Annotated in this window: 46 protein-coding genes, 1 tRNA gene and 1 pseudogene; 26 read left to right on the top strand and 22 right to left on the bottom strand. The window is 69.8% G+C overall.

Features of this window, described 5'->3' with window-relative positions; genetic code table 11:
• Nucleotides 1-1,570 (bottom strand): hypothetical protein (locus ACZ6TI_RS37360; RefSeq protein WP_465349965.1); only part of this gene is annotated, 1,570 nt, incomplete at its 3' end.
• Nucleotides 1,571-1,906: 336 nt separating this feature from the next.
• Here ACZ6TI_RS37360 and ACZ6TI_RS37365 point away from each other — a divergent pair.
• Nucleotides 1,907-4,852 carry an ATP-binding protein gene (locus ACZ6TI_RS37365; RefSeq protein ID WP_465349966.1) on the top strand — a complete coding sequence of 982 codons (2,946 nt, stop codon included), beginning with the start codon at nucleotides 1,907-1,909 and terminating at the stop codon, nucleotides 4,850-4,852.
• Between the two features lie 377 nt (nucleotides 4,853-5,229).
• Nucleotides 5,230-5,835 (top strand): hypothetical protein, encoded by a 606-nt coding sequence (locus ACZ6TI_RS37370; protein WP_465349967.1) that lies wholly within the window; start codon nucleotides 5,230-5,232, stop codon nucleotides 5,833-5,835.
• A 108-nt stretch (nucleotides 5,836-5,943) separates the two neighbouring features.
• Here ACZ6TI_RS37370 and ACZ6TI_RS37375 read toward each other — a convergent pair whose 3' ends face one another.
• Nucleotides 5,944-8,310, bottom strand: a complete 2,367-nt coding sequence (locus ACZ6TI_RS37375; RefSeq protein ID WP_465349968.1) for an MBL fold metallo-hydrolase — start codon at nucleotides 8,308-8,310, stop codon at nucleotides 5,944-5,946.
• Here ACZ6TI_RS37375 and ACZ6TI_RS37380 point away from each other — a divergent pair.
• The 4 genes and pseudogenes from ACZ6TI_RS37380 (at nucleotide 8,303) to ACZ6TI_RS37395 (ending at nucleotide 12,279) form a co-directional block, all read left to right on the top strand.
• Nucleotides 8,303-9,184 carry a LysR family transcriptional regulator gene (locus tag ACZ6TI_RS37380; protein WP_465349969.1) on the top strand — a complete coding sequence of 294 codons (882 nt, stop codon included), beginning with the start codon at nucleotides 8,303-8,305 and terminating at the stop codon, nucleotides 9,182-9,184. The two genes, ACZ6TI_RS37375 and ACZ6TI_RS37380, sit on opposite strands and share 8 nt — an antisense overlap.
• Nucleotides 9,185-9,415: 231 nt before the next feature.
• A pseudogene (locus ACZ6TI_RS37385) lies at nucleotides 9,416-9,496 on the top strand (twin-arginine translocation signal domain-containing protein); the annotation flags it as partial.
• A 132-nt stretch (nucleotides 9,497-9,628) separates the two neighbouring features.
• Complete coding sequence (locus ACZ6TI_RS37390; RefSeq protein WP_465350099.1) at nucleotides 9,629-10,570, top strand: mannonate dehydratase; 942 nt, start codon at nucleotides 9,629-9,631, stop codon at nucleotides 10,568-10,570.
• A complete protein-coding gene (locus tag ACZ6TI_RS37395) occupies nucleotides 10,567-12,279 on the top strand; it encodes a CE1 family esterase (protein WP_465349970.1) in 1,713 nt (570 codons plus the stop codon). Before ACZ6TI_RS37390 ends, ACZ6TI_RS37395 begins: the two co-directional genes overlap by 4 nt.
• A gap of 59 nt (nucleotides 12,280-12,338) precedes the next feature.
• Here the strand turns inward: ACZ6TI_RS37395 and ACZ6TI_RS37400 are convergent, their stop codons facing one another.
• From ACZ6TI_RS37400 to ACZ6TI_RS37435, 8 genes are read right to left on the bottom strand one after another with little or no spacing between them, the layout of a single operon-like run.
• A complete protein-coding gene (locus tag ACZ6TI_RS37400; RefSeq protein WP_465349971.1) occupies nucleotides 12,339-14,576 on the bottom strand; it encodes a DUF6351 family protein in 2,238 nt (745 codons plus the stop codon).
• Nucleotides 14,577-14,626: 50 nt separating this feature from the next.
• On the bottom strand, nucleotides 14,627-15,817 hold the full coding sequence (locus ACZ6TI_RS37405; protein ID WP_465349972.1) for a phenylacetate--CoA ligase family protein: 1,191 nt from the start codon (nucleotides 15,815-15,817) through the stop codon (nucleotides 14,627-14,629).
• Nucleotides 15,818-15,827: 10 nt separating this feature from the next.
• Nucleotides 15,828-16,673: an ABC transporter ATP-binding protein gene (locus tag ACZ6TI_RS37410; protein WP_465349973.1), complete on the bottom strand. Its 846-nt coding sequence runs from the start codon at nucleotides 16,671-16,673 to the stop codon at nucleotides 15,828-15,830.
• Nucleotides 16,674-16,679: 6 nt separating this feature from the next.
• Entirely contained in the window at nucleotides 16,680-17,861 is a 1,182-nt protein-coding gene (locus ACZ6TI_RS37415; RefSeq protein ID WP_465349974.1) for an ABC transporter substrate-binding protein, read from the bottom strand.
• A 52-nt stretch (nucleotides 17,862-17,913) separates the two neighbouring features.
• Nucleotides 17,914-18,975, bottom strand: coding sequence for a branched-chain amino acid ABC transporter permease (locus ACZ6TI_RS37420; RefSeq protein WP_465349975.1), 1,062 nt, complete (start codon nucleotides 18,973-18,975; stop codon nucleotides 17,914-17,916).
• 1 nt (nucleotide 18,976) lies between these two features.
• On the bottom strand, nucleotides 18,977-19,846 hold the full coding sequence (locus ACZ6TI_RS37425) for a branched-chain amino acid ABC transporter permease (protein ID WP_465349976.1): 870 nt from the start codon (nucleotides 19,844-19,846) through the stop codon (nucleotides 18,977-18,979).
• Entirely contained in the window at nucleotides 19,843-21,783 is a 1,941-nt protein-coding gene (locus ACZ6TI_RS37430; RefSeq protein WP_465349977.1) for an AMP-binding protein, read from the bottom strand. The genes ACZ6TI_RS37425 and ACZ6TI_RS37430 overlap by 4 nt, the downstream gene beginning before the upstream one ends.
• A complete protein-coding gene (locus tag ACZ6TI_RS37435) occupies nucleotides 21,780-22,622 on the bottom strand; it encodes an ABC transporter ATP-binding protein (RefSeq protein ID WP_465349978.1) in 843 nt (280 codons plus the stop codon). The genes ACZ6TI_RS37430 and ACZ6TI_RS37435 overlap by 4 nt, the downstream gene beginning before the upstream one ends.
• 99 nt (nucleotides 22,623-22,721) lie before the next feature.
• Here ACZ6TI_RS37435 and ACZ6TI_RS37440 point away from each other — a divergent pair, with 99 nt between their 5' ends.
• Both ACZ6TI_RS37440 and ACZ6TI_RS37445 read left to right on the top strand, forming a co-directional pair.
• Nucleotides 22,722-23,474 carry a helix-turn-helix domain-containing protein gene (locus tag ACZ6TI_RS37440; RefSeq protein ID WP_465349979.1) on the top strand — a complete coding sequence of 251 codons (753 nt, stop codon included), beginning with the start codon at nucleotides 22,722-22,724 and terminating at the stop codon, nucleotides 23,472-23,474.
• A complete protein-coding gene (locus ACZ6TI_RS37445; RefSeq protein ID WP_465349980.1) occupies nucleotides 23,467-25,275 on the top strand; it encodes an AMP-binding protein in 1,809 nt (602 codons plus the stop codon). The genes ACZ6TI_RS37440 and ACZ6TI_RS37445 overlap by 8 nt, the downstream gene beginning before the upstream one ends.
• A gap of 37 nt (nucleotides 25,276-25,312) precedes the next feature.
• Here the strand turns inward: ACZ6TI_RS37445 and ACZ6TI_RS37450 are convergent, their stop codons facing one another.
• The 6 genes from ACZ6TI_RS37450 to ACZ6TI_RS37475 form a co-directional block, all read right to left on the bottom strand.
• Complete coding sequence (locus tag ACZ6TI_RS37450) at nucleotides 25,313-26,290, bottom strand: PDR/VanB family oxidoreductase (RefSeq protein WP_465349981.1); 978 nt, start codon at nucleotides 26,288-26,290, stop codon at nucleotides 25,313-25,315.
• On the bottom strand, nucleotides 26,287-26,454 hold the full coding sequence (locus tag ACZ6TI_RS37455; RefSeq protein WP_465349982.1) for a hypothetical protein: 168 nt from the start codon (nucleotides 26,452-26,454) through the stop codon (nucleotides 26,287-26,289). Before ACZ6TI_RS37455 ends, ACZ6TI_RS37450 begins: the two co-directional genes overlap by 4 nt.
• Nucleotides 26,455-26,505: 51 nt before the next feature.
• A complete protein-coding gene (locus ACZ6TI_RS37460; protein WP_465349983.1) occupies nucleotides 26,506-27,609 on the bottom strand; it encodes a Rieske 2Fe-2S domain-containing protein in 1,104 nt (367 codons plus the stop codon).
• 63 nt (nucleotides 27,610-27,672) lie between these two features.
• The gene (locus ACZ6TI_RS37465) at nucleotides 27,673-28,437 is read right to left on the bottom strand and encodes an IclR family transcriptional regulator (protein ID WP_465349984.1); all 765 of its coding nucleotides are present in this window, start codon (nucleotides 28,435-28,437) and stop codon (nucleotides 27,673-27,675) included.
• 4 nt (nucleotides 28,438-28,441) lie between these two features.
• A complete protein-coding gene (locus ACZ6TI_RS37470) occupies nucleotides 28,442-29,230 on the bottom strand; it encodes an alpha/beta fold hydrolase (RefSeq protein WP_465349985.1) in 789 nt (262 codons plus the stop codon).
• Nucleotides 29,231-29,260: 30 nt separating this feature from the next.
• A complete protein-coding gene (locus tag ACZ6TI_RS37475; RefSeq protein WP_465349986.1) occupies nucleotides 29,261-29,704 on the bottom strand; it encodes a MarR family winged helix-turn-helix transcriptional regulator in 444 nt (147 codons plus the stop codon).
• A 146-nt stretch (nucleotides 29,705-29,850) separates the two neighbouring features.
• Here ACZ6TI_RS37475 and ACZ6TI_RS37480 point away from each other — a divergent pair, with 146 nt between their 5' ends.
• The 7 genes from ACZ6TI_RS37480 (at nucleotide 29,851) to ACZ6TI_RS37510 (ending at nucleotide 37,334) form a co-directional block, all read left to right on the top strand.
• Nucleotides 29,851-30,960, top strand: coding sequence for an NAD(P)-dependent alcohol dehydrogenase (locus tag ACZ6TI_RS37480; RefSeq protein WP_465349987.1), 1,110 nt, complete (start codon nucleotides 29,851-29,853; stop codon nucleotides 30,958-30,960).
• Nucleotides 30,961-30,987: 27 nt separating this feature from the next.
• On the top strand, nucleotides 30,988-32,460 hold the full coding sequence (locus ACZ6TI_RS37485) for an aldehyde dehydrogenase family protein (protein WP_465349988.1): 1,473 nt from the start codon (nucleotides 30,988-30,990) through the stop codon (nucleotides 32,458-32,460).
• Nucleotides 32,461-32,507: 47 nt separating this feature from the next.
• Nucleotides 32,508-33,401, top strand: coding sequence for an SDR family NAD(P)-dependent oxidoreductase (locus tag ACZ6TI_RS37490; protein ID WP_465349989.1), 894 nt, complete (start codon nucleotides 32,508-32,510; stop codon nucleotides 33,399-33,401).
• Nucleotides 33,398-34,270 carry an amidohydrolase family protein gene (locus ACZ6TI_RS37495; protein WP_465349990.1) on the top strand — a complete coding sequence of 291 codons (873 nt, stop codon included), beginning with the start codon at nucleotides 33,398-33,400 and terminating at the stop codon, nucleotides 34,268-34,270. The genes ACZ6TI_RS37490 and ACZ6TI_RS37495 overlap by 4 nt, the downstream gene beginning before the upstream one ends.
• A gap of 19 nt (nucleotides 34,271-34,289) precedes the next feature.
• The gene (locus ACZ6TI_RS37500; RefSeq protein WP_465349991.1) at nucleotides 34,290-35,816 is read left to right on the top strand and encodes an acyl-CoA synthetase; all 1,527 of its coding nucleotides are present in this window, start codon (nucleotides 34,290-34,292) and stop codon (nucleotides 35,814-35,816) included.
• Entirely contained in the window at nucleotides 35,813-36,292 is a 480-nt protein-coding gene (locus ACZ6TI_RS37505) for a MaoC family dehydratase (RefSeq protein WP_465349992.1), read from the top strand. Before ACZ6TI_RS37500 ends, ACZ6TI_RS37505 begins: the two co-directional genes overlap by 4 nt.
• A 121-nt stretch (nucleotides 36,293-36,413) precedes the next feature.
• Entirely contained in the window at nucleotides 36,414-37,334 is a 921-nt protein-coding gene (locus ACZ6TI_RS37510) for an extracellular catalytic domain type 1 short-chain-length polyhydroxyalkanoate depolymerase (protein WP_465349993.1), read from the top strand.
• Between the two features lie 231 nt (nucleotides 37,335-37,565).
• Here ACZ6TI_RS37510 and ACZ6TI_RS37515 read toward each other — a convergent pair whose 3' ends face one another.
• Nucleotides 37,566-38,606 (bottom strand): DUF8189 domain-containing protein, encoded by a 1,041-nt coding sequence (locus ACZ6TI_RS37515; RefSeq protein WP_465349994.1) that lies wholly within the window; start codon nucleotides 38,604-38,606, stop codon nucleotides 37,566-37,568.
• Nucleotides 38,607-38,862: 256 nt separating this feature from the next.
• Nucleotides 38,863-39,891, bottom strand: coding sequence for a TolB family protein (locus ACZ6TI_RS37520; RefSeq protein WP_465349995.1), 1,029 nt, complete (start codon nucleotides 39,889-39,891; stop codon nucleotides 38,863-38,865).
• A 203-nt stretch (nucleotides 39,892-40,094) separates the two neighbouring features.
• Here ACZ6TI_RS37520 and ACZ6TI_RS37525 point away from each other — a divergent pair, with 203 nt between their 5' ends.
• From ACZ6TI_RS37525 to ACZ6TI_RS37550, 6 genes are all read left to right on the top strand, one after another.
• Nucleotides 40,095-40,448: a response regulator gene (locus ACZ6TI_RS37525; protein ID WP_465349996.1), complete on the top strand. Its 354-nt coding sequence runs from the start codon at nucleotides 40,095-40,097 to the stop codon at nucleotides 40,446-40,448.
• 9 nt (nucleotides 40,449-40,457) lie between these two features.
• A complete protein-coding gene (locus tag ACZ6TI_RS37530; protein ID WP_465349997.1) occupies nucleotides 40,458-41,768 on the top strand; it encodes a sensor histidine kinase in 1,311 nt (436 codons plus the stop codon).
• Nucleotides 41,765-43,492: a sensor histidine kinase gene (locus tag ACZ6TI_RS37535; RefSeq protein WP_465349998.1), complete on the top strand. Its 1,728-nt coding sequence runs from the start codon at nucleotides 41,765-41,767 to the stop codon at nucleotides 43,490-43,492. The genes ACZ6TI_RS37530 and ACZ6TI_RS37535 overlap by 4 nt, the downstream gene beginning before the upstream one ends.
• Nucleotides 43,480-44,127, top strand: a complete 648-nt coding sequence (locus ACZ6TI_RS37540; protein WP_465349999.1) for a response regulator — start codon at nucleotides 43,480-43,482, stop codon at nucleotides 44,125-44,127. Before ACZ6TI_RS37535 ends, ACZ6TI_RS37540 begins: the two co-directional genes overlap by 13 nt.
• Before the next feature lie 88 nt (nucleotides 44,128-44,215).
• Nucleotides 44,216-45,718: a TRAP transporter substrate-binding protein gene (locus ACZ6TI_RS37545; protein WP_465350000.1), complete on the top strand. Its 1,503-nt coding sequence runs from the start codon at nucleotides 44,216-44,218 to the stop codon at nucleotides 45,716-45,718.
• 334 nt (nucleotides 45,719-46,052) lie between these two features.
• On the top strand, nucleotides 46,053-46,328 hold the full coding sequence (locus ACZ6TI_RS37550) for a hypothetical protein (protein ID WP_465350001.1): 276 nt from the start codon (nucleotides 46,053-46,055) through the stop codon (nucleotides 46,326-46,328).
• 270 nt (nucleotides 46,329-46,598) lie between these two features.
• Here the strand turns inward: ACZ6TI_RS37550 and ACZ6TI_RS37555 are convergent, their stop codons facing one another.
• The 3 genes from ACZ6TI_RS37555 to ACZ6TI_RS37565 form a co-directional block, all read right to left on the bottom strand.
• Nucleotides 46,599-47,294, bottom strand: coding sequence for a hypothetical protein (locus tag ACZ6TI_RS37555; RefSeq protein ID WP_465350002.1), 696 nt, complete (start codon nucleotides 47,292-47,294; stop codon nucleotides 46,599-46,601).
• 755 nt (nucleotides 47,295-48,049) lie between these two features.
• Nucleotides 48,050-48,121: transfer RNA gene (locus ACZ6TI_RS37560), tRNA-Val, on the bottom strand.
• A 75-nt stretch (nucleotides 48,122-48,196) separates the two neighbouring features.
• Nucleotides 48,197-48,523 carry a TIGR02611 family protein gene (locus ACZ6TI_RS37565; RefSeq protein WP_465350003.1) on the bottom strand — a complete coding sequence of 109 codons (327 nt, stop codon included), beginning with the start codon at nucleotides 48,521-48,523 and terminating at the stop codon, nucleotides 48,197-48,199.
• A 359-nt stretch (nucleotides 48,524-48,882) separates the two neighbouring features.
• Here ACZ6TI_RS37565 and ACZ6TI_RS37570 point away from each other — a divergent pair, with 359 nt between their 5' ends.
• The 4 genes from ACZ6TI_RS37570 (at nucleotide 48,883) to ACZ6TI_RS37585 (ending at nucleotide 51,223) form a co-directional block, all read left to right on the top strand.
• Complete coding sequence (locus tag ACZ6TI_RS37570; protein ID WP_014446635.1) at nucleotides 48,883-49,314, top strand: SsgA family sporulation/cell division regulator; 432 nt, start codon at nucleotides 48,883-48,885, stop codon at nucleotides 49,312-49,314.
• Nucleotides 49,315-49,537: 223 nt separating this feature from the next.
• The gene (locus ACZ6TI_RS37575; RefSeq protein ID WP_465350004.1) at nucleotides 49,538-50,443 is read left to right on the top strand and encodes a helix-turn-helix domain-containing protein; all 906 of its coding nucleotides are present in this window, start codon (nucleotides 49,538-49,540) and stop codon (nucleotides 50,441-50,443) included.
• Between the two features lie 80 nt (nucleotides 50,444-50,523).
• Nucleotides 50,524-50,979, top strand: a complete 456-nt coding sequence (locus tag ACZ6TI_RS37580; RefSeq protein ID WP_465350005.1) for an RrF2 family transcriptional regulator — start codon at nucleotides 50,524-50,526, stop codon at nucleotides 50,977-50,979.
• Between the two features lie 64 nt (nucleotides 50,980-51,043).
• Nucleotides 51,044-51,223, top strand: a complete 180-nt coding sequence (locus ACZ6TI_RS37585) for a DUF4236 domain-containing protein (protein ID WP_465350006.1) — start codon at nucleotides 51,044-51,046, stop codon at nucleotides 51,221-51,223.
• On the opposite strand, the gene ACZ6TI_RS37590 is transcribed toward ACZ6TI_RS37585, so the two are convergent.
• Nucleotides 51,212-52,114: a hypothetical protein gene (locus ACZ6TI_RS37590; RefSeq protein WP_465350007.1), complete on the bottom strand. Its 903-nt coding sequence runs from the start codon at nucleotides 52,112-52,114 to the stop codon at nucleotides 51,212-51,214. The genes ACZ6TI_RS37585 and ACZ6TI_RS37590 overlap by 12 nt on opposite strands.
• Nucleotides 52,115-52,191: 77 nt before the next feature.
• Here ACZ6TI_RS37590 and ACZ6TI_RS37595 point away from each other — a divergent pair, with 77 nt between their 5' ends.
• A complete protein-coding gene (locus ACZ6TI_RS37595) occupies nucleotides 52,192-53,766 on the top strand; it encodes a fibronectin type III domain-containing protein (RefSeq protein ID WP_465350008.1) in 1,575 nt (524 codons plus the stop codon).
• Nucleotides 53,767-53,893: the final 127 nt, after the last annotated feature.

Consider the following 53,893-nt stretch of genomic DNA (forward strand, 5'->3'; position numbering starts at 1 on the left):
CCGTGCTTTTGTTGAGGACCAAAACCGGCGACTCCCCCCGCAAAACCGGGGGGGGGGGGGGGGGGTTGCTGTGGGGGCCGGCGAACAAGACTGTTCCGCCCCCCCCCCCCCCCCCCGGGATCGCATCGATGCGCTGCGGGGTGAAGTCCTGGCCGGTCGAGATCAGGACCGTTCCGTGCTGGTACGGGCCGCAGGAACTCACCAGGTCGTCCCGGCCGTCGCCGTTGTAGTCGAGGACCGTGTCCTGCGAGACGCACCAGTACGGTTCGCCCAGGAAGTTCTGGGACCCAAGGTCAAGGTCGATGACGCTGTACGGGTCCGACCGGTTGCCGGTGGCCACCGCGAGGCGGTACTCCCACGCCCCCGTACATTCGGTGAACGCCGGCGAGCAGGTGTAGTGCGCCTTGGGCGCCGGAAAGACGAGGTCGTCGAGGCCGTCGCCGTTGGCGTCGAGCACGATCGTGCGGCCGACGGCGCCGCTGCCCGTTCCGTTGCCGAAGATGAACGGGACGTCCGGTCCGGTGGTCGAGAGCGGGAATCCGGCGCTGTTGTCGTACCCGAAGGTGGTCGGCGGCTTGCAGACCTCGGTCCCCGCGTCGTCGCCGCACTCGCGCAGTGCGGTGACCCGGCTGACGTCCCGCCGCGGGTCGTACTCCACCCGGTAGCGCCGGACCACTGCGCCGGCGACCACCGTCTCGATCCGGGACAGCCGGCGCCACTCCAGGTCGCGCAGGCCACGGGAGAACGCCGACCAGCCGTCCGGCCTGTTCTCGTAGACGAACCGGACCGCCCGGTCGTGGGCCCGCACCACCTCGCCGGTGGCCGACCGGTGGCCGCCGTAGCGCACCTCGCCGGGCGCGTACCGGGTGCACTCGCTGATCGGGTTCGGCGCCGTGCAGGTGCGGGCGTAGACCACCTCGAGGTAGTTTCCGCTGCGGTCGGCCTGCTCCTTGAGCGCCCACCGGCGGCGTACGCCGTCCAGCGCGCCTACGGCGTCGGCGGCGAAGCCGTACCGCAGGATCCGGCCGTCCTTCGTGTGGACCTCGAAGCCCTCCGGCCCGCCGGCCGCACCGCCCGGCCGCCTCGCCACCACCCGGGAGAACGTGTCCACCTCGGTGCGGTACTCGGAGCCGTCCGCGCCGTACCCGCCCTCGACGACGACGAGCAGTTGCCCGTCGAGGCAGAAGGAGTCCGGCCGGCCGGCCGGATCCTCGATGGGCCGGGCGTATCCGCCGGCCTGGGCGTTGCTCACCGGGCACCGCTCGATCGCCGAGAATCCGGTGATCTCCCAGCCCTCGCCGACCAGCCCGTCGGCGCCACCGGAGATCGCCCCCAGTGCGATGTCCGGCGATAGGCCGGCGATGCCCGGTGGCGCCTCGATGTCAACCGTGTAGCTGGCCTGGCCGCCGTTGGTGACAGCGTAGGAGCCGCCGAGCGTGCCGACCGGCGCGGTCGCCTCCCTCGGCAGCGGGTCGACCGCGCCGGCGGCGACCGTCGCCGCCGCCGCCGCCGGCGCCGGACCGGCCGTCAGGATCGACACCGCGAGGATGGCGACGAGCCCGGGCACCATCGCGCGACGGAGAGTGCGGCCCGCCCGACCGCCGGTCCACTTTGACCTCATGCCATCGGCCCCCTGCGATACGGCCGCGTGCGACACCGACGGCAAGCGGACCGGAAGGCGAGCGTAGGAAGTCACCCCGCCCGTCCACATGCGGGCGCGGCCCCCAAATTCCGTCGACTGGGCGGCAAAGGTTGCGATACATCACATTGACCGTGGTGCCACTCTGACCTCTCGGCCGGCTCGCCCGTTCGTCCTTTTTGGCCGGTTACCTGGCAAGTGCCGCTGTACCGTGCGGCATCCGGGTGCCGCCCTCACGTTTCTGTGCCGCCGTTACGATGCGAGCCGGTGTCGGCACTGCAGGGGATGCGGGGGTTGGGGATGTTCGTCGGGTCGTCGGTGCTCGTCGGACGCCGGACCGAGCTGGACATCCTTGGTGCGGCGGCGCGACGCGCGGGGGCAGGTGCCGGCGGCGCCGTGTTCCTGCTCGGCGAGGCGGGCATCGGCAAGAGCCGGCTTGCCGCCGAGGCCGCCGCCGGGCACGGCCGTGAGGGCGGACGGGTGGTGCGGGGCCGGGCCGACGTCGCGCCGCTGCGGGCCGTCTCCGAGGCAGTGCTCGCGGCGACTCGGTTCGAAGGCATCGACCTGGACCGGCTCGGCGAGTTCGGGCCGGTGCTGTGGCGCCTGGTCACCGGCGCGCGGCCGGCCGGCGCCGCGACGCCTGACCCGCCGCTGGTCCGGGCCGAGGCGGTGCTGCGGCTGCTCGCCACGTGCGGCCGGTCCGGCGGTTGCGTCCTAGCCCTGGACGATCTGCACGAGGCCGACCCGGACACCTTGGCCGTCGTGGACTACCTGGTGGACAACGTCGCCGGTGAGCCGGTCCTCGTGGTCGGCGCGCTGCGACCCGATCCCGGTCCGGCGCTGGACCTCGTCACGGCGGCGGCGACCCGCCGGGCGGCCACAACGGTCGAGCTGCGGCCACTCGACCGGCGGGAGACGGCCACGCTGGTGGCCCATTGTCTGGACGGTGGGGTGCCCGACGACGACGTGGCCGACCGGCTGGACCGGGACGCCGAGGGGATTCCGTTCGTCATCGAGGAACTTGTCGCGGCGATGGTCGACGACGGCAGCCTGGTGCGGGACGGCGACCGGTGGCGGGTCGCCGGTGACCCGCGGACCCGGGTGCCGGTGCCGGTCACGACCGCACTGCTGCACCGGGTCGGCCGGCTCGGACCCGGCGTCACATCGTTCCTCCAGGCGGCCGCGGTGCTCGGCCGAACCTTCTCGTTGTCGGTCGCCTCGGCCACCGCCGGCGTCCCGGAGGCCGAGGCGTTGCGTTGCCTGCGGCTGGCCGCCGAGGCCCGGCTGGTCGGCCCGGATACCCGCGAGGAGCCCGACCGGTACGCCTTCCGGCACGCCCTTACCGCCGACGCGATGCTGGCCCGGCTGCTGCCGGCCGACCGGGCGCGACTCTGCGTGGCCGCGGCGACCGCCGTCGAGGCCGGCGGCGGGGACCACCGGCCCGGAGCCGACCGCGACGACTGGCTGGCCGCCGAACTGTGGGCCGCTGCGGACCGGCCCGGCCAGGCCGCCGCCGGCTACGCTCGGTCCGGTCGACGGGCGGCCGAGCGGGGCGCATTCGCCACCGCGGTGACCTACTTGGAGCGCGGGCTCGCCCTCGCGGATCGGGCGGACCACCCCGAGGTCACCGCCGATTTGCTGGAGGCGCTGACCGGGGCGCTCGTCGCGGCCGGCGAAGCGGCCCGGGTCGCCATGCTCGGGGACCGGCTCGACGCGTTGCTGTCCACACTCGACGCACCGCTGCCGCGGCGGGTGGCGGCCCGGCTGGTCCGCGCCCGGGCGGCGGCCACCGAAGGTTCCTGGGAGCGTGGACTCACCGAGATTGCCGGAGCCCGAGCGCTGGCCGCGATCGAACCGGACGAATTCCACCGGGCCGCGCTGACCGCACCGATCGACGCGGTCGCGGCATACCTGTGCTTCGGCACGCCCCGGCTCGACCGGATCGCGGTCGCTCTGCGGCACGCGACGGCCGCGCTCGCCACCGCCGAGCGGGCGTCGCTGCCGGAGGTGGCCTGCGAGGCCCTGGAAGTGCTGGTCCGGTGCGCCCGGGACACCGATCTGCCGGCCGCCGCCGAGTACGCCCAGCGCCTGCTCGACCTGGCCCGGCGCCACGACCTGCCGTACTGGCGGCTGCGGGCCGCGGTGGAGGTCGCGACGATCGAGAAGGAGCGCAGCAACGACATCGAGCCGCTGCTGGCGATCCGCCGGGAGGCACTCGACGCGGGCGTCGTCATCACCGTGGCGTGGATCGACATCCACCTGTCCGTCGCCCACGTGCTGCGCGGCGACACCGACGAGGCTCAGCGGCACCTCGCCCTGGCAGCCGACGCCGGCCGGCGGCTGCGCCAGCCCGAACTCCAACTCGTCACGTTCAGCGGCGCCGCGGCGATCGCCGCCTGCCGCCCCGACCGAGCAGGCATGGAACGGTTGCTGGCACCGCTGTCCACCCAGGACGTGTACGCCCACGGCGCCGAGACCTGGTGGTACATCCGGGCCGCCTGCTCCTGGCTGGAGGAGGAACCCGAGCGGGCGCTGCGGGAACTCGGCGAAGCAGACGCCGCCGCCGAGGCCGCCGGGCACCTGCGCGGCACCGGCCACCGCTCGGCATACCTGCTGATGCGGGTGGCCCACGACCTCGCCGGGTGGGCCGAGCACGACAAGCTGGCCGGCTCCCACCTGGCGCAGCGGGCCTTTCACCGCAGCTTCCTCGCCTGGAGCAGGGCGATTCTGCACGGGCGGGACGGCCGGCCGGTCGAGGCGGCGGACGCCGTCGCTGAGGCCGTCGCCGCCGGGATCCGCACCCCACTGCACCACCACCTGGCCGCCCGGGTCGCGGCGCCGTGCGCACTCGCCGAGGGCTGGGGTGAGCCGCTGTCCTGGCTGCGCGACGCCGAGGAGTTCTTCCACGGCACCGGGCGGGCCCGCGCCGCGGCCGCCTGCCGCGCGCTGCTGCGCGACGCCGGTGCCGGCGGCCGGCAGCGACGGGCCGGCCACGACACGGTCCCGGTGCAACTGCGCCGGATCGGGGTCACCGTCCGCGAGTACGACGTGCTGCTGCTCGTCGCCGAACGACTCGGCAACATCGAGATCGCGCAACGGCTGTTCCTGTCGCCACGCACCGTGGAACGCCACGTCGCGAGCCTGCGCCAGCGCACCGGCCAGCCCGACCGGGCCCACCTCATCGCATACGCCCAACGGCTACTGGACGCCTGAACCGGGACGGGACAAAGGAGACGCACCCGGCGGCCTCGCATATGGCCGCCACGCCACGCCACGCGACGACGTGAGAGCCTGTGTCCGAGCGCAGGCGTTGCTGCCGGTTCGTCCGTCAGTCGCTCCTCCAGCTCAGTCAGTTCATCGCGGCTGAGGTAGACCCCGGCGAGATTTCAAGCCTCACCGGTCGTCGGGGGACTGGTGCGCCGCCATCCACCAGCGCAGGCCGTGCTGAACGGGCATGCCGCGTAACGACCCTCATCCGGTCGATCATGGACGGAAACTCTGCCGGAAATTGACAGCAATCCGGACGAACAAGCGCAGGTGACAGGCAGACCAACTAGATGAAAGGTCGCCACAACCAAGGAGAACCTGTCATGAACCGTTCCACGTTTCCACGTTTCATCGCCGTCGGTGTGCTGGCCCTCGGGGTGCTTGTCACGGCGGCGCTACCCGCGTCCGCCTCGACCCGCGCTGTAGGCCCGGAGTCCACCGAGCGAGCCGGCCCGGCGCCGGCCGGCACCTCCATGGATGGCCTGGCCGGGTCGACGCTGAGCGTTCGCGGTGCCGGTCCCTACCGAATCGGCGCGAGCCTGCAAGCCCTGCAGGAGGCCGGCCTGATCGACTGGGTCGCCCCGCCGCAGGAGTGTGACGTCGTCTTCACCGGCGTGACCGGAGAATGGTCCGGGGCACTCATCCTGGCCTTCCGGGCAGGCCGGCTGGTGGAGGTCGGCACCGCCACCACCCCGCCCCGGTCTCCGGCCGGCGCATCAGTCGGCATGGGCTGGAGCCAGCTCGAGGACATCTACGGCCACCGCGGCCACCTGATCTCCAACAACGACGGCGAGCAGGCATACCTCGTTCGCATCGGTTCCCGAGTCGAGCTGTACACCGGGCACCCGATCCGCGAGGGCGTCGGCTACTTCCAAGCCGGACCGGCCGACTTCGTCCTCAACAATTTCAGGGGCAAGTCAGTCTGCTGATCACTGCGGGTGCGGTGGGCCACCACGTCCGCCGCGCCCTTCACTGGATCCCGGCGCTCTCAGCCGAGTGCTCGCCCTGCACCCGTTCGCGAGGATTCAGCCGATGGGTCAGGGGCTAATCGGCTCGAAGACCGTTCCGTTCGTTGGAACGACGATCGCGCTCGCGGGCGTGAGGTCCACGCGGTAGGTGCCGCCCGCCTCCACGCCGGCGAGAACGGCCTCCGCCTCTGCTCGGCTGTTGAACCGCTGCGTCCGCAGGATCTCGGGGGCCCCCGGGGTCGAACGGTACGACTCCACCGGTCCGCTTCCCGGCAGGAACCCACGATACGAGTCGAGGACATCGGCGTAGACCTGCACGTAGTAGCCGTGGGGGTCGTGCACGTAGCTGTCCCGTTCGATGACGACGCCGTCCTCGAGTAGAGGGATCCTCGGATTGACATTCATGTGCTTGTCGTACCCGCGGATCACCTTGCCGCCGTCGAGGAGGATGACGGCGGCATCGGCTGCGCCGTTCTCCCGGCCGGGCTTGAATGGCCCGTAGATTTGGATGCTCTGGTAGTTCGGCTGCGAATCGCTTATGGCATGCGTCGCCACCGCGTAGCGCTTCTCGTTGAAGTTGACGAACTCTCCGGTGGTAAGGGCGTCGAGCATGTCCAGCGGGCGTCCACGTTTGGCCGGGTCGTTGTTGTAGGCCTTGAGCGCCTGGTACACCTCGACGATCGGGTACTGATTCGTGTGTGAGGGCGCTACGTACTCGACGTCGACGCGCTGCTGGAGCCAGGACAGGCCGAGCTGGAAGCTCAACCGGCGGAAGCCGTTGGTGGCCGTCACCCGTTCCATGCCGTTGAAGCCGTAGCCGCCCATGAAGCCGAAGGTGATGCGATCGTCGCCGTCCGGGTTGTCGAGGTCGAAGACGTAGGACGTGGTGCCGACGGTGTGTCCCGGAGTCGGCACGGGCATGATCCGGACGTTTCCGAGGTCCATGACCTCGTCGTAGGTGTAGTGGGTGGCGCGTTCCCGCAGGAACGTCTCACTGGCCGGGAGCGCCGGTGGGATGTTCCAGGCGTTCCCGAGTCCGTCGTACCGGATGCCCTCGACGTCTTCGCGCGAGGCGTGCAGCGTTACCTCGCCGCCGGCGTTCTCGATCATGGTGACGAGTTCCCGCGTGGTCCCGTAGTGGTCGAGGTGGGCATGGGAGTGCAGCACGTCGGTGATCCTGCGGGGGTCGAAGCCCATCCGTTCGATGTTCTTCCAGTACTGGTATCCGCTGTTGGGCCAACCGGTGTCGACGAGGATCAGCCGGTCGTCCGACCGGTTCGGGGTGCCCATGTTCGCGTTGAGCAGGTAGAGGGCCACCTCGTTGTCGCCGACGTAGAACAGGGTGCCTTTCACGATCTCGAACGGCTCGGTGCTGCGGGTGTAGGGCGCTTGGCTGACGCCGGTGGCCAGGATGTCGACGTACGGGCGCCCGGACACCGGGTCGACACCCTTGTCCCGGAGCTGGGGGCTCTGTGTGGGGACGTCCCAGACAGGGAGGCCGTCCGCGGTGTCGTGTGGTGTGAAGTAGTAGATGGCCCGCACGTTCGCCGAGTCGGCCTGCCGGTGGTTGCGGTCGAAGACGACGAACGCGGCTTGCCGCTCGGTGGTGGCGTAGTCGTAGTCTTTCGTCACCGGGATCCGGTCGAATGACGAGGGACGCGAGAGCGTCAGATCGGCGGTGTTCACCTCGTAGACCTCGGCGTCGCGGTCGACGCGGTATGTCTCCTCGTACCGCTTGGCGGCCTTCGGCAGCGCCCGACCGGCGATGTCGTGGGTGACTTTCCGCCCGTCGCCGATGGTGATCTGTCCGTTGCGCTTGCCGTAGACCCAGCCGGCGGCGATCAGGTCGCCGGGCCGGCCGTCGCGCGGCGCGAGCTCTGGCCCGTACTTCTTCATGTCGAAGACGGGCGTCCTTCCTTTCGTGAGTACCGTGTGGAAGGTCTGCGACGGGTCCGGCGGGACGAGGACGTCGCCACGGGAGACGCGGTAGTCGACGAGGGTTCCCGGTGCTACAGAGTTCTGGATCGTCTGAGCCGCCGTGTCCGGCACGACTTCGGTGACAGCCCAGGTCCGCTGGCGGCCGCTCAGTACCGGCACGGCCACCTGCGCCCCTCCCGGGCGTGCACGCAGGGCTGGTTCGCCGACCACGAACCCGACCATGACCTTGGCCTTGGCGTCGTGTGAGCGCGGCTCCGCTCGAGCGTTCGGGGGCATGGCGAGAAGAGCTATGGCTAGCACGCCGGCCGCGGCGGCAGCGAGTCGTCGTCTCATGAGATCGCCGTCTGAATTTCCTTCTGGGCGTAACGCGTCATGACTTCGAACTCCGTTTCGACGAGGTGACCGGTACGTTAAGCAGGCAAGGCCATACCGATCCAACACATATTTGGCATCGCCTGATACCTTTTCGGCATCGTCTGCGGAGGCATCGATGTACACCCTCGATCAGCTATGCGGCTTCGTGGCCGTTGCCGAGGAAGGCCACGTCGGCCGGGCCGCCGCCCGGCTACAGATGACCCAGCCGCCGCTGAGCCGCCAGGTGCAGCGGCTCGAGCACACCATCGGCATCGTTCTCTTCGAGCGCACCCCCACCGGCGTGACGCTCACCCCGGCCGGACGCGTGTTCCTCGACGAGGCCCGGCGGGTGCTCAACCTCGCCGCCACCGCTCCCCTGCTCGCCCGCCGCGTGGCGGGCGGCACGGCCGGATCCATCCGGATCGGCTTCACCGCCGTGTCGGCGCTTACCGTGCTCGGGCACTGGATCGCCGTCGCCGCGGAGCATCTACCCGAGGTCGACCTCGTGCTGCACGAGATGGTCACCCACGCCCAGCTCGACGCCATCCTGGCCGGCGAGATCGAGGTCGGGCTGGTGCGCCAGGTCCCCCGGTCCGAGGTGCTCGCCTCCCGGCTGGTCCACACCGACTCGCTCGTCCTGGCCGCTCCCCGCGGTCACCCGCTCACCACCCTCGACCGTCCACCCCGCCTCGCCGACCTCGCCGAGCACGATGTGGTGACCTACTCACCGTCCGAGGCGTGGTATTTCTACGAGCTGGTCGTCGCGGCCTTCCACCAGGCCCGAGTGACGCCCCGCTACGTGCAGCACATCAGCCAGGTCCACACCGTGCTGGCCGTCGTGAACGCCGGCCTGGGCGTAGCCCTCGTGCCGCGCTCGGCCTCGGCCCTTCGGCTGGAGAACCTCACGTTCCTCGACGTCGCGGACATCGAGGAAGACACCGTCACCCTGCACTGCGTCTGGCGGACCACCAACGAGAACCCAGCGCTGGCTGCCCTCCTGGCCCGGGTCGCGGCGTAGACGGCCAGATGCCGAAAAGGTATCGGACGATGCCAAAACTGTGTTTGATCAGCATGGCAAGCGGTGCTTAACGTACCTGTCACCAATCGAAACGACGTCCGGACGTGTTACCGCGTTGTCCTCGCCCAGCAGGGGACGACGGCAGATCCGGGCCAAGCCTCCTAACGCATCGCCCTGCTCCGAGGGCGCGCCCGCACGTCCAAATGATCCCGCTTCCCACAGGAGGGTCCCATGGGCCAGTCGATCGATCGCAGAGCGTTCATCCAACGGAGCGGGGCGGCCGCAGCCGTCGCGGGGGCCGGAGTACTCCTGGGAAGTCCCGCATCGCCGGCGGAAGCCTCAGGCGGCGAACGGCATCGACCACACCGCAAGCTCAAGATGTATGTCGGTACCCAGCGCAGAGCGACGACCGCGGCGGTACTGCAGGAGTTCACCAGACACGGCGTGACCCACTGGGTGGGCTACCCGCCCACGCCCCCGCTCGCCGAGGGCCGCGGCTACTGGCTACCGTCCGAGGTCGAACAGACCCGCGAGTTCGCCGAGCAGAACGGTGTCACCCTGGACATGGTGGCCCTGCCGTTCCTCACCTCGTCACACATCGACCGCGACGCCCGACCGGCGATCATGCTCGGCAGAAGTCCCCAGCGCGACCGGGACATCGACGACATCCACAAGATGATCGAGGCCTGCGCGATCGCCGGCGTACCCGGCTTCAAATACAACATGAGCCTGCTCGGCGTGCTGCGCACCGGCGAGGTGCCCGGCCGCGGCGGCTCGGTGTACGGACAGTTCCGCGCCGCCGACCTGCCCCGCGATGAGCCGCTGACCCGCGCCGGCGTCGTGGACGCGGACACCTTCTGGGAACGCATCGACTACTTCGTCCAGCGTGTGATACCCGTGGCCCACCAGTTCAAGGTGCGCGCGGCCTGCCACCCACAAGATCCGGGCACCCCGCCCGGCGGCTACCGCGGCATCACCAACGTCCTGAGCGTCCCCGGCGGCAAGGGCCTGTTCACATTCCTGTCCCTGCACAAGAGCCCCTACCACGGGCTCAACCTCTGCGTCGGCACGCTCGCCGAGATGCTGTGGGACCCACAGCGCGAGATCTACGACATCGTGCGGCGACTGGCCCGCACAAAGCGCGTGTTCAACATCCATCTGCGAAACATCATCGGACGGCGCAACGACTTCTTGGAGGTCTGGCCAGACGAGGGCGACATCGACCACGCCCGGATCATCCGTATCCTGGCCGAGGAGGACTACTCCTACAACGTCGACCCGGACCACGTTCCCGACCACCCTGACGACCCGGGCGGCAAGCAGGCCTACGCGCACGGCTACGGCTACCTGCGCGCCTTGATGCAGGCCGTCGAGGCGTCCCGATGAACCGACGACGCGCAGCCGCGGTTGCCATTGCCTGTCTAGCCGGATTCACCGTCGCGGCGCCCGCGCCTGGGTACGCGCATCCCGCCGAGCCGGTACTGCAGCCGCTGCTGGAAGAGACGCTGGTGGTCGACGGCGTGACCCGGCAGTACGCCCTGTACGTCCCCAGCGACCAACCCGCATACCGGGTCGCGGACCCCAAGAACAACCCGATCGTGGTGATCCTGCACGCCGACGGCGAGACCGCACACGATCACGCGCTCCGTACACAGTGGACCAGAGTGGCCGAGGAAGAAGGCTTCATCGCCGCCTTTCCCAGCGCGCTGAACGGCTCCTGGAATACCCACCTGGACCCAGGCCGGACCGACGACATCGGCTTCGTCACCGCCGTCACCGACGCGGTCCGCGGCGCCCACCAAGGCAGCGCGGTCAACACGTACCTGGTCGGCGAAGGTGCGGGAGCCGCGGTCGCCAACGAGGTCGCCGCGATCAACTCGCCCCGGTACGTCGCCGTCGCCGGCCTCACCGGTGGCGCGCCAGCCGACTTCTACCAGACCGCGAGCGCACGGCTGCGGACCACCACGATGGCGAGCTGGACGTTCATCACTGGCCGCCGGCCCACCGCCGACGAGCACCGGCAGGTCGAATACTGGAAGCGCGCCAACGGCGTCAGCACCCGAGCCCGGCACGAGGGCGGACACGCCTTCGACACCACCGTCTACCGCAACCCCACCAACCCCCTGGCCCAGGTCCGCGTCTCCCATCTGCGCCGCCCGTCCACCCTGGGCGGCATCAGCGTGGCCCGGGCGATCTGGCGTGAGATGTTCCACCCCACCCTGCGCTTCACCGACCAGGACTCCGTCAACGGACACCTCGTGCCGTTCCGGACAGCCAAGCAGATGCGGCTCACCGAATACACCGCCACGCTCGCCGGCCAGACCCGCCGCTGGCTGGTGTACCTGCCCAGCAACTACCGCAAGCTGACCGCGCACGGCCGAACCATGCCCCTGGTCCTGGCCTTCCACGGCCGCAACGGATCCGGCCGCTACATGGCCCAGCAGACCGGATGGCACGAGGTCGCCGAAGCACGCGGCTTCATCGTCGTATACCCCCAAGCCGAACCGGCGACCGGAGCCAACATCGGCTTCAGCGGCGCCATCGACGCCGCCAACGCCGACGTGGCCGCAACCCTCAGCATCCTCACCGACGTCACCACCCGGTTCGCCGTGGACACCACCCGCGTCATCGTCACCGGCGTCTCTCAAGGCGCGGCATTCACCAACCGCCTCGCCGTGCAGTACCCCCACCTGTTCGCCGCCATAGCACCCTGCTACTCCGGACACCTCAGCGCCGCCAGCTACACCAACCCCATCGTGCGCACCGACGTACCCCTGCCGGTATGGCAGTGCCGCGGCGTGAACGAGGTCCCCACCGACTACCCCGGCGGCACCGCCGGCGAGGCCGCAGCCAGACTCTTCTGGCGAGAAACCGTCAACAAGAACGCCGGACCACCCACCGTCGAAGTCGACGGCCGGTACACCACCGACATCTACCACGACGGCGTCGCCGAGTACCGCTGGACCGTCAACGGCGACATCGGCCACTTCTGGCCCACGAACCTCGGCTACAAGCTCTGGGACGACTTCCTATCCCACTACCGTCGTCTGCCCGACGGTGCCCTGTCGGGACCACATCGACCTGAGCGCCGATGATCCGCAGTCGATGGTCGGGAGTGCTGCCCCGGCGGACGGCACTCCCGGCCATCGACAGGCTATGGGCTGGACGTCGGGGCGGGTCCGAGTGGCCGGCCGCCTGGTCCGTGCGCGTAGGTCAGCCACGGCACCGACGGCACCCGGTCGACGGCTGGGTGGCGGTAGTTGCACACACCGTGGGGGAAGGCCGCTTTGAGCCGGGTCCACTGCTCGGGGGTGAAGGCGACGCCGTAGGCCCGCGGGTTGGGCGGCGTCAGCTCGCATTTGAGGACGTCGTTGGACATTGGTGCGCCGGCCGCGATGCGGGGGTCGGCGTAGTGGGGGAACGTCGCCCGGCACACTGTCAGGTCGGTCACCTTGATCCCGCCGATGAAACACGCGTCGACCGCGTCCGCCGGTTTGTGTCGCAGGATCTTTGCGCTGCGCGGGGCGGCACTGCGATCCGCCTCGACGGCGGTCAGCCACTGGTCCATCAGCAGGAAGGCTTCGTCGGCGATGGGGGCAGGCGGGGCGAGGCCCGGTCCTGGGAAGGTCCAGATGATTTGGTTGTTCGCGTGGCCGTTCGCGTTGCGTAGCCGCTCCCGCAGTGTGTAGCTGTGGAACGGGGCGTGGATGTCGTTGAGGTTGTTGTTGGCCCGCAGGTCGATGATTGCCACGTTGTCCAGCTGCCGGGCATCCTGTGTCACGCTGCTGCGGTAAGCGGCTTGGACGGCGCCGGGGTCGGCCGTGCTGCGCGTTGCCGTGAAGTTGTGGTCGATGTCGACCCCGCCGACGTTCTGGTTCAGGTCGACGAACTGTTCGGGCGTGATCGTCCCGGCTCGCAACGCGGTCAGCCCGTACTGCACGCCGACGTTGTCGAAGGGCAGTTTGGCGAAGCCGAATCCGGCGGCCCGCTCGGCGCGAGTCCACAGGTGCCTGGGCCGTTGGCCGAAGACGGCGACCGAGAAGTCCTGGAAGGTGCTCCGGCAGCCGGCCGGGTTGGTCACGGCGTGGTAGATCTGCGCCTGCTGGTCTGGTGTCGGAGCGGGGAAACAGGATTGGGCGAACGCCTCGGGTGGGGCGTTCCGGCTGAAGGCGGGATTCTGGAAGTCGCCGAACAACCCTTCCCATGCCTCACAAACGGTCCGGTCCGTCGCGGTGATCGGGGCCGCGTTGCCCTGCACCGCGGCCCGGTCGGCCCGGTCGGCCCAGAGGGCCGGCGACGCCGTGTTGAACGCGCGCAACAGGAGATGGCAGTCGTCGACCTCGGCTACAGCGCCCGACCACATGTCCTCGTAGCTGGCGTTCGGCTGGATTCCGTCCAGCAGGCCGGGGTACGCGTTGGCGATTTCGTGCTGCTGGATCGATCCGCCGGACAGTCCCTGGGCGAAGGTGTACCGGATCTCGCCGTACCGCTCGGTGATGCGTTCCTTGACCATCATCACCGACTCGGCGGACACGATCGAGTTGCAGTTGCTGCCCAGCACGTTCAACGACGATGTGGCAACCATGAAGCCGCGGGACAGGGCCTGGTCGATCTGCACGTTCTGCGCGGTGCCCTGGGTGTGGAAGGTGTTGCAGTTCGCTCCGAAGGGATAGAAGAGCTTGTGGTTCCAGCCCGGTTGGGCGTCCCAGGCCGTCCACGGTCGCAGTGGGTCGAACAGGACCGCGATCCGGTAGATGCCACGGTTCTGCGTTCCGGTCTCCTGACGGATGACGTACGGGACGGTGACGCCGCGGTCGGTGGTCGTCGTCGCGACGTCTGCCGCAGGGTTGGCGGGGTCGTAGGGGGCGAATCCGCCGCTGGTGCGGCGGTAGAAGAACTGGTGGGTCGGTGCGGCGTTGCATTGGGCGTCCTGTGCCACCCCGAGGCCGTTGTCCTGTGTCGTGCATACCCAGGGCGCGACCTGCGACCCCGAGAAGACAGGGCCGCCGTTCGGGTGGTTGGTGAGCGTGATCCGCGCGGTTGCGGGCCGGTGGCGGGGCCCGCCGGCCGTCGCGGACAGCAGGCTCCGGCCGATCGGGAGCCCGTCGAGTAGTCCGAGCATGCGGCCGTCCGCGCGCACTGCGAATGCGCCGCTCACGTCGCGTGTACCGCGACTGGTTGCGAGGACCGCCCGCAGGCGGGCCGGGTCCGCACCGGGCGGGAGTACCACCTCGACCAGCGCGTCGCCGCCGGAGAGCAGATCGGCCCGGTTGGAGAGAGTGAGGATCTTCAGGTGGCTCGGTCCGAGGTGGTCCGCCGCCAGGGCGGATGTGGGGGTGAGGGTGAGTGCGGCGGCCGCGACCGCGGCCGCGACCGTGCTGATCGGTCTCATCGGACTCCTCCGTCGAGTAGTCGTCTCGGGGTGCCTCGTCGGTGCGGGGTTCAGGACCAGGTGCGCTGGTCGTGAATGGTGGGACCGTCGGGTAGCGCCGGCACGCACACGATGTCGGCCGACAGCCGTAGGTGGGCGCGGATGAGATCGTGTACCCGGTCGGGTAGCTGCGGGTCGGCATGGGGTGCGGGGACGATTTCGCAGCGCAGGGTGTCGCGGTGGTCCATCCGATCGATGACGAACCGGTGCGCGGTGACGTCGGGTTCGCGGGCCAGGGTCGCGGCGGCCTGTCGTGGGTGCAGGAATACGCCGCGGACCTTGACTGCTTCGCCTATCCGGCCGAGGACACCAGCCAGCCGCAGCGTGCCTCCAGCGCCGAGGGTCCAGGCGGACAGGTCGCCGGTGCCGAACCGGACGAGGGGTTGGTCGGGTCGCAGCAGGGTGACGACGACGTGACCGACGCCGTCGTCGACGCGGGGTTGCTCGGTGCTCAGATCGCATACCTGGACCAGTACGCCGGCCGGGATCGCCAGACCGGAGCCCGATCCGGTCTCGTAGCCGAGCAGGCCCGCCTCGGCGGTGCCGTACGCCTGGCGGACGGTCGGGACGTGTCCGGTCAGCCACGCCCGCAGCGAGTCGGGTAACGGCTCGGCGGTGACGACGGCGCGGCGTACGGGAAACGGCAGTTCCAGCGAGCCGGCCGTCTCGATCAGCGCCTTGAGGTAGGAGGGCAGGCCGACGTAGGCGCTGGCGCTGACCGCCGCGGCGAGCTGGACCTGCAACTGCTGGTTGCCGATGCCCGCCGGGACGACGATGGCGCCGACCGCGACGCCACCCTCCTCGAACATCGCCCCGGCCGGCGACAGGTGGTAACTGAAGCAGTTGAGCATGGTATCGCCGGCGCCGATGCCGGCCGCACGGAGTGCCTCAGCCCAGCGCCACGGATCGGACCCGGCGAGTTGGGGTTCGTAGAGCGGTCCGGGTGAGGCGAACACCTTGCGTACCACCGCGTCCGGCGCCACGGTGCCGCCGAAGGGTGGGCTGGCGCGCTGGGCGGCGATCAGGTCGTCCTTGGTGAACACGGGGATCCGGTCGAGGTCGGCCGCCGAGGTCACCTCGTGCACGCCGGCCGCGGCGAGGCGGGCGGCGAACGCCGGTACCCGGTCCGCCGCATGCCGTACGACGGCCACGACGGCGGCGTCCAAGCCGCTGGTGTAGGCGCGGATCCGGTCAGCCAGCACGGAAAACCTCCTACAACCAGCGCTTGCGGCGGGTGTAGTGCTTGACGTCGCGGTAGCTGCGGCGCCCCCCGGCTTCGCCGAGGCCCAGGTAGAACTCCTTGACGTCCGGGTTGTCGGCCAGTTCGGCGGCGGTGCCGGAAAGGACGATGCGGCCGGTCTCCATGACGTAGCCCCGGTGTGCGATCGCCAGCGCGCGCCGGGCGTTCTGCTCGACGAGCAGGGCGGTGAGGCCGAGTTCGGTGTTCAGCCGGGCGACGATGGCGAACACCTCGTCGACGAGGCGTGGGGCCAGACCGAGTGATGGTTCGTCGAGCATCAGCAGGCGCGGATTGGACATCAGTGCCCGGCCGATGGCCAACTGCTGCTGCTCGCCGCCGGACAGGTAGCCGGCGACCCGGCCGCGTAGCTGCGCCAGCCTGGGCAGGAATCCGTACACCCGGTCGAAGTCGGCCCGGCTGCCGCGGGTGTAGCCGCCGGCGATCAGGTTCTCGTTCACGGTTAGGTGTTCGAACACCCGCCGGCCCTCCATGACCAGCGCGACGCCGCGGCGAACCCGGTCCGCCGCGTCCGCGCGAGTCAGGTCCGTACCGTCGAAGCCGATCGTGCCGTCGGTGACCGCACCGTGTTCGGTGGGCAGCAGTCCGGCAATCGCCTTGAGGGCGGTCGACTTGCCAGCACCGTTGGAGCCGAGCAGGGCAACGATCTCGCCCGCCGGGACGTCCAGCGACAGCCCGCGCAGGACCAGGATGACCTCGTCGTAGATCACCTCGACGTTCTGGACCGCAAGCAGCGCGCCGGTCACCCCCCACGCGCCGGATGCACGCGGGAGGACCGGAACCGTGTCGGCTTCGGTCATAGCCGGTCAGGCCTTCGGTGCCACGTTGGCGACCACTTCGGTGAACTTGCCGCCCGAGACCTGGTACAGGCTCGACGCGGTCGCGCCGCGGTGGCTGTCGGCGGTGAACTTGATCGGGCCGATGACTCCGCCGGTGTCCAAGGCGGGCATGGTCTCCAACGCGGTGCGGATGTTGGGGCCGGTGAGTTCCTTGCCGTCGGCGAGTGCCTTCTCGATGCCCTTGACCATCGCGTGCATGGTGTACCAGCCCTGCACGAAGTGCAGGCCCTTGGCGTCGAGGTCGATGCCCTTGGTCTGGCAGTAGTCGCGGATCGGCTGGTGCCCGGATTTCGCCACGCCGGGCGGTGCGAACGGCTGCAGCATCAGGTGGTTCTCGGCCGCGGGTCCGGCGACCTTGATGAACAGCTCGTCGGAGCACCAGTTCAGACAGACGATCTTCATGTCGAGTTTCTGGGCTGCGATGTCCTTGGCCACGACAGCGGCGGGGCTGGACACGTTCTGGATCACCACGTACTTGACGCCCTGCGCCTTGGCCTGTTGCAGGATGCCGACGTGGTCGGTGGCGCCGGCCTTCATCGGGTACGGCTTGAAGCCGAGCTGGTATCCCTTGTCTTTGATCCACTTCTCGCCGTCGGCGAGCGGGGCGGTGCCGAACGGTGAATCGTGGTGGAACATCGCGACCTGTGCTGATGGGTCCTGGCCGGCCAGGTAGTCGAGCACCACGCGCAACTGGTCGGAGTAGGTCGGTGCGACCACGAAGTTGTACGGCGACTGCTTCGGGTCGGTGAGGACCTCGGCGTACGACGCCGACATGAACGGCAGTTCATCATCCTTGACTTTGGACCGGAGCGCCTCGGAGTCACCGGTCCCCCAGCCCATGATCGCGGCCGCACCCTCGGCGACGAATTTCTTGTACTTCTCCTCGGCGACGGGCACCTTGTAGGCGTAGTCCTCGCTGAGCGCCTTGATCTTGTGGCCGTCGACCCCGCCCTTGGCGTTGACGTCGTCGATGTAGGCGAGCATGCCTTCGTTAGTGGGCTTGCCGACGTCAGCGGTGGCACCGGTGAGGTCGGCGATCAGCCCGATGACGATGTCCTTCTTGTCATCGGCGCCGTTGCCACCGCCACCGGGGCCGCCGCAGCCGGCGGCCAGCGCCAGTATCGCCGCGGCACATATGAGTTTTCGCATCGGACCTCCTTTGACGGTCTCTTCCGGCCGGGGGCACGGGCCGGAAGAGAGTTCAGTAGCGGAACGGCCAGAACCGCACGTAGTCCTTGACGCGGCGCCAGATCCGGTCCAGGCCGCGGGGTTCGAACAGCAGGAACAGGACGATGACCAGGCCGAAGCTGGCCGCCTGCACGGCCGGTAGCTGGTCGGCGAGGATCGGAGCCGACGTCCGCAGCGCGTCGGCGAGTTCGGCGAGCAACGGCGGTAGGAGCATGATGAACGCCGCCCCGTACACGGCGCCGGCCACGCTGCCCAGCCCACCGACAATGATCATGGCGAGGTACTGGACCGAGATGTCGATGGTGAACCGTTCCCAGGTGACGGTTTGGGTGTAGTGGGCGGTCAGCGCGCCGGCCAAGCCGACGTAACCGGACGAGACGGCGAAGGCCATCAGCTTGGTGCGGGTCAGATCGACCCCGATCGCCGAGGCGGCGATGTCGTGGTCGCGCACGGCCATGAACGAGCGGCCGAGCGCGGTGCGTAACAGGTTGCGGGCGCTGATGACGGCCAGCACGGCGAGGCCGGCGATGATCCAGTACCAGACGAACTCGAAGCTGGTGCGCGGCACCCGCCAGCCGAAGATGGTCAGCCGGTCGACGTCGAGGAAGCCCTGCCCGCCGGTGAGCCAACCCCACCGGCGGACCACGAACACGATGATCTCCTGGCTCGCGATTGTCGCGATGGCCAGGTAGAGCCCCTTCAGGCGCAGGGCGGGCAGCCCGAAGAAGGCGCCCACAGCCGCGGTCACCACCACCGCGGCGAACATCGCCAGCGGCACCGGCAGTCCCGCGCGCTGCACCAGCAAGCCCGAGGTGAACGCGCCGACGGCGAGAAACCCGCCCTGGCCGAGGGAGATCTGGCCGGTGAAGCCGACCAGGATGTTCAGACCCACCGCGCCGATGGCGGCGATGCCGATGGTGTTGACGATGCCGAGCCAGTACGTGTTGACCAGCCACGGCAGGGCGAGCAGCCCGGCGAAGACGAGCACCAGCCGCAGGCGTTCGGCGCTGGTGTGCCGCAGTCGCAACTCGGCGGCGTACGAGGTGTGGAACACCCCGGTGGCGGTGGCGGCCATCTCAAACCCTCTCGATGCGCGGTTGGCCGAACAACCCGTACGGTCGCACCAGCAGGATCAGCACCAGCGCCACGTAGGGCACGACCTGGGACGCTCCGGCGGATACGCCCTCGGCGTACTGGCTGAGCAGGCCGATGACCGCGCCGCCGACGATGGTGCCGGGCACCGAGTCCAGGCCGCCGAGGATCACGACCGGGAACACCACCAGCCCGAACGTGGCCAGGTTCTGGCTCACCTCGGCGATGTCGGCGAGCAGGATGCCGGCGATCAGCGCGCTGACCGCGGCCATCGCCCAGGCCAGGGCGAAGATGCGCCGCACCGAAATGCCCTGCGCAAGGGCCGCCTGTTGGTCATCGGCGACCGCCCGCATCGCGATCCCGTGCCGTGAGAACCGGAAGAACACGGTGACCGCGGTCAGGACCACCACGGCGATCGCGACGGCGAAGATGCGGTCCAGCGGCACCGTCGCGCCGGCGACGGTGACCGTCCCGGCCGGCAGCACCTTGGGCATCTCGCGCGGGGTGGTGCCGTAGAACATCGTCACGGCTGCTTTGAGCACCGCTGCCAACCCGATCGTCACCATGATCACGGCTATCGGATCCTCGCCGATCAGCGGCCGCAGAACCAGGCGTTCGATCGCGACGCCGAGCACGGCGGCGGCGACGACGCCGCCCAGCACCGCGACCGCCAGCGGCAGCCGCAGCAGGACGAAGGCGGTGTAGAACAGGTACGCGCCGACGAGCAGCAGTTCACCCTGGGCGAAATTGATGACGCTGGTCGCCTTGTAGATGAGCACGAAGCCCAACGCGGCCAGCGCCAACACCGCGCCGTTGGCCAGCCCGTACACCGTCAACTGCACGAACTGACTCATGTGCGTCCGCTCCAGGCCGGGCGACGGCGCCGGGAGACCAGCGCGGCGACGTCGAGAGGACTGCGCACCGCCAGGGTGACGGTCCGCGTCGCCGTGCTGCCGTCCTGATAGGAGACCGTGGTGTGCACCTCGACCGTGCCGTCGCCACGATCGAGGGCGGCGATGATTCCGGCGTAGCGGTCGGCGACGACGCTGCGCCGGACCTTGCGGGTGCGGGTGATCTCGTCGTCGTCGGGGTCGAGCTGCTTGTGTAACAGGACGAATCGGCGTACCCGGATCGCCTCGGGCAGATCGGCGTTGGCACGCGCGATCTCCTCCGCCAACAACTCGCCGATCTCGGCCCGACCGGTGAGATCGGTAAAGGTGGTGTACCCGAGCCGGGTCCGCTCGGCCCACGCCCCGACGGTCGCCGCGTCCACGCACACGATCGCGGTGATGCCGCCGTCGCCGTGGAACGCGACCGCCTCCTCGACGAACGGCGAGAACTTCAGCCGGTTCTCGATGAATGCGCACGAGAATCGGGTGCCGTCGGGCAGGCGCAACACGTCGGCGAGCCGGTCGATGACGACCAGGTGCCCGTCGTCCAGATAGCCCGCATCGCCGGTGTGCAGCCAGCCGTCGCCGTCCTTCGCGGCCGCGGTCGCCGCGGGGCTGTGCAGGTAGCCGCGGAACACACTGGCCGAGCGCAGCAGGATCTCCCCGTCATCGCTCAGCCGCAGCTCGGCGCCCGGGATCGGGCGACCGACGGTGTGGAACCGGACGTCGTCGTCGCGGTGGGCCACCGCGATGCCGCAGATCTCGGTCTGTCCGTAAATCTGCTTGAGGTTGACGCCAATGGCGTGGAAGAAGCGGAACACCTCCGGCGACAGCGGCGCGCCGCCGGTGTAGCAGCGTTTGATCCGGGCCAGGCCCAACTGGTCGCGCACCGGACGCAGTCCCACCGCGGACGCCACCACGTGCGCCAGGCGCAACGCCGGGGCGGGCGCCACCCCGCGTACCCGGCAGGCGGCGACCCGATCACCGACGTCGTAAGCCCAGCGGAACACCCGGCGCTTGAGCCATCCCGCCTCGTCGATGCGGACTTGAACGTCGGACAGCATCGATTCCCAGATCCGCGGCGGGCTGAACATCTGATCCGGGCCGACCTCGCGCAGATCCGCACGTTGGGTCGCGGCGTCCTCCGGGAATGACAGCGTCAGGCCCGCACCCAAGCCGCAGCCGAGTGCGAGCATCTGCTCCCCGATCCATGCCAACGGCAGGAACGACACGTAGCGGAAGCCTGGCCGGACCGGGTCGATCTCGATAAGGTGCGCGGTCATCGCGAGCAGGTTCGCATGGGTCAACTCGGCGAGCTTGGGACGGGCGGTCGTGCCGGACGTGGTGCAGATCAGCGCGGTGTCGTCCGGGTTGCCCGCCGCGATGCGGGCGTCCAGCCAGCCCGGCCGGTGCTCGGCATCGGCGCGGCCGGCGGTCTCGACGTCGGTGAACCGGCCCAGGTATGGCTCCGGATAATGCGCCAGGCCGTGCGGGTCGTAGTACACGATCGTGGCGAGCTTGGGTAACTGGTCCTTCAACGCGATCAGTTTGTCGACCTGCTCCTGATCCTCGGCGACCACCACGCGGACCTCGGCCGTCGCCAGGACGTGCCGGATCTCCTCGCCGATGCTGGTCGGATACACGCCGACCACGGCGCCGCCGAGGCTCTGCACGGCCAGTTCGGTGATGAGCCATTCGGGCCGGTTGTCGCCGAGCACGGCCACGATGTCGCCACGGCCGACTCCCAGGCCGGCCAGGCCGTGGGCGAAGTCGCGCACCCGCCGCGCGTACTGCGCCCAGGTCATCGGTTGCCAGATGCCGTACCGCTTCTCCTGCAGGGCGGTCGCGGCCGGGTGTTCGGCGGCCAGCGACCACAGCAGCTGGGGAAACGTCGATGTCATCGTCCCGGCTCCGCCGGCGCGCCGAGGTAGGCCTCGATCACGGCCGGGTTCTGCCTGACCTGTGCCGGAACGCCCGTGGCGATGAGCCGGCCGAAGTCCAGGACGGTGACGGCGTGGCAGATGTCCATGACCACGTCCATGTCGTGCTCGATGAGCACCACACTGACCCCGGCCAGTTCATTGACGTCGAGAATGTAACGCGCCATCGACTCCTTTTCCTCGGCGTTCATGCCGGCCATCGGTTCGTCGAGCAGGAGCACGGCAGGCTGCAGGCACAACGCCCGCCCGAGTTCCACCCGCTTGGCGTATCCGTACGCCAACGTGCCGACCGGTTTGTGCCGCACCGCCTGCAGTTCGAGCAGGTCGATGACCTCCTCGACCAGCGCCCGGTGGGTGATCTCCTGCCGCCGGGCCGGGCCGAACCAGATCAACGCCGGCAGCAATGCGTGGCTCATCCGGGTGTGCCGGCCGAGCATCAGGTTCTCCAAAACCGTCAGATGCCGGAACAGTTCGATGTTCTGGAACGAGCGGGCCACCCCCAGCCGCGCGATCTGGTGGGGACGGCGCCCGATCAGATCCGACCGGCCTTCGGCGTGGTAGAGGTTCACCGTCCCGCGCTGCGGCCGGTACAGCCCGGACAGGCAGTTGAGCAGGCTCGACTTGCCCGCACCGTTGGGGCCGATCACCGCGTGGATCTCGCCCTGCCGCACGGTGAGCGCGACCCCGTCGAGAGCCTGCACCCCGCCGAAACGCAGCCCGAGGTCCGCCACCACGAGCAGTGGCTGGCCGGGCGCCACCGTGCTCCCGTTGAGCGGAAACTGGTACTCGCGGACGGTCAAGTCGGACCCCTTTTCCGTGTGTGACGCACGCTACTTTTTCACTATGCGGAAGTCAACCACTGTATCCGGAATCGAGTTCCTCCCTGATATCGTGGCGCCGTGACGGAGTTGGATGCGCAGCCAGGCAGGGGAACCGATTCCCGCGGCACCCTCGGCACCGTCCGGAACGCCGCCCTGCTGCTGCACCTCCTCTCCGACGGACCCGCCCACCAGCAGCTCACCGAGCTGGCCGAACAGTCCGGGCTGTCGTTGCCCACCGTGCACCGGCTGCTTCGATCGCTGACCGTCGCCGGGCTGGTCGAGCAGGATGCCCGGTCCTCCCGGTACGGCCTCGGTCCGGAACTCGTCCGGCTCTCCCAGCGCTACCTGGCCCGGCTTCCCGTCCTCGCGGCGCTGTCGCCGTATCTGCTGCCGGTGCGCGACGCCCTCGGCACCTCCGTGCGGATCGTCCTCTTCGTGCGGGGTTCGGTGACCTACATCGACGGCGCGGACGGCGCGGACGCCGGGCCCTACCGGGAGCCGCACCGGGTCGTGCCGGCGGTGCGCAGCGCGGCGGGGCGGCTGCTGGCCGCGCGCGCCGACGACACCGGTTGGGCACTCGCTCTTGCGCTGGCGTCCGCCGACGAACGTGCGGTCGCGGAAACCCGGCGGGCCGCCTGGCGCACCGCGTTGCACCTCACTCTCGGCGGCGCAGAGCATGGAAATACCGAGGTCGCGGTGCCGGTCGTGGACGCCTACGACCACGCGGCCGCCGCCCTGACCGCCACCGTCGGCGACAACGACGTCGACCGAGCCGCGGCCCACCTCGACCGCGCCGCCCAGGCAGCCGGCAGGACGCTCGGCCATGCGTGAACCGGACCTGTCCCGCTGGGCGCCGATCGCTGACCTGCTCACCTGGAATGCCAGTCCGACTGCGATCTATCAATCCGGCGGCCGATACGGCCGCTGGTTTCCCGACGGCACCATCAACCTCGCCGGCAACTGCGTCGACCGGCACCTGGCGGCCCGTGCCGACCAGCCGGCGATCCACTGGGAGGGCGAGCCCGGCGACCGGCGGACGCTGACCTACCGGGATCTCTCGGACGAGGTCACCGCCTTCGCCGCGGCCCTGCGTGGGCTCGGCGTCGATGTCGGTGACCGCGTCGCCATCCATCTGGGCTGGCTGCCCGAGGCCGTCGTGGCGATGCTCGCCTGCGCCCGCATCGGAGCCCCCTTCGCCGTCATCCCCGTGCCGCTGCCGGTCGAAGCCCTCGCCGAACGCCTTGACGACCTGGCTCCCCGGATCCTGCTCACCCAGGACGGCGCGTGGCGCCACGGCACGATCATCCCCACCAAGGCGCGGGTCGACGATGCCCTGACCGCTGTCGTCGGCGTCGAGCACACCGTTGTGGTCCGCCGCACCGGTCTCGACGTGGCCTGGTATGAAGGTGACCGCTGGCTGCATGACCTGCTCGCCCCGGCCCGCGTCCCGGCGGCAACCGCGCCCGCCCCGGCGCTGCCGGCCGAACACCCACTCCTCATGAGCTGGCTGGCGAATCGGCGGGGCCGGCCGGTCACCGCCGCGCACGGCACCGCCACCCTGCTCGCCGCGGCCGTCGCCGTCCACCGCTACGGGCTGTCCGACGGCGGTGTGTTCTGGTGCGCCGGCGACCTCGCCTGGATCGGCGCACAGACCCATGGGATCATCGGCCCGCTCGCCTGGGGCGACACCACCGTGATGTTCGAAGGAACACTCGATGTGCCCACCCACCACCGGCTCTGGGACGTCATCGAACGCTACAACGTCGCCACCCTGCTCACCACGCCGTCCGTGCTCGCCCGGGTCCGCGAATGGCCCGACGCGGCTCCACCCGAGCCGGCACGACGCACAGTGAACCGCGTCGTGACGATCGCCGAACCCCTCCCACCCGCGCTGCGCACCTGGATCGCCGACCAGGTCACCGGTGATCCCGACACCGTCGGCGACGGCTGGGGCCAACTCGAACTCGGCGGCATCGTGACCGTCGACCGGCCAACAGACCCCGTTCGCCTGCCCGACGCCGGCCTGGCTGTCGTCGACCCGGCCGGGCGACCCAGCCCGGACGGCACCGCCGGAGAGCTGATCTTGCACCGCCCATGGGCCGGCACCATGCGCACCCTCCTCGGCGACGGCGCCGCCGATGCCTTTGACCACTGGGGCCGCCGCGACGGCGTCTACTCGACCGGCGACCGGGCGATCCGCCACGCCGACGACGCCGAGCGCCGCCGCCGGCTGGAGTTCCTCGGCCGCATCGACCCCGTCGTCAGCGTCTCCGGCCAACTGGTCTCGCTGACCGAGGTCCGCGACGTACTCCTCGACCATCCCTTCCTGGCCGCCGCCGAGGTCGTCACCTGTACCGACCCCGAGCACGGACGCCGACTCGTCGCCTATGTCGTGCCCACCACCAACGTGGTCCCCGACACTGCACTCGCGCAGGAACTGGTCAACACCGTCCGCGAAGCCCTCGGCGGCCTGGCCCGCCCGTCGATGATCATCTACCTCGACCGCCTCGGCGACGACCTGAGCCCCGACACCCGCCGCCGCACGCTGGAACTGCTCGCCAACTCGTCGTCCGGCGCCCACCACCCCGTACACGTCACCTGGACACAGATCCGGGCCGCCGCCCAGACGTGACCGTCAAACTGGCGGCTCGAGGTTGACAGAGAATGTCTTACAGGTCGAGCACCAGGCGTTGCCCCCGGCTCCGAGACACGCAGATCATCATGACGTCGCCGGCGACGCGCTCCGCCGCGGTGAGTACGGAGTCGCGGTGCTCCGGCTCCCCCTCGAGCACGCCGGTCTCGCAGGTGCCGCAGGTGCCCTCGCCACAGGAGGAGAGCACGGCGACCCCGTCCTGTTCGACAGCCTCGAGGATGGAGATGCCCGCGGGCACCCGCACGGTCCGGCCGCTCTGCCGCAGCAGCACCTCGATGTCGTGGTCGACGGCGGGCGCGGCCGGCCGCGCGGCGAACCGCTCGGTCCGCAGTGTGCCCGCCGGCCAGCCGGCGCAGCGTTTCTCCACCGCGGCGAGCAGCGGTTCGGGTCCGCAGCAGTACACCAGGGTGTCCGGGCCGGGGCTGTCGAGCGGGCTCAGGTCGAGCAGGCCGGTCTCGTCCTGGGCCTGCACGCAGACCCTGTCGCCGTAGCGGTCCAGGCGGTCCAGGAACGCCATCGAGGCGCGGTGGCGTCCGCCGTACAGCAGCCGCCAGGAGGCACCCTGGGCCGCGGCGGTGGTGGCGACCATCGGCAAGATGGGGGTGATGCCGATGCCGCCGGCGATGAAGAGATACTCGCGGGCCGGCAGCAGTTCGAAGTGGTTGCGGGGGCCGTCGACCTGCAGTCTGGTGCCCGGCGCGAGCCGTTCGTGGACGTACCGGGAGCCGCCCCGGCTCGCCGGTTCGCGCAGCACCGCCAGTTGCCAGCGGTACCGGTCGGCGGGGTCGCCGCAGAGCGAGTACTGCCGCACCACGCCGGGCTTCAGCCGAAGGTCGACGTGGGCGCCCGGACGCCACGGCGGCAACTCGCCGTTGTCTGCCGCCCGCAGGGTCAGCCCCAGTACCCCCTCGGCGAGGGGCCGCACCTCGTGGACGAGCACGTCGGTCACGCCGGGCGGGCTCTGCCTGATGCCCTCGCGCAGTTGCCCGGTCATCGGGTCGCCCCCTCGGGCGCGGGGGCGGCGTGTTCCGGGTGGGCCAGCAGCCACTGCCACATCTCGACGGGGTCGTCGGCGTCGTGCTCGGCACCGCAGTGGCAGGTGCCGTGCAGCCGGTCGGAGCCCGGCGCCCAGACGATCCGGTAGACGGTGCTACTCATGCGATCGCTCCGCGATGCATTCGCAAGGCACTGAGTTGATGATTCGCTTGCTCATTGCCCCGCGAGCTTCCGCAGCATTCGCCGGGCGGCCAGCCCCCCGGTGTCGATGTTGATGCTGAGCTCCTGGTAGCCGTCCGGTTCGCCGGCGATCACCCGCTCCAGGGCGTTGAGGGCCATCACGTCCTGCATGACCACGGTGTGGTTGCTCGTCGCCAGATAGTCGGAGACCGCCTCGTCGCCGAGGGCGAAGTCGCGGGCAACCATCCAGAAGTCCAACGTGCTGCTCTCGGTCTCCGGGGTGATCGCGTACACGATCTCGGCATGGCAGGCGGCGCTGTCGTCGCCGTCCGGGCCCGGCTCGACGCCGGTCGGCGCGATCCGGCTGTGCAGCAGGTACAGCCCGGGCGGGTGGTACTCGATGTCCTGCCAGCGGTCGATGCGCCCCTCGATGCCGGTCGACTTCGCGTAGAACGGCGGGCACTCGACGTCCTTCATCCGGCGCCGTACGTGCACGATGCCGGCGTCCTCGTCGACCTCGGTGGTGATCGGCGTCTCGGCCACCTCCGGGGTGCCGATGTAGCCGCCGTGCAGGTAGGTCTCATGGGACAGGTCGAGCAGGTTGTCCACCAGCAGGCCGTACCGGGCGGCCAGCGGCTCCATGCCGCGCACCGTGGTGTAGCGGGGCGAGGCCAGCCAGGGCGCCCGCGGGATGGTTGCGGCGTCGGCCCGGTCCGGATCGCCGATCCACACCCAGACCAGCGAGTCCTGTTCGACGACCGGGTAGGCGGGCACCCTGGCGGTGCGCGGGATCCTGGTCTGTCCGGGCACGTAGACACAGGCGCCGCTGGGTTCATAGGTGAAGCCGTGGTAGCCGCAGACGATGCGATCGCCGTCGCGCCCGCTCAGCGACAGCGGGTACCGGCGGTGTACGCACCGGTCGCCCAGCGCCACCGCGGTGCCGTCCTGGGTGCGGTAGAGCACGATCGGTTCGGCGAGGATCGTCCGGCCGAGCAACTGCTCGCCGACCTCCTCGGTGCATGCGGCGACGTACCACTGATTGCGGACGAAGTCGGTCATGCCGGATCCCCACTTCGTGGTGACCCCGCCCTGACCGGGCTGACTCTGCTTGATGATGCCCTCGTTTTGCTCGTTCATGGCGTCTCCCGGTCTGCCGCGACGGGTGTCACTCCGACGATCGGTGCCGGGCCGCTCCCGCCGCTACGGTCCTTCCGTTGGCCGGAAGGACCGTGGCTGAATCCGGAGCGCGCGCGAGATGCCGCGGGCGGCGGTGCGCACCGCGGGGACCAGCGTCGCCGGTGCCACCGATCCGGCGCGGACGACAATGGACAGAGCGGCCACCACCTCGTCGGTGGTGCCGTGCACGGGTGCGGCCACGGACAGCGCGTCCAGGGTCACCTGACCGTCGCTCACGGCGTACCCACAGCGTCGGACCTGCGCGAGTTCCCGGCGCAACCGGTCCGGCTCGGTGATGGTCCGGTCGGTGAACCGGGCCAGCGGCCCGGCCAGGTAGCGTTCCTGCGCCTCGGCGTCGGAGTACGCGAGCAGCACCAGGCCGACGCCGGTGCTGTGTGCGGGCCACCGGCCACCGACCCGGCTGCGAACCCCCACGGAGGTACGGCCGGCGATGCGTTCCACGTACACCACGTCGGCGCCGTCGAGCACGGCCAACTGCACGTTCTCGTGGGTGGCCTCGTACAGGTCCTCCAGGAACGGCAGGGCGGTCTCGCGCAGGCCGAGGCCGCGCGGGGCGAGTGAGGCGACCTCCCACAGCCGCAGGCCGATCCGGTACCGGCCCCGTGCATCGCGTTCCAGCGCGCCCCAGGCGGACAGCTCGCCGACCAGGCGGTGGGTGGTGGCCAACGGCAGGCCGGTGCGCCGGCTGAGCTGGGTCAGCGACAGGTGCCGGTGCTCGGCGTCGAACGCGCCGAGAACCGCCAGCAGACGACTGGCCACCGAATCCACGGACTCACTCCGCGAGCAGGAACTTCTGGACCGTGTCGAGGAGTTCGGCCGGGCGCTCGAAGACCACCACGTGGCCGCTGTCGATCTCGGCGTACTGGCTGCCGGCGATCATCTCGTGCAGCGCCCGGGCGCGCTCGACCGGCACGACCTGGTCGCGGGTCAGCCCGACCACCAGCGTCGGCGCGGTGATGCGGGGCAGCAGGGGACGCAGGTCGGCGGTGCGGTCGACCTCGAGGTGCCGGCGCATGCCCGGGGTGATCGGCGGGCCGTTCTCGACGAACTGCCGCAGGCCCTCCGGCCCCAGCCCGTGCAGGAACGGCGCGCTGAAGCACTGCAGTTGCAGGAACCGGTTGAGCAGGTCGTGGTCGGTGCGTTCGAGCGCGGTCCACACGTCGAGCATCAACTGCTGCCGGCCGTCCTCGGGGTCCGGCCAGCCGGCCACCAGCACCAGCCGGCGGACGAGTTCCGGGTGGCTGCCGGCCACCGCGGCGGCGACGACGGCGCCGAGCGAGAAGCCGACCAGGTCGACCGGGGCGTCCGGGGAGGCATCGGCGGTTGCCGCGGCGATCTGCCGGGCGAGAAGGTCGAGGGTGAGCTCGCCGCCGGGGTCGGTGGTCTCGCCGCCGCCGGCGTAGTCGGCCAGGACCACGGTTCGGTCGCCGGTGAACGCGTCCAGTAGGTGGCCGTAGTTGAGGTCGGCGGACAGCCCGGTGCCGGGCACGAGGACCAGCGCCGGGCCGGTGCCGGCGGTGCGGTAGTGCACGGTCGTGCCGGCGACGGTGGTGGTGGGCATCAAGGGCTCCTTCGGGTACGGGGTCAGGGCTCAGGCGGTGTCGCCCATCGTTTGGGCGAGCGCCAGGTGGCAACGTTCGAGCAGGGCGCGAAGGGTGGTCTGCTCCGCGTCGGTGAGATTTGCGAGCATCTCCCGTTCGATCAGGTCGGCATCGGCGCGGCACTCAGCGAGCTTGGCGGATCCGGCCGGGGTGAGCCGGGCGAGCAGCACGTGCCGCCGGTCGGTGCTCGGATGGCGCAGGATCAGGCCCTGGCGTTCGAGGGTGACGACCAGTTCGTGCATGGTCTGCGGCCGGACGAAACATCGCCGGGAGAGCTGCGCCGAGGACAGATCGCCGCGGTGGTGCAGCACGGTGAGCGCGGTGTACTGCACCGTGGTGACGCCGTGCTGCCGCAGGGCCACGTCCAATCGCGCCCTGATGGCCGATTCCACCTGTTTCACCAGGTACGTGGTCAGGGTCGGCGGGCCGGCCATGAATCGGCTCCTTCGCGGATGGGGGCATTTCTCCTGATCAGCGAGCCGCTGTTGACGACTCCGCAATGGGCAAGCTACAAACTAGCAATCAGGATTCCTGATAGCCAGACGGTCAGCTGGATGAACTTGAGACCGCAGGAGGCCCCATGCCGCTCGTTACCGCCGCAGCCGCTGTGCACAGCGCCGGCAAGCCCTTCACCATCGAACGGATCACCCTGAACGGGCCTGCCGACCACGAGGTCGTGGTGCGCATGGTCGCCGCCGGCATGTGCCACACCGACCTGAGCGTGCAGGCCGGGTTCATTCCGTTCCCGCTGCCGGGAGTCCTCGGCCATGAGGGCGCCGGGGTGGTCGAGGCCGTCGGCGCGACGGTCACCTCCGTCGCACCGGGCGACCGGGTGCTGCTGTCGTTCACCTCGTGCGGCACCTGCGGGGCCTGCCGGGACGGCCGGCCCGCGCTGTGCGAGACATGGCTGCCGCGCAACCTGCTCGCCGGTGCCCGCCCCGACGGGACGGCACCCCTGACCGACGCCGACGGCGGCGAACTGCACGGTTACTTCTTCGGGCAGTCCTCGTTCGCCCGGCACGCCCTCGTCGACGAACGCAGCGTCGTGAAGGTCGATCCCGACACCCCGCTGGAGGTCCTCGCCCCTCTCGGCTGCGGCGTGGTCACCGGTTTCGGCACGATCGTCAACGTGCTCAGCCCCGGCCCGGGCCAGAGCGTCGCCGTCCTCGGCGCGGGCAGCGTCGGGCTCAGCGCCGTGATGGCCGCGGCCCTCAGTCCCGCTAACAAGATCATCGCAGTCGACCGGTTGCCGCAGCGCCTCGACCTGGCCCTCGAACTCGGCGCCACACACACCGTCGACACCACCAGCGCCGATCTCGCCACGGCGCTGACCGAGCTCACCGGCGGCCGCGGGGTGGACCGCATTCTCGACGCCACCGGCGTACCGGCCGTCATCTCCGCCGGCATCGCCGGGCTCGCCGTGGGCGGGACCTTCGCGTTCGTGGGCGCGCCGCCTTTCGGCACCACCGTTCCGGTCGACGTCAACGCGATGCTCCCCGGCCGCTCCCTGGTCGGCGTGACCATCGGCGACGCGCAGACCCAGTCGCTGATCCCCGCCATGGTGCGCCTGCACGCCCAGGGCCGGCTGCCGGTGGAGAAGCTCATCACCTCGTACCCCTTCGACCAGATCCAGCAGGCCGCCGACGACATCCACGGCGGCCGTGTCATCAAGCCGGTCCTGCACTTCTGAATCCCACCCCGTCCAGGAGATCGCATCATGACCCAGACCCAGGAACCCGTCCGCGAAACGTCCACCCCGACCGCGGCACCGGGCCGCCTCTACATCGGCGGCGGCTGGCGCGACGCCGCAGCCGGCGGCCGGCGAGACGTGATCAACCCGGCCACCGGCACGCACATCACCACCGTGGCCGAGGCCGACGCCGCCGACGTCGACGCGGCAGTGACCGCGGCCAGGACCGCCTTCGACGAGGGCCCGTGGCCGCGGATGAGCGCCCGCGAGCGCGGCGACCTGCTGCTCAAGATCGCCGCCACGCTGCAGGCGCATCGCGAGGAACTGGCCCAGCTCGAGAGTCTGGATACCGGAAAGCCCATCACCTTCGCGCGCATGGTCGATCTAGGTGACACCATCGACCACTTCACCTACTACGGTGGCCTGGCCGGCACCATCGAGGGAGCCACCCGCAGCATCCGCCGGCCCGGCTTCGCCTACACCCTGCGGGAACCGATCGGCGTGGTCGGCGCGATCAGCCCGTTCAACTTTCCGCTGATCCTGTCCACCAGCAAGATCGCCCCGGCGCTGGCGGCAGGGAACACCGTTGTGCACAAGCCGGCCGAGGACACCCCGCTCACCGCGCTGCGCCTGGCCGAGCTGCTCACCGAGGCGGGGCTGCCCGACGGCGTGCTCAACGTGGTCACCGGCGGCGGCGCGACCGGCGCCGCGCTGGCCGAGCACCCCGGCGTCGACAAGATCGCCTTCACCGGTTCGACCGCGACCGGCGTCAAGGTCGCCGCCGCGGCAGCCGCCCGGGTGAAGCCGACCACGATGGAACTCGGCGGCAAGAGCGCCCACATCATCTTCGCCGACGCCGACGTGGCCCGCGCGATCGAGGCGGCGGTCGGCGGCTTCGTGTTCAACACCGGCCAGTTCTGCATGGGCGGCACCCGCCTGCTCGTGCACAACGACCTGTACGACACCGTGCTCGGCGCGCTCGCCGAGGCGGCCACCCACGTGCCGGTCGGCGACCCCCAGCACGAGTCCACCGTCGTCGGCCCGATGGTCGGCCCGAACCACCTGGAGAACGTCGAACGTTACGTCGCCCTCGGCGAGGGACGGGTGGTCGCCGGCGGACACCGGCTGGACATCAACGGCGGCTACTTCTACGCCCCCACGGTGCTCGCCGACATGGCCGACGACGCCCGCGTGGTCCAGGAGGAGATCTTCGGCCCGGTAGTCACCGTCCAGCGGTTCGACACCGAGGACGAGGCGGTCTCGATGGCCAACGGCACCCCGTACGGGCTCGCGGCCGGACTGCACACCAACGACGTCGCGCGCGCCCACCGGGTCGCCGCGAAACTGCGCGCCGGGATCGTCTGGGTCAACTCCTGGGCGGTACTCGACGCGGCCCTGCCGTTCGGCGGCTACGGCCGGTCCGGGCACGGTCGGGAGAACGGCCCGGAGGGCCTCGACGAGTACCTGCAGACCAAGTCCGTGTACCTGCCCACCGACTGATCACCCGTCGCCGCCGACAGAGGACGCCGACAGAGGAAGAAGAATCTATGGATCTCACCGGAAAGGTCGCTGTCGTCACGGGCAGCGGGCAGGGCCTCGGCCTCGCCTACGCCAAGGCGTTCGCCGCGGCCGGCGCGAGTGTCGTCATCAACGACCTCGACGCCGACGTCGCCAAGCGGGCCGTCGCCGAACTGCCTGCCGGCCGCGCGGTCGCCGAGGTGGTTGCCGTCGGCGACGCTGACGCGGCGCAGCGCCTCGTCGACCGGGCGGTCGGTGAGTTCGGCCGCCTCGACATCATGTGCACCAACGCGGGCATCCTGCGCGACCGGGTGCTGTGGAAGATGTCCGACGAGGACTTCGACGCCGTGGTGCGGGTCCATCTGCGCGGCACCTTCACCTGCGTACGGGCCGCCGCCCAACGCATGCGGGAGCAGAACGAGGGCGGCACGGTCATCGTGGCCGGTTCCCCCGCCGGTCAGCGCGGCAACTTCGGCCAGACCAACTACGCCGCGGCCAAGGCCGGAATCGCCGCGATGGTGCGTACCTGGGCCCTGGAACTGGCCAAGGCACAGATCACCGTCAACGCGGTGATCCCCACCGCGGCGACCGCGATGACCCGGACCATCCCGGCGTTCGCACCGTACGTCGAGGCCCTGGAGGAGCGGGGTGAGCCGCTGCCCGACGCGCTGCGCAAGGGTGAGGGCTTCGGCACCGCCGACGACTGCGCCGGCCTGGTCGTCTTCCTCGCCTCGGCGGCGGCGCGCGAGGTGACCGGCCAGTGCATCGGCATCGGCGGAGACAAGCTGTCGCTGTGGTCGCACCCGCAGGAGATCGCCACCGCGTACACCGACGGTGGGTGGAGCGCCGAGGCCATCGCCGCCGCCTGGCCGGCGGGCGTTGGCCGGCGCCCCGAGACGTACGGCATCGTGATGCCGTCATGAACGTCGCCGACCTGGTCGCCATCGACGTGCACACCCATGCCGAGGTCTCCTCCCGGGGTTCGGGATCGCTGTCGGCGGACCTGCAGGCGGCGTCGGACGACTACTTCAAGACCGCCGGCGGCCCACGGCCGACGCTCGACGAGATCGCCGCCTACTACCGGGAACGCCGGATGGCCTGCGTCGTGTTCACCGTCGACGCGGAGGCCGCCACCGGCGTGCCGGCGATCGCGAACGAGGAGATCGCCGAGGCCGGCGCCGCGCACAGCGACGTGCTCATCCCGTTCGCCAGCATCGACCCCGCCAAGGGCCGGATCGGCGCCCGGCAGGCCGGCCGGCTGGTCCGCGACCATGGCGTTCGCGGGTTCAAGTTCCATCCCAACGTGCAGGCGTTCCACCCCAACGACCGCGCGGTGTACCCGCTGTACGAGGCGATTCAGGAACTGGGCGTGCCAGTGGTCTTCCACACCGGGCAGACCGGCATCGGGGCCGGTGCGCCGGGCGGCGGCGGGATCCGGCTCAAGTACTCCAACCCCATGTTCGTCGACGACGTGGCCGCCGACTTCCCCGACCTGCCGATCATCCTGGCCCACCCGTCGTTCCCGTGGCAGGACGAGGCGCTGGCCGTGGCCACCCACAAGCCGCTGGTGTACATCGACTTGTCCGGGTGGTCGCCGAAGTACTTCCCGCCGCAACTGGTGCAGTACGCCAACACACTGCTGCAGGACAAGGTGCTGTTCGGCTCCGACTATCCGCTGCTGACACCGGACCGGTGGCTGGCCGACTTCGACAAGCTGCCGATCAAGCCCGAAGTGCGGCCGAAGATCCTCAAGGACAACGCCGCCCGGTTGCTCGGGCTGGCCAAGAGCTGACGCAGCGGAGGGGTGTGCGATGCGCAACCAGGGAATCGGCTCGTGGCCGGCCCGGCGGGCCCGCAAGACGCCCGAACGTGTCGCCATCGAGTACGGCGACGAGGCATGGACCTATCGCCAACTGGACGAGCGGGTGCAGTCGGTGGCGCACGGGCTGCGCCGGCTCGGCGTGTCCCGCGGTGACCGGGTGGCGTACCTCGGACCGAACCATCCGGCGTTCCTGGAGACGATGTTCGCCACCGGCGTGCTCGGCGCGGTCTTCGTGCCACTCAACGCCCGGCTGGCCGGGCCAGAGCTCGCCGTCCAGCTCACCGACGCGGGCGTCGGCACCCTCGTGTACGACCCGCGGCTGGCGGCCGTGGCAGCCGAGTTGCCGCCGGTCCGGGCGCTCGCGCTCGACGACGGCTACCAGCAACTGCTGGCCGGCTCTATCAGCAACACGGTGGGCAACACCGCCACCACGGTCATCGACGAGGCCGTCATCCCCGACGACCCCTGCATCATCATGTACACCTCCGGCACTACCGGCACACCCAAGGGTGCCGTGCTGACCCACGGCAACATCACCTGGAACGCCATCAACGTGTTGGTCGACTCGGACCTGGCCGGCGATGAGGTGACGCTGCTGGTTGCACCGCTGTTCCACACCGCCGGACTGAACATGAACTGCCTCCCGACCCTGCTCAAGGGTGGCCGGGTGCTGCTGGAGCAGACCTTCGACGCGGGCCGGGTGCTCCGGCTGGTCGAGGAGCGCGGGGTGACGCTGATGTTCGCCGTGCCGGCGATGTACAACGCCATCGCCGCCCATCCGTGTTGGCCGGACACGGATCTGAGCACGCTGCGGACGCTCATGTGCGGCGGGGCGCCGGTGCCCGAGGCGACGATCCGCACGTATCTGAGCCGCGGCCTGGCGTTCGTCCAGGGGTACGGGATGACCGAGGCTTCGCCCGGGGTGCTGCTGCTCGACCGTACTCAGGTACTGGCCAAGGCCGGCTCGGCCGGGGTGCCGCACTTCTTTACCCAGGTCCGCGTGGCGCGGCCGGATCTGACCGACGCGGGACCGGGTGAGAAGGGCGAGGTGCTGGTTGCCGGGCCGAACGTGATGTCGGGCTACTGGGGCCGGCCCGAAACCACCGCGGCGTCGTTCACCGACGACGGGGTGTGGTTCCGCTCCGGCGACGTGGCGGTGACCGACCGGGACGGCTACGTGTACCTCGTCGACCGGATCAAAGACATGATCATCTCGGGTGGCGAGAACATCTACCCTGCCGAGGTGGAGAAGGCGCTGGCCGAGCATCCCGCCGTGGCCGAGGCCGGAGTGTTCGGCGTGCCCGACGAGAAGTGGGGAGAGGTCGGTTACGCCGTCGTGTCGCTGCATCCCGGCCAGCGGGCCGGCGCGGAGGAACTGCGCGAGTTCCTGCTCGGCCGCATCGCCAAGTACAAGATCCCGGCCTCGTTCCGCTTCGTGGACGAGCTGCCCCGCAACGCAGTCGGCAAGGTTCTCAAGAACCCGCTGCGCGACACCTACGCCAAGGAGACGACATGAGCGAGTCCTGCGATCGCATGAGCATCACAGTGAACGGTCTGGCCGATCTCAAGACCGTGGCCGGCGCGGACCTGGGACACAGCGACTGGCTGGAGATCACCCAGGACCGGGTCAACGCCTTCGCCGGTGCCACCGACGATCACCAGTGGATCCACGTCGACCCGGAGCGGGCCAGGTCCGGACCCTTCGGCCAGACGATCGCCCACGGCTACCTGACGTTGTCGCTCCTGATTCCCCTCTTCGGCGAGCTGCTGGTGGTCGAGGGCGTGGGGACGTCCGTGAACTACGGGCTCAACAAGGTGCGGTTCCCGGCGCCGGTGCCGGTCGGCGCCAAGATCCGGCTCGCCGGGCGACTGGCCGAGGTGACGGACGTCGCCGGTGGCGGCGTACAGATCCTCGCCGACTTCACCGTCGAGGTGGACGGCGGCAGCAAACCCGCGTGCGTGGCGCAGGCCGTCTACCGCTTCTATCCCTGACGGCTTGAGCCAATTCTGCGACGGGGCCATGACGGCGACGTCGGCGCCGGCAGGCCGCAGCTTTACCGTCCCCGAACCTGGTCCGTACCCACCGGCGACATGCGTTCTAGATCATGGGCACATGCGCAGATCCTCGCTGGCGATGGTCCTGGTGGGCGTGCTCATCGTTGCCGGATGCCAGCAACCTCGGCGGCCCGAGCCCGCGCCGGCACCCGGCACGGTCGAGCGCACGGTGAACGTCGACGGCGTCGCGCGTACCTACCGGATTCACGTTCCGGGCGGGCTCGCCGGTCCCGCCCCGCTCGTCGTCGTGCTGCACGGCGGCGGCGGCAACGGCGCCCAGGTCGAACAGCAAACCCGATTCACCGCCACCGCCGACCAGCAGGGGTTCGTGGTGGCCTACCCGAACGGCAGCGGCCGTACCCGGCTGAAGACCTGGAACGCGGGCACCTGCTGTGGATACGCCCGAGACCAGCGGGTCAACGACGTCGGCTTCATCCACGCCATGCTCGACGCGGTCACCGCAGAGTTCCGCGTCGACCCGGCCCGCGTCTATGTCACCGGTTTCTCCAACGGTGCGATGATGGCGTACCGGCTGGGCTGCGAACTGACCGACCGCATCGCCGCGATCGCGCCGGTGTCCGGCGCCCTCAACACCGAGCCGTGCATACCGTCACGCCCACTGCCGGTCCTGCACCTCCACGGCGACGCCGACCAGCACGTCCCCATCGCGGGCGGGCCACCGCTCCGCGAGGTGCCGGGGATACCACCCTGGCAGAACACCTCCCTCGCGTACGCGAAAGACTTCTGGGCCCGGCACAACGCCTGCCCAGCCATACCGACCGAAACGAGCCGAGGCAGCGTCAGCACCACGATCCACGCTCCCTGCGCCGACGGCACCGAGGTGGCCCAGGTCGTCATCGATGGTGGCGGGCACGCCTGGCCCGGCGGGATCCCCGTCCGCGCGGCCGCCGACGACCCGCCACCGGACCCGGACGCCAACGCAGTCATCTGGGCCTTCTTCACCCGCCACCACACCTGAGAGAAACCACCCATCATCAAACCCATGCGGCCTGCGGCGGCTGAAGCGCCTGGCAAGCAAGCCACCCCGGTGCCCGCCGCACATCGACGGCTCTACGCCCCACTCGGCACGGCAGAAGCCCGGACCGATCAAGCGGTCCGGGCCTCGCGGATACTCCCGGCAACCGCGAACGAAGCCGAATAGTCGAGCTGTGCAATAGCAGGTGACGGGCCGCCGAGGACGCCGACTCGATCAGCCGGCCGGCGGGGCCGCACGGCGGATTCCCTCCAACCACACGTCGCCGTTGATCTCCTTCTGCCGCAGCCAGTAGACGCTCGTCGAGTTGGTGACCCGGAAGGCGGCAACGAGGTGACCATTGGCGTCGACGTTCAGGACCGGGTCCTCGATCCGGCGGGCGAAGCCCTCGAGCTCCGGCGCCGGATGAGGACCGAGAACCCTGGACCGCCAGTCATCGGCTGAGGGCCCGGCCTGTTCGACCAACCAGACCTGCTCGTGACCGGTGTCGTCCACATAGGGGGCGAGGATGACCGAACGGCCGTCGGCGTGCAGGGCGAGTGCCATGCCAAGAGGCGCGAAGCCGTTGGCTCCCGGCGGCACGATGACGTGCCAGCCCTCCCAGTCGCCGCCGGGAGCCAACTGCACGTTCTGGGCCATGTGGCCGAACTCCATCAACAGGGCCACCACCAGGCGATTTCTTCCCTGTACGGCCGCGAGCGGCTGCCGCGACGCCGGCGGAGTGCCCAGCCGGCGCCAATGTGCCCACTCATCGCCGCCCGCTTTCTCCAGGATGTACCGAAGATACGAGCCTGACTTCGTGAGAGCCTCGAGGCGTCCGTCGTCCAGCAGCACCACAGTCGGCCGCGCCGACGAGTCGTCCATGACGGTCACTTCGCCACCCACCGGAGCCCATGACGTCCACGAGTACTGGTCGTGCGGTTCGTGCTGACGGCGCGTCCACACTTCGCCGACCACCGTGACGAACACCGCGATCCGGCCCTCGCCGTCCTGGACCAAGGTGGGATCCGAGGGGCTGGTCGTGCCGGCGGCCGGCGGCGTTCCGAGGGAGGACCACACCGGCCACGAACCGTCCGGCTTCTCCTGCGCGGCGTACCAAATCGCGTTGTCATCGCCGCACACGGCTGCCGCGAGACCTCCCCGGCTGCGGAGAGACACCGCGACCCGCGCCGCCCGCCTGGCGGGCAGACCTGGCGCCGGAATGCCGGCCGACTGCCAGTCGCCGTTCCAGCCGACCTGCCCGGCGGTTTCCTGCACCAGCCACCACACACCCGGCCGGGCCGGATCGCCAGCCTGGGCCGCGTCGCCGGTCGCAACAAGCGCGATCCGGCCATCAGTCAGAACAACTGACGCGATACTCCATAACTCTGGCATGGCAAACCTTTCGACGTCGCACCGCGGAGGCATGTAGAAAGTCGCATATGGGGAGAGGCTGAGGCGGTGTCGGTGGCACCGCCGAGGGATGTGGAGCCCTCAGGCAAGGTCTGGAGGCTCCGGCCAGGTGTTTCCGGTCTCAATGCCGTCCGTCGACTCTTGGTCCCCAATCGGGATAGCTGTCGTAGAGCTCGGTGCGGGTTACCTTGCGGATGGTGGTGCCGTTGGCCCGCATCACGAATACGTCAGCTGAGCCGGCCTCGGGTCCTCCGGTCGCGGGCCGGCGTCCGACCGCAATCCACCTGCCGTCCGGCGAGTACGAGGATCCGAGGTATCGGGTGATTCCGTCGTCGGCGAAGGTCAGTTGGCGCAGGCCGGTGCCGTCCAGACGGATCGTGTAGAGGTTGGCGTTCGCGTCCGGTGTGTCGAGGTTGTCGTGAAAGAGAATTCTGGTGCCGTCGGGAGACCAGTCCGGGGTGTCGCCGGCCTGCAGGGGGTAGGGGGTGACGCGGTGCTGACGACCGGTGCGCAGGTCCAGGATCCAGATCGCGACGCCGTCGGCGGGCCGGGCGGTTCGGACGTTGCGTCGTTGGAACAGCAGCGTCCTGCCGTCGGGTGAGACCTGCGGTTCGCTGTCCTCGCCGGTGGCACCGGTCGCCGGAGGGTGACGCTGGGTGAGCTGCCGGACGTGGGTACCGTCGGCGCGCATTTCGAACAGGGCGGAGGTTTCCACCAGGTCGTCCACAACCGGACCGAACGCGCGGCCGAAGAAGATCCGCTCTCCGTCCGGAGACCAGGCCGGCGTGACGTTGCATTCGCCGCCCTCGGGCAGGCAGTTTCCATCCGGGTACGCGGTGCTGGTCAGCTGCTGCAGGCCGCTGCCGTCGGTGTTGACGACAAAGATGTCGTCCATGACCGGTCCGGAGCGCTGAAAGACGATCCGCCGGCCGTCAGGCGAGACATCCGGGTTACGGTCAACGAACCCCGCACGCGGACGTGTCACCTGGACCTCGCCGCTGCCGTCGGGATTCACGGTGAAGACCGCGCCCGTCGTCTGATCGGCGTCCAAGAACCGGCGGAAGGCGATCCGGCCGTTGACATCCGGGAAGGTTGCCTCCGCCGGTATGGCTGGGACGACCATGGCGGCCGCCACGAGCGCACCGATCACAACAGTCCTTTTCATTCATGCCTCCTGAAGAATCTGGGCTGCTCCGTCTCCAGGGACCTACTCTTCGGCCGGCAAGGCTCGCAGTCGTCGGCGTAGACCCGGACCCGAGATCAGGGTTAGCTCTGACCCAGGACCGGACGGGGTTCCGGAGGGTACGGGTCCACCCTGATGACGTTGGAGCGTTTCGTCGCCACAATCGAACGATGCGAAAGCGGGTCGTGGTCGTCGACGACCATGCCGACTTCCGCGCCGTGGCGCGGATCCTCCTGGAGGGTGAGGGCTTCGACGTCGTGGGGGAGGCAGCCGACGGGATGGAGGCCGTGAGGGTTGCTGAACGGGTTGCGCCGGACATCGTCCTCCTCGATGTCCAACTGCCCGACCTGGACGGGTTCGAGGTGAGCCGCCGACTTGCCGGCCTCACCTCACCACCCGTTGTCGTGCTCATCTCGAGCCGGCCGATCAGCGACCTCAGGCGGCGCGTGATGGCCAGCCCAGTCGCCGGGTTCCTGCCGAAGGACGCGCTCTCGGGTGCCGCCCTTCTCACCCTTGTCGGCTAGGGAGTGGCCGTGCTGGTCTGGTTCGACGTCCTCGTAGGATTGAGCCTGCTGGCCGTGACCGTCGTCGGAGTGGCGACTCGGCGCTCGCGCTGGTTTCTCTTCAGCGCCGGCGCAGCGGGTGCCTGCTGGCTGCTTGCCCTGGCCTTCCCGACGCTCGTGCTGGCGCACCGTCCCCTGGTCGCGCTCGCCATCGTGGGCCTCCGGAGCGGCCGGGCAATCGGAGGGTGGGGCTGGGCGCTGGTCCTCTCGGCAACTGTCGACATCGCCGTACCTCGCTCCGTCGAACCCGCTGCCGCCGTGGCCACGGCCGGTGTGGCAATGGCGGCCGTGGCGTCAGAGTCAATGAGGTGGCGACCCGGAACCCGTCGCGAGGATGTCGCCACCCAGCACGCCTTGCTAGGGTTCGTGGTGGCGTTGGTGCTGCCCCACGTCCTGCGCCGGTGGCCGAGCGGAGTGGCCTGGCATCTCCCGCTGCTGGCCTACCTCCTCTGCATGCTCCTGGTCTGCGTCTTCCTGATAGCTGGCATGACCCGCTCGCGTAGCACCGAGACCGACGCCGTCATCGAGCTGGTCGACGCCGACCCTGAGCAAGCCCTCATCCGCCTCGAACGCGTGGCGTCAACCAGCGCTCCCGGCGCCGAGACTGGACCAGTCGGGGCGGCCTTGACCTTGCTGAGAGAGAACCAGCGCCTGCAGCGAGAGCTGAGGTCCCGGGTCGCCGAGGTCCGGGACTCCCGCGCCCGGCTGCTGGCCGCAGCCATCGGTGAGCGACGTCGGCTGGCCGAAACCCTCGACCAGAGGGCCGTGCGATACCTCGTCGAGCTGGACAGATATCTGGAGCGCCTGGCCACCGCAGATGGGGAAGGTGTGCGTTCGCTCTCCGCACGGTGTCGTGCCCAGGTCCAGCACACGCTCGACGACCTGGACCGGCTGGCCCAGGGCCTGCACCCACGCGCGCTCCAGGACGGCGGTCTGGCCGTCGCGCTTACCGACCTGGCCGACCGCAGCACCGTGCGAGTGGACCTGAATGTGCCAGCGGGTCACTTCGGCGAGCAGGCCGAAAGCACGCTGTGGTATGCGTGCGCTGAGGCACTGACCAACGCGGACAAGCACGCCCAAGCCTCACGGGTGAGCATCAGGGTGACCGTCACCGACAGCGCGCTCACCGCACTCATCGACGATGACGGGGTCGGCGGCGCGGCCTTGACCGACAGCGGCGGACTGACCGGGCTGACGGACCGCCTGGCGAACGTGGGCGGACAGCTGGCCCTGGCCTCCTCCGCCGCCGGCACCCGGATAACGGTGACGGTGCCACGATGACGATTGCGTGGCGATGGACGACCGCGGCGGCGGCGCTGGCCGTCGTCATCGCACTGCTGCCGACGCTGCATAGCGGCTTACGCGCGACATACGCCTCATCGACGCCTCTGCTGGCGCTGGAAGCCCTCGCGGGCATTGCTCTGGTGGCGATGGTCGCCGCGGCCCGCGTGACCGACAAGCAGGCGATCCTGCTCTTCGTGGCCGGTGGCACCTGGCTGGTGCCGGAGCTCGCCGGCATCGCCGCAACCGGACTCCACGTCCGGACTCTGGCCGACGCCTGGCCGCACCTTCTGCCCGTTCTGCTGGTCCTAGCCCTGGTCCGGGAGACTCCAGAACCGCGCCGCGGGGCGTCACGGATTCTCCTGACGACCGGAGTTCTAGCCGGCGGTGCGGCGGCTGCAGCGCGCATCTTCCTGGTCGACCCCTTTTTCGACCCACACTGCTGGCGCACCTGCGCGCACAACCCGCTCGCTCTCATCGGTGCTGCGCCGTGGGGAACGCTCGCCCACGCGGCGCTGGTGGTCGTGAGCGCCGTGACACTGACCCTGGCGACACCATGGCCACGCCCGTTCCGGAGGTCACACCTTGCCGTCGCCGCCCTGGTCATCGCACCGCTCCTCGTTGCCGGGTCGGTGGTCCGTCTCCTCGTCCCTGAGCGGGCCGACTCCGTCCCGTGGGTCCTCTGGTTCTGCGCGGTCCAGGCTTCGGCGGTGACCTGGCTGGGTATTTCGGTTTCGGACCGGTGGCGGGGCCGCGCGCTGGCCAGCCGCCTGGCGGCGCTGGTGGCGATCCTGGAGCCCGCCTGCCGCCCGTCGGTCGGGCTCGTCGAGGCGCTGCGAACGGCCGTCAGGGATCCGCACCTCGTGGTGGCTTATCCTGCACCCGTGCGCGGCGGATACGTCGACGCCACGGGCACCTCGGTCACGGCGCCGGGCCCGGCCCCGGGTCGCGCCGTCACCACACTCACCCGCCAAAGCATTGCCGGCGGACCCACCGAGATCGTGGCGGTGGTGGGACACGCGGTCCGCGTCAGCGGCGACCAGCTCCGGCATGCCCTCGGGCCTGCGCTGAGCCTGGCCCTGGCGAACGAGCAGCTTCGAGCCGCGTCGCTGGCGGAGCTCGCCGAGCTGCGCCGGTCCCGCGCCCGAGTCGTGCAACGCGCATCCCTCGAACGCAGGCGCCTCGAGCGCAACCTGCACGACGGTGCACAGCAAGGTCTCGTCGCACTGTCACTGCAGATCCGGATCCTGGCAAAACGTGTCGACGGCGGCGCGCCGCCCGTTGTAGTGGAACGGGCTGCGGCACTGTGTGCGATGGCCTTGGACGAGCTCCGCCGGGTGGCGCGCGGAATCTACCCCGCCGTTCTGTCCGACGCCGGCCTGGACGGCGCCCTCGTCGAGCTCGCCGAAGGCAGTCCGGTGCTCCCTGTCTCGGTGGCCGCCGTGCCGGGTGTGCGCTGCGCCGGCATCGTTGAGAGCACGGCGTTCGTGGTGACCGGAACCAGCGTCGAGGACGCGGAGAGGCGAGGCGCGACACGAGCGACGATCCGGGCTCTCGTCAGAGAGAATGCGCTCCGGCTGACGGTGGACGACGACGCCGGTCCTCCCGAGCGCTTCGCTTCAGCTGCGCTGGTGGACCAGGCCGTCGCGCTGGGCGGCTCCCTGCGAGTGGGTCCCGGTGACACCGGCACCCAGGTCGTGCTGGAGCTGCCATGCGGGTCGTGATCGCCGATGACTCCGCGCTGGTCCGCGCCGGGCTGGTCGCCATGCTGGCGGAGGCCGGCATCGAGGTACTGGCCGAATCCACGGACACCGCCGACCTCTACGTCGCCGTCGCGCAGACCCGTCCCGACGCCGCGATCATCGATATCCGGATGCCGCCCACCTTCCGCGTCGAGGGCATCGAGGCCGCACACACCCTGCGCGACCGACACCCCGACGTCGCGGTGCTCCTGCTTTCCCAGTACACCGAGTCGTCCTACGCCATGAGCCTGATCGAGGACAACCCGGCCGGACGGGGCTATCTGCTCAAGCAAGGAATAGCGTCGGGGACGACGCTGTCGGACGCACTCCACCGCGTCGTGGCCGGAGAAACGGTGATCGACCCGGCGTTGGTACGCCGGATGCTGGCCCGCGCCCGGCGTCCCGACCCGCTGCATGCGTTGACGCCTCGCGAACGGGAGGTGCTCGGCCTGATGGCGGAGGGCCGGTCCAACGCCACGATCGGCGAACTGCTCGGCATGGGCATCAAGACCGTAGAGACCCATGTCGGTCGGGTCTTCGTCAAGCTCGGGCTCGCCGAGGACGCTGCCGGGCACCGGCGCGTTCTCGCGGTGCTCGCCTACCTGCGTCAGGGCTGACCCGGATACGGCATCCGGGTCTGCGCCGAAGACCGGTCGCCCGGGTTGCGGGATGGTGTGTGCAGAGCATCCCGAAGGAGTGACTGAGATGAGGACCCATCTGCTCGCGACCGTGGCGATCGTGCTGGCCACCGCTGGCTGCACCGCCGAGAGGGTAGACCGCTCCGGCGGCGCCCAACCCGAGACGCTGGTACTCGCCAGCAATGATGGCATCAACCTTGGCGCTCCGGGGGTCGCCCACTTCGTCGAACGCGTAGCCAAGCTATCCGCGGGACGGCTCCGGATCGACGTGCGTCCAGGCTGGGGTGGCGGTGGCAACGAGGCCCAGGTCCTGACCGATACAGCGGCCGGGAAGGCTGACCTGGCCTGGAGCGGCACTCGTGCCTTCGACCAGGTTGGCATCAATGCATTTCGCCCACTGCACGCGCCGTTCCTGATCAACTCCTATGCGGCGCAGGCCGCCGTGGTGGTGGATCCGATGGTCAAAGATCTGCTTGCGGCCGCGACTCCGGCCGGGTTGACCGGCCTCGCGCTTCTGGCGGACGAGCTTCGCTTTCCAGCCGGCGCCGATGGACCGCTGGTCAGCCCCGAGGACTTCAAGCGGCTGCCGTTTGGCACCCTGACCTCAGCGGCGCAGGCTGCGGGGTTGAGCGCGCTCGGCGCCGACGTGAAGATGCTCAGCCGGCAGAGCGGCTCGGACGTCGTTGGGCTCGGCGGCGTGGAGACGATGTGGTGGACCTATGCGGCAAACGCGCAACAGTTGACGTTCCCGTTCGTGACCGAGAACGCGGCTTTGTGGGCACGCACGACGGTGATCGTCGCCAATACCGACCGGTTCGGCGAACTCGACGCGGCCGACCAGGACGTGTTGCGTCGAGCCGCTGCGGAAGCGACTGCCTGGTCGGTCGAGCATGCCTCGGACCGGGTGAGCGAAGAGCGACAGACCGCGTGCGCGATCGGCGCGCGGATCGTCACCGCGACCCCGGGCCAACTGGCCGACCTTCGAGTGACGGTGGAGCCGGCATACGCGGCAATCCGTGCCGACCGCGAGCAGGCACGCACGCTCGCCGCCATCGAGCGGATCGTGGCCAAGGTGGAGGCCGAACCACGTCTCGACCTTCCAGGATGTGCCTACCGCCCGGGTGACGAGGACAGAGTTCGGTCCGTGCGGAATCCTCAGCCGATCGATGCCCCCGGCCAGGCGGGGGAACTGCCGGCCGGCACCTACCGCTATGCCGTGACCGAGGAGGAGGTCATGACGTACGGGCTGACGAACGAGGAGGGAGCCCGCGCCAACGCCGGGGTGTGGACGTGGACCATCGGCAACGGATCGTGGCGCTACGAGATCGAGTATTCATCCAGCAACGTACCTAAGGGCTACGGCGGCAATACCTGCGAAGGCTTCTACGACGTCCGCGGCAAGAACGTGGAGTTCACCCGCGAGACCGTCCACCCCCCAGGCGAGTGTGCTCCGCCCACGTGGCGCGGCGTCTGGGAGACCTCGGAGAAGGGGCTGCGCTGGCGGATGTCAGCGGACGAGCCGGATATCGTCTTCTTGTTCGGCGGCCGGGAGTGGGTCCGGATCAGCTGAGACCCTCAACTCGCCATGCAGGTGCGCACGATCGCGTTTCCCCAGCTCACCGCGCATCCGCCCGAAGCGGTTCGCGCACTGCCAACGACAGTGCAGCCCGCCGATAATCGTGTTCAGGCCGCCCCAGAAGGAACCGCGTCGCACGACCTCCCAGTTCGGCAAGCGCGACGAATCCTTGGCCGCCGCTGGTCAGATGGCCCGAGCGAGTCCGGCGAACGCCTCGGACCTTCGGCATCCGTAGCGCTCGGGTGAAGAACCGACGAGCGGCTGCGGCGTCTCGGCGGCTCGAATGAATCGGTGCCGCGGCCGAGTCCAGTCGGGCAGGCTTCAGAGCATGTCGATGACGTCGGGTGGCACGCCCGGTTCGCACCTGGCTGCTGAGCATGCGGCGTTGGACAACAACGTTTACGGCTTCATGCACAACGCTTCTGACCTGGAGTCGCTTGCGCACGCATTCGCGCAGCTGGGCTGGTCGGTCCGCAGGTCGGCAGAAGACGAGTATGAGGTCGAACGTTCGTGGTGTCGGATAAACCTTTTCGATTCCGGCGGGATGCCGAAGTTCGGCGGCGTGGTGGAGCACGCCCGGGTAAACGAGGAGCGCAGCGACTGATCCGCCAAAGATGGATGCGCGCTCTTCTCGGCTAGATCAGTGAGCCTGTCCAACCTGATCTTGCAGGTCAGCGAGGGTAGGTGAGGGCCGCGGATCATGAGGGCGAGGCTCCAGGTAAAACAGCGAATCGACCAAACCCGATGCCCCAACCGGGAGCCTCGCCATGCTGTCTTGCCCGTCCACGATTTCGTAGTCCAGCCGGACTCTCAACCACCTCGCGGACCGTATCCGCAGCCACCGTAACAGCGTCGATCCAGGTGGCGGCGCAGCTTATCTGAGGGCGGCGAAACCATCGATCACGAAGTTGGTCTTCTTCTTCAGTTCTTTGTTCAGCCGTTCATCGTAAATGTTGCAGGCCGGCTCTATCGCTGTCAGCGCCGGCTTCCAGAAGACGAAACCGTCCGCGGTGGGGGAGTCGTAACTGCAGCAGATGATGATGTCCTGGCCCCAGAACGTCTGGTCCATGCTGACCACCTTGTCCAGCATGGTCCGGGTGTAGTCGTAACGCCGTTCCATGGCTTCCTGAATGGCCGGGTCCCGCTTGTCCGTCGGCAGATGGTGTAGGAATTGATTCGGGCCGAACACCTGGTCGCAGAAGTTCATGTACTCGAAGCTGAAGTTCTGATGGGCGTGCCAGAAAACGTCCAGTGTCTTGGACAGTGAGTGCAGGTTTCGCCCGTCGATGATCTCGAGCGCGTAGAACAGCTTGAGGTTGGTGAGTCCCCGCGCCAAGTAGTCGGTGTCGAAGTAGGTCTTGTCGTCGGGGTTCTCCTGCTGCACCCGCCAGACAATCTTGGAAAAGTCGTCGGACTCGTTGATTTTGTCCAAGGCCGCCAGGATCTGTTCGTCAACGATCTTGTAGTCTCGTTTCCGAGTCTCGATGAATTGTTGTTTCGAGAGTTCGAGGATCGGCCGGATTTCTTCATCGGTAAAGTAGGGTTGAATGGGTTCAGCGGTGTCAATCATGGTGCAGTCGCCCCCCGCGTTGTTTGGCGAATCGAACATTCACCGTAGCAAGAGGGTGACTCCGGAGCGGGTGCTTTCGCCACTCCGGCGCAACCAATAGCGTGGCCGGTGGCCGGGTGCCGCCCGATGGCCGCGCAATGTTCGTGGGCAGTCCCGGCCGGGCACAGGAGATCATCGAGGTTCAGCTCCGGACCGACGCCTCCAGCGGGGGTGAACTCGTCGTGCGCGGCGGGCACTGGGAGTCCTCCTGCGGGCTCGACGAAGACTTCCGTGGCACGCTTGAGTCCGAGTTCTCGACGTGCTGCCACGACTAGCGGCACAGTCCACTCGTCACCCAACCGTTGCGCTTCGCGGAAGTCGGCCGAACCGCCAAGGGCGGCCTGCCACTGCCAATACCCGTAGTGCAGCAACAAGTGCCGGCCTGCTGCATCGCAACGGACTCCGACGGCGGACGCAGCCCAGCGTACGAGGCTCGGACACTGATATGGGCGCCAGCGGTCATCCCGACTGCCCGCCAAGGTCGGAACCCCCACGATCCGGGCCCTCCGCTTGCCCGGAACGCCCGCGGCCACGCTGCGCACTGGGATCCGCTCCATGACGCTGACCGGCACCAGATCTCCCGGCACGGCCGCCGAGCAATGGCACCAAGGTGGGCCACGCATGACAACCATGACCACCGACAAAGCAAAGCCGCCCCCGAAGGAGCGGCCATCGCGACGTGGGGTGTCCGGGGGTCGCCCCCGGAGCTAACAGAGTGGGCGATACTGGGATCGAACCAGTGACCTCTCCGGTGTGAACGGAGCGCTCTCCCGCTGAGCTAATCGCCCTCAACGGCCCTCGAAAGGGCCGGAACAGACTCTACCGGACTGCTCCACCCGTTCGCGAATCAGGGGTCCGGCGCGTCAGGAGAACCAGCCCAGCACCACGTCGATCAGGTCGATGCCGAAGCTGATCCGGACGGACAGGTACACGATCGCGCTCACGAAGATCATGCCGACCACGCCGACCACGGCTCGCATCGGCCAGGACTGGCGGGCTATCCAGTGGGTCCAGGACTGCACGTGTCGTTTGGTGAACTCGAGCAGTCGCTTCGCCCAGTGGAACTCGATCGCCCAGATCGCCAGGCCGACGATGACGATCGCCCAGCCGGGGCCCGGGAACGGGATCAGCACGATGCCGAGCGCCACCACGAGGCCGCCGAGCACGCCCACGCCGATCTTGAGGGCCATGCGTCCACTGGGGGTGGCGCGAATTCTGTGCAGCAAGCCGACGGATCCCACTGAAGGGTCGCGCTCGTCCGGTTTCGTCGTCATTTCATCCCCCAGTGTTCCGGGTCCCCGTCACTACCCGGGAGGAATGGACGTTACCGGAGTAAGTCAACGGCTGGACCACCCGACACCGGGCGGAACCGAGTACTTGGGTAGGGCAGGACAAGATAGCGCATTTCGACCTGTTGAGAGCGGGATTCGGAACCGTCTTCCCACTACTGGGTGAGATCAGCGTATGGCGGAGCGTAACGACAGGGATCACCTGACTATGGGAAAGCGGGGTTCACCAGCCTCGCAGCGGTGCCGGGGGGAGTTCGTCCATGAGTACCATTCGTCCAACGACCGTCGAGGTCGAAACCTCGCTGCGGCTCGTAGCGCCTGACGCCACGGCCCTGCCCGTGCGCGCCAGTCTTCGCTACGACCCAGCCGACCCTTATGCGGTCCACGTGTTGTTCCACGCAGAATCAGCCGGTGGGGAAGCCGTGAGCTGGTCCTTCGCGCGGGAACTGCTCGTGACCGGGCTCGATGAGCCGGCCGGGATCGGCGACGTCCGGGTGTGGCCGTGGGCCACGCCGCGGGGCGATTTCGTCGCCCTCGCATTGTCGTCACCCGACGGCAACGCACTGTTCGAAGTTCCGCGCAGTGTCCTCGTCCGGTTCCTCCGGCGCACCTATGTGGTGGTGCCGCGGGGCCGGGAATCCGATCACCTGGATGTGGATGCGGCAGTCAACCGGCTCCTCGCCGGCCGATAGGACAAAAGTTATGGAACGACCCGCGCGGACACTGCCGGTCCACGCGGGTCATTCTTTTCGGGCATAACCCCGCCAATACGACAGCAATGCGACAAGAGGATCGAAAGCGTAAAACGGCCAGTCGTACGGTTATTGTCTGTTTCCGGTCTGCGAAACGATCGGTTGTCCGACCATAATCAAGTAGCACGTGCATCCCTTGTCACCAGCGGATACGGTCGCCTCGATGTTGACGATCTCCCAGCGCGCGGAGCCCGCCGCCACAACGCCGCCCGCCCCGTCGTGGGCGGGAGTCGGCTCGTGCACGCTCGCGGAGACCGATCTGGCCGACCGGCAGCCGGCGCCGCGCCGACTCCCGCATCATTTGTTAGCGCTCACGACGGCCGGCCACGGTTCCGTCGAGATCGACTTCGTCACCGTGCCCTGCCGGCCGGGCGCCCTGCTCTGGGTGCGGCCGGGCCAGGCGCTGCGCTTCGGCGGTCAGCCGGGGCTGGACGCGGCGATGATCTCGTGGCAGAGCGACCTGCTGAGCGGCGAGCAGATGCCCGGCCTGACGATCGAGGACGCCCCCGGCCCGGCCACCTGGCAGCTCACCGGCGCCGACGAGGACGCCATGATCTCCGAGTTCGCCCAGCTCGCGGAGGATTGCGCGCGGCACGAGCCGGGCCCGATCGCGGCCGCGCTGCTGCGTCACCAACTCGCCGTGCTGCTGTTGCGCATCGCGCTGCTGACCAGGCCGGACGGCGACACGCCGCCGAACGCCGAGGTCCGCACGTTCGGCCGGTTCCGGCGCGCGCTCGAGGACGGCCACGCCGAGAGCCGGCGGGTGGAGGACTATGCGGCCACCCTCGGCTGCTCGGTGCGCACGCTGACCCGGGCCAGCCTGGCGGTCACCGGCCGCACCGCCAAGCAGGTGGTCGACGATCGGGTCGCGCTGGAGGCCCGCCGCCTGCTGGCCTGCACCACCCTCTCGGTCGCCGAGGTCGGCCGCCGGCTCGGTTTCCCGGAGCCGACCAACTTCGGCCGCTTCTTCCACCGCGAGGCCGGCGCGAGCCCGGGCGCCTTCCGGATGGCCATCGAGGACGGTGCGGGGCCCGCGAAGGTGCCCGCTCAGCGAGCGCCAGCTGACTGAGGGTGATCTCTAATCCCTATATCCCCATAGATTTGGGGGTGGACGCACCAGGGGATGCGCGGGCGCGGCATGATGGGTGGGTGCAGATCTCCGCGCGTGGCGACTACGCCGTCCGAGCAGCTCTGAGCCTGGCCCAGGCCCATCCCTCCCTGATGTCCGCGCAGGCGATCGCGCAGGATCAGGAGATGCCCCGCAAGTTCCTCGAAGCGGTGCTCGCCGATCTCCGCCGCGCCGGTGTGGTGCGAGCGCAGCGTGGCGCCGAGGGCGGTTACACGCTGTCGCAGCCGCCGCGCGACGTGACCATCGGTCAGATCCTGCGCGCGGTGGACGGTCCCCTCGCCGGCGTGCGTGGCATGCGCCCGGAGGAGACGCGTTACACGGGCGCGGCGGAAAACCTGCCCAACCTCTGGGTCGCCGTCCGGTCCGCCGTGCGCGAGGTGGTCGACGAGGTGAGCCTGGCCGAGCTGCTCAGTGGCCGGATGCCGGCGCACGTCCGCAAGCTGACCACCCGCCCCGACGCCTGGCAGCCGCGTTAGTTTCCAAAATCGAGCCGGCGGGAATGAACACGTCCATCGACGAAGTCCAAGGAGGACGTTTCAGATGGGCGTCATGTTCCGCAGTCGCAAGAAGTTCGGTCCGCTGATCCTGAACTTCACGCAGAACGGTTTCTCGTCGTGGAGCATCAAGATCGGGCGCTGGTCCTGGAACTCCAAGGCCCGCGCGCACCGCGTCGACCTGCCCGGCCCGCTGTCCTGGAAGCAGGACAAGTCACGCGGCTGAGATCAGCACGTCACCGCCGAGCCGGCCGTGCTCCGGCTCGCGGGTGACCGCCCCCGAGTTCAGCAGCGTGTGCAGCACGCGGGTGGCGTCGGCCGAGCGATAGACGGTCTCGGTCAGCGCGTAACTCCGCAGCTCGGTCACCGTGGCCGGGCCGGCCGCCAGGTGGCCGAGCAGCTCACGCCGCAGCGGACCGGGGTGCGGCGCAAGTGAGATGTCGATCAGATGACGTTCCGGGTCGCCGGGGTCGCGGTAGCGCACCCCGGCGAACTCGTCCACCGCCCAGAGCGTCTCCTTGAACCCCTCCAGGCTCTTCCCCTGCGTGGTCGCGAAGATCAACAGCTCGCCGGCCGCCTCCGAGTCGGCCAGCTCCACGGCCGCGACCAGCGGAAACCCTGCCTCCCGCAACTCCGCGCGGTAGCCGTCCACGTCGGTCACCACGCCGGCCGGCAGCACCATCAGGAGCTCCGCGGGCTTTCCCGCGGACAGGCCCGCGACGGTGTCCGGCGAGGGCGCCCGGCTCCCGGCACTCGCGTCCAAGAATCCCAACACGGGTACGCGCACAGCACCCAACGCCTTCAGCGCGACTGTCAGCCGCGCATCCGTCCCACCACCGACGACGTGCGCGGTCAAACCCGGGGCGCTCGCATCCACCGCCGCCAGCCGCTGCTCGATGACCGCGGCGTCCTCCCCCACCGCCACCATGGTCAGCTCACGCCCGCGCACCAGGTCGGACTGCTCGGCGAAGACCCGCAGCGCCGCCTCGGCGAGCATCCCGCCGTCCGCGTCGGCATACCCGTGCACATAGGTCGCCCGGCGCCGGTGCAGCGCCGCGGGCGTCCAGGCCTCGAGGTGCCGGACCAGCACCTCACGCTTCAGATCGCCGACTGTCATGCCCCTTTCTACCGTGCGTCGCCACGGACAACCAGATCGACATGATCCCGCGCGGGGGTTGTACTTACCGTGTCCGTATGAGCACTATGGGCACTGTGGCGCCGCCGCTTGCCGAACTGACCGCCCGCGCACAAAGCCTGACGTCCGCGGGTGACCTGGAGGCGGCCCGGCAGGTCCTCGATCACGCGCTGGACCCGGAGGACACCGACCCGCTGCGCGCCTCCCCCGACCTGGCCACCGCCGCCGCCCTGCACGCTCGGGTGCTGATCGCGCTCGGCGACCCGCATGCCGCGCGCACCTGGGCGGGTTATGCGCACGCCGCCGAGGAGCGCCTGCACGGCGCCAACGACGAACGGACCATCGCGGCCGCCGCCACCCACGCCGCGGTCCTCGCCCTGATCGGCAACCACGGGCGGGCCGCGCAGATCTACCGCAAGCTGCTCGACGCCGTGCTGGCCGTCGACCCGCCGCACTCGGCGCGAATGCTGGCCACCGAGGCCGACCTGGCCACCGCCGAGCACGCGGCCGGCGAGTGCGCGGTGGCCCGCCCGCGGATGCGCGAGGCCTGGAGCCGCTACCGCGAGGTGTACGGGGACTCGACGCCGGCCGGGATCAAGATGCTGGCCCGGCTCGCCGTGATGGAACGCGAGTGCGGCCGGCACGCCGAGTCCCGTGAGCACGTGGCGCTGGCCCAGGAGTTGTGCGCCCGCTACCTGCCCGCGGACCACCCACTGGTGCAGCAGGTCGACCGGCTGGCCGGTGCGCCGGTGTCGGGCCGGCACACCTGCGGCCGCGTGCAGCAGTCCACCGGCCCGCCGTCCGCGCGCCCGGCCGACAAGCAGGCCGAGCGCACCTACCGGCCGGCCGACCGGCAGACCGAGTCCGCGTACCGGCCGGATCGGTCGCCGGAACCGCCGCCGATGCCGGAGCCGGACAACCGGCCCACCGACCCGAAGGGGTCGCTCTACCAGCAGCCGCTCTATCTCAGCGAGGTGCATCAGGCGCCCGGCGACCTGACCGGGCGGCACGCGCGGGCGGACACCCCGCTGCCGATGCCCGGCGGCCGGATCCCGGAATACACGCCGGAGGGGCGCCGGGTGCCGGTCGGCAGCGCCCCGGTCGGTGACGCCGATCTGCCGGTGCGGACCGACCGCCGGTTGCCCGTACCCGTCGAGAAACCCGAACCCGGCACCTCCCGGGGGCCCTTCATCCTGGCCGCCGTGCTGGTCGCCGGGGTGGGTGTCGCGGCCGCGATCGTGGCCCTGACGCTGCCCCGCGGCAACCCCGCGCCGGAACCCACCGCCGCGCCGCCACCCGCGGCCACCGCCGCGCCTTCCCCGGCGCCGTCGACCACGACGAGTGCCGAGGAGGGCGCCGGAGCGAGTGACGGCTCGCCGACCGCCGTCACGCTGCGCGACAACACCGACAGCGTCGCGATCAGCTGGTCCTATCCGAAGGGCGCCGAGGGACCGGTGCTGATCAGCGGGGGCCGGGTGGGTCAGGAGCGACGGGTGTTCCAGCAGTTGCCCGCGGGCAGCACGGACTACATCGTGTACGCGCTGAATCAGCAACTCGACTACTGCTTCACCGTCGCGGTCGTCTACTCCACCGAGCGCGTGGCGAGCTCGGCGCCCGTCTGCACCAAGCGCTGAACCCCAGCAGAAAGTGGTAGCCCAGGCGTGGGGCCCTCCGGGGGGGGGGCAACCTGGGTTCCCCCCCCCCTCTCGCCACCAACCGCAACCCAAAAGGCACCGGCCAAAGGGCAAAAGGGAAAGGTGA

This window comes from Actinoplanes sp. NPDC051388, from assembly GCF_055586225.1.

Coding starts and splice junctions, on each gene's coding strand:
- ACZ6TI_RS37380 (WP_465349969.1), top strand. CDS start 8,303: ATGTACACCCTCGATCAGCTATGCGGCTTCGTGGCCGTTGCCGAGGAA.
- ACZ6TI_RS37575 (WP_465350004.1), top strand. CDS start 49,538: ATGTTGACGATCTCCCAGCGCGCGGAGCCCGCCGCCACAACGCCGCCC.
- ACZ6TI_RS37595 (WP_465350008.1), top strand. CDS start 52,192: ATGAGCACTATGGGCACTGTGGCGCCGCCGCTTGCCGAACTGACCGCC.
- ACZ6TI_RS37470 (WP_465349985.1), bottom strand. CDS start 29,230: ATGCCCACCACCACCGTCGCCGGCACGACCGTGCACTACCGCACCGCC.
- ACZ6TI_RS37395 (WP_465349970.1), top strand. CDS start 10,567: ATGAACCGACGACGCGCAGCCGCGGTTGCCATTGCCTGTCTAGCCGGA.
- ACZ6TI_RS37570 (WP_014446635.1), top strand. CDS start 48,883: ATGAGTACCATTCGTCCAACGACCGTCGAGGTCGAAACCTCGCTGCGG.
- ACZ6TI_RS37475 (WP_465349986.1), bottom strand. CDS start 29,704: ATGGCCGGCCCGCCGACCCTGACCACGTACCTGGTGAAACAGGTGGAA.
- ACZ6TI_RS37455 (WP_465349982.1), bottom strand. CDS start 26,454: ATGAGTAGCACCGTCTACCGGATCGTCTGGGCGCCGGGCTCCGACCGG.
- ACZ6TI_RS37400 (WP_465349971.1), bottom strand. CDS start 14,576: ATGAGACCGATCAGCACGGTCGCGGCCGCGGTCGCGGCCGCCGCACTC.
- ACZ6TI_RS37370 (WP_465349967.1), top strand. CDS start 5,230: ATGAACCGTTCCACGTTTCCACGTTTCATCGCCGTCGGTGTGCTGGCC.
- ACZ6TI_RS37410 (WP_465349973.1), bottom strand. CDS start 16,673: ATGACCGAAGCCGACACGGTTCCGGTCCTCCCGCGTGCATCCGGCGCG.
- ACZ6TI_RS37550 (WP_465350001.1), top strand. CDS start 46,053: ATGTCGATGACGTCGGGTGGCACGCCCGGTTCGCACCTGGCTGCTGAG.
- ACZ6TI_RS37450 (WP_465349981.1), bottom strand. CDS start 26,290: ATGACCGGGCAACTGCGCGAGGGCATCAGGCAGAGCCCGCCCGGCGTG.
- ACZ6TI_RS37490 (WP_465349989.1), top strand. CDS start 32,508: ATGGATCTCACCGGAAAGGTCGCTGTCGTCACGGGCAGCGGGCAGGGC.
- ACZ6TI_RS37505 (WP_465349992.1), top strand. CDS start 35,813: ATGAGCGAGTCCTGCGATCGCATGAGCATCACAGTGAACGGTCTGGCC.
- ACZ6TI_RS37545 (WP_465350000.1), top strand. CDS start 44,216: ATGAGGACCCATCTGCTCGCGACCGTGGCGATCGTGCTGGCCACCGCT.
- ACZ6TI_RS37540 (WP_465349999.1), top strand. CDS start 43,480: ATGCGGGTCGTGATCGCCGATGACTCCGCGCTGGTCCGCGCCGGGCTG.
- ACZ6TI_RS37495 (WP_465349990.1), top strand. CDS start 33,398: ATGAACGTCGCCGACCTGGTCGCCATCGACGTGCACACCCATGCCGAG.
- ACZ6TI_RS37525 (WP_465349996.1), top strand. CDS start 40,095: ATGCGAAAGCGGGTCGTGGTCGTCGACGACCATGCCGACTTCCGCGCC.
- ACZ6TI_RS37590 (WP_465350007.1), bottom strand. CDS start 52,114: ATGACAGTCGGCGATCTGAAGCGTGAGGTGCTGGTCCGGCACCTCGAG.
- ACZ6TI_RS37430 (WP_465349977.1), bottom strand. CDS start 21,783: ATGACATCGACGTTTCCCCAGCTGCTGTGGTCGCTGGCCGCCGAACAC.
- ACZ6TI_RS37485 (WP_465349988.1), top strand. CDS start 30,988: ATGACCCAGACCCAGGAACCCGTCCGCGAAACGTCCACCCCGACCGCG.
- ACZ6TI_RS37535 (WP_465349998.1), top strand. CDS start 41,765: ATGACGATTGCGTGGCGATGGACGACCGCGGCGGCGGCGCTGGCCGTC.
- ACZ6TI_RS37565 (WP_465350003.1), bottom strand. CDS start 48,523: ATGGCCCTCAAGATCGGCGTGGGCGTGCTCGGCGGCCTCGTGGTGGCG.
- ACZ6TI_RS37510 (WP_465349993.1), top strand. CDS start 36,414: ATGCGCAGATCCTCGCTGGCGATGGTCCTGGTGGGCGTGCTCATCGTT.
- ACZ6TI_RS37445 (WP_465349980.1), top strand. CDS start 23,467: ATGCGTGAACCGGACCTGTCCCGCTGGGCGCCGATCGCTGACCTGCTC.
- ACZ6TI_RS37425 (WP_465349976.1), bottom strand. CDS start 19,846: ATGAGTCAGTTCGTGCAGTTGACGGTGTACGGGCTGGCCAACGGCGCG.
- ACZ6TI_RS37500 (WP_465349991.1), top strand. CDS start 34,290: ATGCGCAACCAGGGAATCGGCTCGTGGCCGGCCCGGCGGGCCCGCAAG.
- ACZ6TI_RS37480 (WP_465349987.1), top strand. CDS start 29,851: ATGCCGCTCGTTACCGCCGCAGCCGCTGTGCACAGCGCCGGCAAGCCC.
- ACZ6TI_RS37415 (WP_465349974.1), bottom strand. CDS start 17,861: ATGCGAAAACTCATATGTGCCGCGGCGATACTGGCGCTGGCCGCCGGC.
- ACZ6TI_RS37585 (WP_465350006.1), top strand. CDS start 51,044: ATGGGCGTCATGTTCCGCAGTCGCAAGAAGTTCGGTCCGCTGATCCTG.
- ACZ6TI_RS37555 (WP_465350002.1), bottom strand. CDS start 47,294: ATGATTGACACCGCTGAACCCATTCAACCCTACTTTACCGATGAAGAA.
- ACZ6TI_RS37420 (WP_465349975.1), bottom strand. CDS start 18,975: ATGGCCGCCACCGCCACCGGGGTGTTCCACACCTCGTACGCCGCCGAG.
- ACZ6TI_RS37460 (WP_465349983.1), bottom strand. CDS start 27,609: ATGAACGAGCAAAACGAGGGCATCATCAAGCAGAGTCAGCCCGGTCAG.